Annotated in this window: 64 protein-coding genes and 1 tRNA gene (1 of these 65 only partly in view); 10 read left to right on the plus strand and 55 right to left on the minus strand. The window is 69.7% G+C overall.

Translation table 11 applies throughout. From position 1 onward, the window contains the following. Positions 1-61: 61 nt before the first annotated feature. The 37 genes from infA to ACFWCH_RS01310 form a co-directional block, all read right to left on the minus strand. A complete protein-coding gene (gene infA / locus ACFWCH_RS01130; protein ID WP_028496510.1) occupies positions 62-283 on the minus strand; it encodes a translation initiation factor IF-1 in 222 nt (73 codons plus the stop codon). 168 nt (positions 284-451) lie between these two features. Next, positions 452-1,123, minus strand: coding sequence for a thioredoxin domain-containing protein (locus ACFWCH_RS01135; RefSeq protein ID WP_136045902.1), 672 nt, complete (start codon positions 1,121-1,123; stop codon positions 452-454). Further along, positions 1,123-1,974 carry a type I methionyl aminopeptidase gene (map, locus tag ACFWCH_RS01140; protein WP_247982080.1) on the minus strand — a complete coding sequence of 284 codons (852 nt, stop codon included), beginning with the start codon at positions 1,972-1,974 and terminating at the stop codon, positions 1,123-1,125. The genes ACFWCH_RS01135 and map overlap by 1 nt, the downstream gene beginning before the upstream one ends. Position 1,975: 1 nt before the next feature. After that, positions 1,976-2,581: an adenylate kinase gene (locus ACFWCH_RS01145; protein ID WP_136045904.1), complete on the minus strand. Its 606-nt coding sequence runs from the start codon at positions 2,579-2,581 to the stop codon at positions 1,976-1,978. Then, the gene (secY, locus tag ACFWCH_RS01150) at positions 2,578-3,900 is read right to left on the minus strand and encodes a preprotein translocase subunit SecY (RefSeq protein WP_378802722.1); all 1,323 of its coding nucleotides are present in this window, start codon (positions 3,898-3,900) and stop codon (positions 2,578-2,580) included. Before secY ends, ACFWCH_RS01145 begins: the two co-directional genes overlap by 4 nt. 152 nt (positions 3,901-4,052) lie before the next feature. Beyond that, positions 4,053-4,688, minus strand: coding sequence for a 50S ribosomal protein L15 (gene rplO, locus ACFWCH_RS01155; RefSeq protein WP_136028896.1), 636 nt, complete (start codon positions 4,686-4,688; stop codon positions 4,053-4,055). Continuing rightward, complete coding sequence (gene rpmD / locus ACFWCH_RS01160; protein ID WP_067121122.1) at positions 4,688-4,873, minus strand: 50S ribosomal protein L30; 186 nt, start codon at positions 4,871-4,873, stop codon at positions 4,688-4,690. Before rpmD ends, rplO begins: the two co-directional genes overlap by 1 nt. After that, on the minus strand, positions 4,873-5,547 hold the full coding sequence (rpsE, locus tag ACFWCH_RS01165; protein WP_200838869.1) for a 30S ribosomal protein S5: 675 nt from the start codon (positions 5,545-5,547) through the stop codon (positions 4,873-4,875). The genes rpmD and rpsE overlap by 1 nt, the downstream gene beginning before the upstream one ends. Before the next feature lie 20 nt (positions 5,548-5,567). Continuing rightward, positions 5,568-5,927 (minus strand): 50S ribosomal protein L18, encoded by a 360-nt coding sequence (gene rplR / locus ACFWCH_RS01170; protein WP_136028894.1) that lies wholly within the window; start codon positions 5,925-5,927, stop codon positions 5,568-5,570. A 2-nt stretch (positions 5,928-5,929) separates the two neighbouring features. Continuing rightward, a complete protein-coding gene (gene rplF / locus ACFWCH_RS01175; protein WP_136028892.1) occupies positions 5,930-6,466 on the minus strand; it encodes a 50S ribosomal protein L6 in 537 nt (178 codons plus the stop codon). A 6-nt stretch (positions 6,467-6,472) separates the two neighbouring features. After that, a complete protein-coding gene (gene rpsH / locus ACFWCH_RS01180; protein WP_136028890.1) occupies positions 6,473-6,871 on the minus strand; it encodes a 30S ribosomal protein S8 in 399 nt (132 codons plus the stop codon). Between the two features lie 133 nt (positions 6,872-7,004). Then, positions 7,005-7,595: a 50S ribosomal protein L5 gene (gene rplE, locus ACFWCH_RS01185; RefSeq protein ID WP_136028887.1), complete on the minus strand. Its 591-nt coding sequence runs from the start codon at positions 7,593-7,595 to the stop codon at positions 7,005-7,007. Continuing rightward, complete coding sequence (gene rplX, locus ACFWCH_RS01190) at positions 7,595-7,954, minus strand: 50S ribosomal protein L24 (protein WP_136028885.1); 360 nt, start codon at positions 7,952-7,954, stop codon at positions 7,595-7,597. Before rplX ends, rplE begins: the two co-directional genes overlap by 1 nt. 2 nt (positions 7,955-7,956) lie before the next feature. Continuing rightward, positions 7,957-8,325: a 50S ribosomal protein L14 gene (gene rplN / locus ACFWCH_RS01195; RefSeq protein ID WP_102191664.1), complete on the minus strand. Its 369-nt coding sequence runs from the start codon at positions 8,323-8,325 to the stop codon at positions 7,957-7,959. Beyond that, entirely contained in the window at positions 8,322-8,639 is a 318-nt protein-coding gene (gene rpsQ / locus ACFWCH_RS01200) for a 30S ribosomal protein S17 (protein WP_136028883.1), read from the minus strand. The genes rplN and rpsQ overlap by 4 nt, the downstream gene beginning before the upstream one ends. Next, complete coding sequence (rpmC, locus tag ACFWCH_RS01205; RefSeq protein ID WP_067121112.1) at positions 8,639-8,956, minus strand: 50S ribosomal protein L29; 318 nt, start codon at positions 8,954-8,956, stop codon at positions 8,639-8,641. Before rpmC ends, rpsQ begins: the two co-directional genes overlap by 1 nt. Continuing rightward, positions 8,956-9,375, minus strand: coding sequence for a 50S ribosomal protein L16 (gene rplP, locus ACFWCH_RS01210; protein ID WP_025102402.1), 420 nt, complete (start codon positions 9,373-9,375; stop codon positions 8,956-8,958). The genes rpmC and rplP overlap by 1 nt, the downstream gene beginning before the upstream one ends. Beyond that, a complete protein-coding gene (rpsC, locus tag ACFWCH_RS01215; protein WP_025102403.1) occupies positions 9,375-10,127 on the minus strand; it encodes a 30S ribosomal protein S3 in 753 nt (250 codons plus the stop codon). Before rpsC ends, rplP begins: the two co-directional genes overlap by 1 nt. After that, positions 10,127-10,525 carry a 50S ribosomal protein L22 gene (gene rplV, locus ACFWCH_RS01220; protein WP_025102404.1) on the minus strand — a complete coding sequence of 133 codons (399 nt, stop codon included), beginning with the start codon at positions 10,523-10,525 and terminating at the stop codon, positions 10,127-10,129. The genes rpsC and rplV overlap by 1 nt, the downstream gene beginning before the upstream one ends. A 25-nt stretch (positions 10,526-10,550) precedes the next feature. Further along, on the minus strand, positions 10,551-10,832 hold the full coding sequence (rpsS, locus tag ACFWCH_RS01225; RefSeq protein ID WP_017201589.1) for a 30S ribosomal protein S19: 282 nt from the start codon (positions 10,830-10,832) through the stop codon (positions 10,551-10,553). A 12-nt stretch (positions 10,833-10,844) separates the two neighbouring features. Further along, on the minus strand, positions 10,845-11,684 hold the full coding sequence (gene rplB / locus ACFWCH_RS01230; protein WP_136028879.1) for a 50S ribosomal protein L2: 840 nt from the start codon (positions 11,682-11,684) through the stop codon (positions 10,845-10,847). 20 nt (positions 11,685-11,704) lie between these two features. Continuing rightward, entirely contained in the window at positions 11,705-12,028 is a 324-nt protein-coding gene (gene rplW / locus ACFWCH_RS01235) for a 50S ribosomal protein L23 (RefSeq protein WP_025102406.1), read from the minus strand. Further along, on the minus strand, positions 12,025-12,687 hold the full coding sequence (rplD, locus tag ACFWCH_RS01240) for a 50S ribosomal protein L4 (protein WP_136028877.1): 663 nt from the start codon (positions 12,685-12,687) through the stop codon (positions 12,025-12,027). Before rplD ends, rplW begins: the two co-directional genes overlap by 4 nt. A gap of 2 nt (positions 12,688-12,689) precedes the next feature. After that, entirely contained in the window at positions 12,690-13,349 is a 660-nt protein-coding gene (rplC, locus tag ACFWCH_RS01245) for a 50S ribosomal protein L3 (protein WP_136028875.1), read from the minus strand. An 8-nt stretch (positions 13,350-13,357) separates the two neighbouring features. Continuing rightward, complete coding sequence (gene rpsJ, locus ACFWCH_RS01250; protein ID WP_017201594.1) at positions 13,358-13,666, minus strand: 30S ribosomal protein S10; 309 nt, start codon at positions 13,664-13,666, stop codon at positions 13,358-13,360. A gap of 842 nt (positions 13,667-14,508) precedes the next feature. Further along, positions 14,509-14,721 carry a hypothetical protein gene (locus tag ACFWCH_RS01255; RefSeq protein WP_105723378.1) on the minus strand — a complete coding sequence of 71 codons (213 nt, stop codon included), beginning with the start codon at positions 14,719-14,721 and terminating at the stop codon, positions 14,509-14,511. Between the two features lie 154 nt (positions 14,722-14,875). Then, entirely contained in the window at positions 14,876-16,066 is a 1,191-nt protein-coding gene (tuf, locus tag ACFWCH_RS01260) for an elongation factor Tu (protein ID WP_136028873.1), read from the minus strand. A gap of 148 nt (positions 16,067-16,214) precedes the next feature. After that, complete coding sequence (fusA, locus tag ACFWCH_RS01265) at positions 16,215-18,329, minus strand: elongation factor G (RefSeq protein ID WP_136028870.1); 2,115 nt, start codon at positions 18,327-18,329, stop codon at positions 16,215-16,217. An 87-nt stretch (positions 18,330-18,416) separates the two neighbouring features. Next, positions 18,417-18,887 (minus strand): 30S ribosomal protein S7, encoded by a 471-nt coding sequence (rpsG, locus tag ACFWCH_RS01270; protein WP_017201608.1) that lies wholly within the window; start codon positions 18,885-18,887, stop codon positions 18,417-18,419. 5 nt (positions 18,888-18,892) lie between these two features. Next, complete coding sequence (gene rpsL / locus ACFWCH_RS01275) at positions 18,893-19,261, minus strand: 30S ribosomal protein S12 (RefSeq protein ID WP_013584051.1); 369 nt, start codon at positions 19,259-19,261, stop codon at positions 18,893-18,895. A gap of 217 nt (positions 19,262-19,478) precedes the next feature. After that, positions 19,479-20,126 carry a spermidine/putrescine ABC transporter substrate-binding protein gene (locus ACFWCH_RS01280; protein WP_205812819.1) on the minus strand — a complete coding sequence of 216 codons (648 nt, stop codon included), beginning with the start codon at positions 20,124-20,126 and terminating at the stop codon, positions 19,479-19,481. Between the two features lie 49 nt (positions 20,127-20,175). After that, complete coding sequence (locus tag ACFWCH_RS01285) at positions 20,176-20,610, minus strand: hypothetical protein (RefSeq protein WP_206252865.1); 435 nt, start codon at positions 20,608-20,610, stop codon at positions 20,176-20,178. A 65-nt stretch (positions 20,611-20,675) separates the two neighbouring features. Next, a complete protein-coding gene (locus tag ACFWCH_RS01290) occupies positions 20,676-21,818 on the minus strand; it encodes an ABC transporter (RefSeq protein ID WP_247637663.1) in 1,143 nt (380 codons plus the stop codon). 117 nt (positions 21,819-21,935) lie between these two features. After that, positions 21,936-22,088: a hypothetical protein gene (locus ACFWCH_RS01295; RefSeq protein ID WP_168387200.1), complete on the minus strand. Its 153-nt coding sequence runs from the start codon at positions 22,086-22,088 to the stop codon at positions 21,936-21,938. Positions 22,089-22,157: 69 nt separating this feature from the next. Then, positions 22,158-23,060, minus strand: coding sequence for a sugar ABC transporter permease (locus ACFWCH_RS01300; protein WP_136028866.1), 903 nt, complete (start codon positions 23,058-23,060; stop codon positions 22,158-22,160). A gap of 1 nt (position 23,061) precedes the next feature. Then, positions 23,062-24,666 carry an ABC transporter permease subunit gene (locus tag ACFWCH_RS01305; protein WP_247637664.1) on the minus strand — a complete coding sequence of 535 codons (1,605 nt, stop codon included), beginning with the start codon at positions 24,664-24,666 and terminating at the stop codon, positions 23,062-23,064. 72 nt (positions 24,667-24,738) lie between these two features. After that, positions 24,739-25,947: a maltose ABC transporter substrate-binding protein gene (locus ACFWCH_RS01310; RefSeq protein WP_247637665.1), complete on the minus strand. Its 1,209-nt coding sequence runs from the start codon at positions 25,945-25,947 to the stop codon at positions 24,739-24,741. Between the two features lie 189 nt (positions 25,948-26,136). On the opposite strand from ACFWCH_RS01310, the gene ACFWCH_RS01315 reads away from it, so the two are divergent. Together ACFWCH_RS01315 and ACFWCH_RS01320 are read left to right on the plus strand one after the other, a co-directional pair. After that, a complete protein-coding gene (locus tag ACFWCH_RS01315; RefSeq protein WP_136035747.1) occupies positions 26,137-26,625 on the plus strand; it encodes a YajQ family cyclic di-GMP-binding protein in 489 nt (162 codons plus the stop codon). Between the two features lie 407 nt (positions 26,626-27,032). Beyond that, positions 27,033-27,665 carry a GntR family transcriptional regulator gene (locus ACFWCH_RS01320; RefSeq protein ID WP_136028859.1) on the plus strand — a complete coding sequence of 211 codons (633 nt, stop codon included), beginning with the start codon at positions 27,033-27,035 and terminating at the stop codon, positions 27,663-27,665. Here the strand turns inward: ACFWCH_RS01320 and ACFWCH_RS01325 are convergent. From ACFWCH_RS01325 to ACFWCH_RS01350, 6 genes are read right to left on the minus strand one after another with little or no spacing between them, the layout of a single operon-like run. Next, positions 27,656-28,666, minus strand: a complete 1,011-nt coding sequence (locus tag ACFWCH_RS01325) for an alpha/beta hydrolase (RefSeq protein WP_136028857.1) — start codon at positions 28,664-28,666, stop codon at positions 27,656-27,658. The two genes, ACFWCH_RS01320 and ACFWCH_RS01325, sit on opposite strands and share 10 nt — an antisense overlap. 37 nt (positions 28,667-28,703) lie before the next feature. Further along, entirely contained in the window at positions 28,704-29,735 is a 1,032-nt protein-coding gene (locus ACFWCH_RS01330; RefSeq protein WP_378802723.1) for a hypothetical protein, read from the minus strand. Between the two features lie 60 nt (positions 29,736-29,795). After that, positions 29,796-31,169, minus strand: coding sequence for an FAD-dependent oxidoreductase (locus ACFWCH_RS01335; protein WP_378802724.1), 1,374 nt, complete (start codon positions 31,167-31,169; stop codon positions 29,796-29,798). A 56-nt stretch (positions 31,170-31,225) separates the two neighbouring features. Beyond that, on the minus strand, positions 31,226-32,287 hold the full coding sequence (locus ACFWCH_RS01340; RefSeq protein WP_136028851.1) for a polyprenyl synthetase family protein: 1,062 nt from the start codon (positions 32,285-32,287) through the stop codon (positions 31,226-31,228). Between the two features lie 43 nt (positions 32,288-32,330). Then, positions 32,331-33,050: a class I SAM-dependent methyltransferase gene (locus tag ACFWCH_RS01345; RefSeq protein WP_136028849.1), complete on the minus strand. Its 720-nt coding sequence runs from the start codon at positions 33,048-33,050 to the stop codon at positions 32,331-32,333. Next, positions 33,047-33,610, minus strand: coding sequence for a DUF402 domain-containing protein (locus ACFWCH_RS01350; protein WP_378802725.1), 564 nt, complete (start codon positions 33,608-33,610; stop codon positions 33,047-33,049). The genes ACFWCH_RS01345 and ACFWCH_RS01350 overlap by 4 nt, the downstream gene beginning before the upstream one ends. Positions 33,611-33,664: 54 nt before the next feature. Here ACFWCH_RS01350 and ACFWCH_RS01355 point away from each other — a divergent pair, with 54 nt between their 5' ends. Beyond that, entirely contained in the window at positions 33,665-34,918 is a 1,254-nt protein-coding gene (locus ACFWCH_RS01355; protein WP_378802726.1) for an isochorismate synthase MenF, read from the plus strand. 15 nt (positions 34,919-34,933) lie between these two features. On the opposite strand, the gene ACFWCH_RS01360 is transcribed toward ACFWCH_RS01355, so the two are convergent. From ACFWCH_RS01360 to ACFWCH_RS01370, 3 genes are read right to left on the minus strand one after another with little or no spacing between them, the layout of a single operon-like run. Beyond that, positions 34,934-35,776 (minus strand): polyphosphate kinase 2 family protein, encoded by an 843-nt coding sequence (locus ACFWCH_RS01360; protein ID WP_206252856.1) that lies wholly within the window; start codon positions 35,774-35,776, stop codon positions 34,934-34,936. Positions 35,777-35,792: 16 nt separating this feature from the next. Further along, positions 35,793-37,457, minus strand: a complete 1,665-nt coding sequence (menD, locus tag ACFWCH_RS01365) for a 2-succinyl-5-enolpyruvyl-6-hydroxy-3-cyclohexene-1-carboxylic-acid synthase (RefSeq protein ID WP_378802728.1) — start codon at positions 37,455-37,457, stop codon at positions 35,793-35,795. Next, positions 37,454-37,804, minus strand: coding sequence for a PLD nuclease N-terminal domain-containing protein (locus tag ACFWCH_RS01370; protein ID WP_136028489.1), 351 nt, complete (start codon positions 37,802-37,804; stop codon positions 37,454-37,456). The genes menD and ACFWCH_RS01370 overlap by 4 nt, the downstream gene beginning before the upstream one ends. Before the next feature lie 74 nt (positions 37,805-37,878). On the opposite strand from ACFWCH_RS01370, the gene ACFWCH_RS01375 reads away from it, so the two are divergent. From ACFWCH_RS01375 to ACFWCH_RS01385, 3 genes are all read left to right on the plus strand, one after another. After that, positions 37,879-38,319, plus strand: coding sequence for a hypothetical protein (locus ACFWCH_RS01375; protein WP_378802729.1), 441 nt, complete (start codon positions 37,879-37,881; stop codon positions 38,317-38,319). A gap of 67 nt (positions 38,320-38,386) precedes the next feature. Then, positions 38,387-39,040 (plus strand): DsbA family protein, encoded by a 654-nt coding sequence (locus ACFWCH_RS01380; protein ID WP_378802730.1) that lies wholly within the window; start codon positions 38,387-38,389, stop codon positions 39,038-39,040. A gap of 67 nt (positions 39,041-39,107) precedes the next feature. Beyond that, positions 39,108-41,186, plus strand: coding sequence for a bifunctional lysylphosphatidylglycerol flippase/synthetase MprF (locus ACFWCH_RS01385; protein ID WP_378802732.1), 2,079 nt, complete (start codon positions 39,108-39,110; stop codon positions 41,184-41,186). Positions 41,187-41,228: 42 nt separating this feature from the next. Here the strand turns inward: ACFWCH_RS01385 and ACFWCH_RS01390 are convergent, their stop codons facing one another. Next, complete coding sequence (locus tag ACFWCH_RS01390) at positions 41,229-42,509, minus strand: MFS transporter (RefSeq protein ID WP_240744482.1); 1,281 nt, start codon at positions 42,507-42,509, stop codon at positions 41,229-41,231. Positions 42,510-42,578: 69 nt separating this feature from the next. Between ACFWCH_RS01390 and ACFWCH_RS01395 the strand changes: the two genes are divergently transcribed. Further along, on the plus strand, positions 42,579-43,193 hold the full coding sequence (locus tag ACFWCH_RS01395; RefSeq protein ID WP_136028668.1) for a TetR/AcrR family transcriptional regulator: 615 nt from the start codon (positions 42,579-42,581) through the stop codon (positions 43,191-43,193). 9 nt (positions 43,194-43,202) lie between these two features. On the opposite strand, the gene arfB is transcribed toward ACFWCH_RS01395, so the two are convergent. The 3 genes from arfB to ACFWCH_RS01410 all read right to left on the minus strand — a co-directional run bounded on the left by arfB (position 43,203) and on the right by ACFWCH_RS01410 (position 44,821). After that, complete coding sequence (gene arfB, locus ACFWCH_RS01400) at positions 43,203-43,643, minus strand: alternative ribosome rescue aminoacyl-tRNA hydrolase ArfB (protein ID WP_378802733.1); 441 nt, start codon at positions 43,641-43,643, stop codon at positions 43,203-43,205. A 50-nt stretch (positions 43,644-43,693) separates the two neighbouring features. Then, positions 43,694-43,769 (minus strand) — tRNA-Met (locus ACFWCH_RS01405). Between the two features lie 59 nt (positions 43,770-43,828). After that, positions 43,829-44,821: a WYL domain-containing protein gene (locus ACFWCH_RS01410; protein ID WP_206252849.1), complete on the minus strand. Its 993-nt coding sequence runs from the start codon at positions 44,819-44,821 to the stop codon at positions 43,829-43,831. A 62-nt stretch (positions 44,822-44,883) separates the two neighbouring features. On the opposite strand from ACFWCH_RS01410, the gene ACFWCH_RS01415 reads away from it, so the two are divergent. The 3 genes from ACFWCH_RS01415 (at position 44,884) to ACFWCH_RS01425 (ending at position 47,724) form a co-directional block, all read left to right on the plus strand. Then, positions 44,884-45,921, plus strand: a complete 1,038-nt coding sequence (locus ACFWCH_RS01415) for an ABC transporter ATP-binding protein (protein WP_247637675.1) — start codon at positions 44,884-44,886, stop codon at positions 45,919-45,921. After that, the gene (locus ACFWCH_RS01420; protein ID WP_136028664.1) at positions 45,918-46,697 is read left to right on the plus strand and encodes an ABC transporter permease; all 780 of its coding nucleotides are present in this window, start codon (positions 45,918-45,920) and stop codon (positions 46,695-46,697) included. The genes ACFWCH_RS01415 and ACFWCH_RS01420 overlap by 4 nt, the downstream gene beginning before the upstream one ends. A gap of 160 nt (positions 46,698-46,857) precedes the next feature. After that, on the plus strand, positions 46,858-47,724 hold the full coding sequence (locus tag ACFWCH_RS01425; RefSeq protein WP_378802734.1) for an SDR family oxidoreductase: 867 nt from the start codon (positions 46,858-46,860) through the stop codon (positions 47,722-47,724). Between the two features lie 31 nt (positions 47,725-47,755). On the opposite strand, the gene ACFWCH_RS01430 is transcribed toward ACFWCH_RS01425, so the two are convergent. The 5 genes from ACFWCH_RS01430 to ACFWCH_RS01450 form a co-directional block, all read right to left on the minus strand. Then, positions 47,756-49,156, minus strand: a complete 1,401-nt coding sequence (locus tag ACFWCH_RS01430) for a DUF6716 putative glycosyltransferase (RefSeq protein WP_136028662.1) — start codon at positions 49,154-49,156, stop codon at positions 47,756-47,758. Continuing rightward, complete coding sequence (locus ACFWCH_RS01435) at positions 49,153-50,025, minus strand: N-acetylneuraminate synthase family protein (RefSeq protein ID WP_136028661.1); 873 nt, start codon at positions 50,023-50,025, stop codon at positions 49,153-49,155. Before ACFWCH_RS01435 ends, ACFWCH_RS01430 begins: the two co-directional genes overlap by 4 nt. A 91-nt stretch (positions 50,026-50,116) precedes the next feature. After that, complete coding sequence (locus ACFWCH_RS01440; protein WP_378802735.1) at positions 50,117-51,286, minus strand: cytidylyltransferase domain-containing protein; 1,170 nt, start codon at positions 51,284-51,286, stop codon at positions 50,117-50,119. Positions 51,287-51,291: 5 nt separating this feature from the next. Next, complete coding sequence (locus ACFWCH_RS01445) at positions 51,292-52,659, minus strand: polysialyltransferase family glycosyltransferase (RefSeq protein WP_378802736.1); 1,368 nt, start codon at positions 52,657-52,659, stop codon at positions 51,292-51,294. Next, on the minus strand, positions 52,656-53,248 hold the 3' portion of the coding sequence (locus ACFWCH_RS01450; protein ID WP_247637678.1) for a glycosyltransferase family 2 protein. The gene runs 388 nt beyond the window's last position; 593 of the gene's 981 nt are visible here — the last part of the coding sequence; its start codon lies off the right edge, out of view — the gene reads right to left on this strand; its stop codon occupies positions 52,656-52,658. The genes ACFWCH_RS01445 and ACFWCH_RS01450 overlap by 4 nt, the downstream gene beginning before the upstream one ends.

Here is a 53,248-nt window from a genome sequence, read left to right on the forward strand (position 1 = left end):
GTTTCCTGTTCGCTGTCTTCACCGGGCAGGCGGAATGCCTGGGGTGTTACTTCTCGACCGATCAGCGGTAGCGGTAGACGATGCGGCCGCGGGTCAGATCGTAGGGGCTGAGCTCCACGACGACACGATCCTCGGGGATGATGCGGATGTAGTTCTGCCGCATCTTTCCGGAGATCGTCGCCAGGACCTTGTGTCCGTTGGTGAGCTCAACGCGGAACATCGCGTTGGGCAGAGCCTCGGAGATCACGCCTTCGATCTCGATGACACCGTCTTTCTTAGCCATAGCCTCGCTGACGCTTCTGCAGACCGGTCGATCTGCGGTGGATGGGTGGGGGTGGCGCCTGGCCGATCGGACACGCCGAACGCATGGCACAAGGCACCAAAGATCTATGTTATCCGACGATGCCCCGTCCGGCAACTTGGCCGGACGGGGCATCGGGGCGGATCACACTCAGCTCAGGAGGTCGGTGAGCTTCTTCATGTCGGCCTGATTCTGCAGGTCGAGCCGCTCGCCGTTGATCTCAACGGTCGGGGTGCCCTTGATGTCGTTCTGCTTCGCCTGGGCGGCGCCGAACTTGCGATAGGTCTCGTCGGTGATGCACGAGACGACGTCGTCGTCCGCACCCACCTGCTTCGCGAACTCGGCCAGCTGGTCGGTGGTCAGACCCGCGGTGTTCTCCGTCGGCTGGTTCTCGAACAGCACCTTCGCGTAGTCGAAGTAGAGGTCGGCGTCGGACTCCGCGACGCAGAACGCCGCCCCGGCCGAACGCGACGAGTACTCGGTGCCCTGCGAGAAGCGGTCGAGGATCGCGATGGGGTGGTTCACGAGCGTGATCTCCCCGCTCGCCGCCTTCTCCTCCAGCTGCGCACCGAACTGGTCCTCGAAGGCCTTGCACGCCGGGCACTGGAAGTCGAGGAACACCGCGACGGTGTCCTTGCCGTCGCCCTTGCTGATCGAACCGGCCTCGGGGTCGAAGTTCTTGCTGGCGCTCGGCACGGCTCCCGGCGACGTGGCCTGGTTGTTGAGGAACACCACGAGTCCACCGATCGCGACCAGGACCACGACGACGGCGATGGAGATGCCGATCGCGAACCAGTTGGTGTTGCTCTTCGCCGCTGCCATTACTTTCCGATCTCTCGAGGCTCGACCCCGAACGGGGCGAGTCCGGCTCTTCCGCCATCGGGCGCCGTGAGCACCCATATGCCACCATCATGTCGGGCGACGCTATGTTCCCAATGTGAGCCGTCAGTGCCGTCGACCGTGGTCACGGTCCAGTCGTCGTCCTCGATGAACGTGGCCTCGCCGCCGGCGGTGACCATCGGCTCGATCGCCAGCACGAGCCCGGGCTTCACGTCGGCGCCGCGGTCGGGCGTGCGGTAGTTGAAGACGCTCGGGGCCTCGTGCATCTTGCGGCCGATCCCGTGGCCGACGTACTCGCGGAGGATGCCGTACGGCTGCCCCGACACCGCCGATGGCCCTTGCGCCTCGATGTAGTCCTGGATCGCGGCGCCGATCTCGTCGATCGAGGTCGCGGTGGCCATCGCGGCGATGCCCGCCCACATCGACCCCTCGGTCACGCGCGAGAGCTCCTCGCGACGGGCCACGAGCTCCGGACGCTCCGCGTCGGGGACAACGACCGTAATCGCACTGTCGCCGTTCCATCCCTCGTACTGGGCGCCGCAGTCCACCGACACGATGTCGCCGGGCTCGAGCACGCGCTCCCCCGGGATGCCGTGGACCACCTGCTCGTTCACCGACACGCAGATCGTGTGGTGATAGCCGCGCACCAGCTGGAAGTTCGACTCGGCCCCGCGCTGGCGGATCGCGCGGTTGGCTGCGGCGTCGAGCTCGATGGTCTTCACGCCCGCCCTGATGAGGGGACGGACGGCATCGAGTGCCGCGGCCGTGATCAGCCCGGGCTCGACCATGGCGCGCAACTGCGCCGGGGTCTTGTAGATCGAGCGGCGGAACATCTCAGGCTGCGGAGGCCGCGGAGCGCAGACCCCTCGCGGAGAGTGCTGCAGCGATGCGCTCGGTGATCTCCTCGAGCGAGCCGACGCCGTCGATGCGGTCGACGATCCCGCGCGCGCTGTAGACCTCGATGATCGGGGCCGTCTCGTTCTCGTAGATGTCCAGGCGGTGTGCGATGGCCTCGTCCGTGTCGTCCGAACGCCCCTGCTCCGCGGCACGGAGCGCGAGACGCGCGATGCTCTCCTCGCGCGGGACGTCGAGCAGGATCACAGCGTCGAGCGCCTCCCCCCGGCCCTCAAGGAACGCGTCGAGGTGCTCGACCTGAGCCGTGTTCCGGGGGTAACCATCGAGCAGGAAGCCGTTCGCGGCATCCTCCTGGCTCAGCCGGTCGCGCACGATCTCGCTCGTCAGCTCGTCCGGCACGAGGTCGCCCTTGTCGAGGATGGCCGTGACCTGCTGGCCGAGCGCCGTCCCCTCCTTGATGTTCGCGCGGAAGATGTCTCCGGTCGAGACGACCGGGATGCCGTAGGACTCGGCGATGCGCACACCCTGCGTGCCCTTGCCGGAACCCTGCGGACCGACGATGAGAAGACGTGCGGATGCTGTCATCGGAGAAGCCCTTCGTAGTGTCGCTGCTGCAGCTGGGCGTCGATCTGCTTGACCGTCTCCAGTCCGACGCCGACGATGATGAGGATCGACGCGCCACCGAACGGGAAGTTCTGGTTGGCACCGACCGTGGCGAGGGCGATCAGCGGGATCAGCGCGATCAGACCCAGGTAGAGCGAGCCGGGCAGCGTGATGCGGGTGAGCACGTAGTCGAGGTACTCGGCCGTCGGGCGACCCGCGCGGATGCCGGGGATGAAGCCGCCGTACTTCTTCATGTTGTCGGCGACCTCGACCGGGTTGAACGTGATCGCGACGTAGAAGTAGGTGAACCCGATGATCAGCAGGAAGTAGGCGATCATGTAGATCGGGCTGTTGCCGGTCGTGAAGTTCGCCGTGACCCAGCTCACCCAGGCGGGCGGCGTCGAGCCGTCCTGCGGGGTGTTGAACTGCGCGATCAGCGCGGGGATGTACAGCAGCGACGACGCGAAGATCACGGGGATCACACCCGCCATGTTCACCTTGATCGGGATGTACGTGTTCGTGCCGCCGTACGTGCGCCGGCCCACCATCCGCTTGGCGTACTGCACCGGGATGCGGCGCTGCGACTGTTCGACGAACACCACCAGGCCCATCACGATGATGCCGACCACGAGCACGAGCAGGAAGATCTCGAAGCCCTTCGTCTGCCAGATGATGCTCATGGCGCCCGGGAAGGTGGCGGCGATCGAGGTGAAGATCAGCAGCGACATGCCGTTGCCGATGCCGCGCTCGGTCACGAGCTCCGCGAACCACATGATGAGGCCGGTACCGGCGGTCATCGCCATGATGATGAGCAGCTGCGCCCACCACACGTCGTTCGTGAGCAGCTGCTGGCAGGCCGCGATGTCGGTCGCGCCGAACAGCTGACCGCTGCGGGCGACCGTGACGAGCGTCGTCGACTGCAGCAGCGCGAGCGCGATCGTGAGGTACCGCGTGTACTGGGTCAGCTTCGCCTGTCCGGCCTGACCCTCCTTGTGCAGCGCCTCGAAGTGCGGGATGACGACGCGGAGGAGCTGCGTGATGATCGTCGCGGTGATGTACGGCATCACGCCGAGGGCGAAGATCGACAGCTGCAGCAGCGCGCCGCCGGAGAAGAGGTTGACCAGTCCGAGCAGACCCTCGGTGCCGGTGTTGGCCGCGAGGCACTCCTCGACGTTCGGGAAGTTCACGAACGGCGCGGGGACGTTCGAGCCGAGTCGGTAGATCGCGATGATGGCGAGCGTGAAACCGATCTTCCGACGCAGGTCGGGCGTGCGGAAGATCCGCGCGATGGCGCTAAACAAGGACGTTCCTCCTGAAAAGGTTGCCGGTCCCTGAAGGACGGCTGAAAGACCAGGGTAACTCACTCCGAGGTCTGCGATTGCGGCGTCGCCGCGTGCCCGCCGGCCGAATCAGAAGAGGGGCCGGAGAATCTCCGACCCCTCTTCTGCGGTGGTTACTTGACGGATCCGCCCGCAGCCACGATCTTCTGCTCGGCGGAACCCGAGACCTTGTCGACCGCGACGGTGAGCTTCACGGCGATGTCGCCGTTGCCGAGAACCTTGACCTTCTCGTTCTTGCGGACCGCCCCCTTGGCCACCAGGTCGCTGACGGTCACGTCGCCGCCCTGGGGGTAGAGCTCCGCGAGCTTCTCCAGGTTCACGACCTGGTACTCGACGCGGAACGGGTTCTTGAACCCGCGCAGCTTCGGGGTGCGCATGTGCAGCGGCATCTGCCCACCCTCGAAGCCGACGCGCACGGTGTTGCGGGCCTTCGTGCCCTTCGTGCCGCGACCGGCGGTCTTGCCCTTCGAGCCCTCACCGCGACCCACACGGGTCTTGGCGGTGTTGGCGCCGGGGACAGGACGCAGGTGGTGCACCTTGAGCACGCCGGGGCGGGACGCAGGAGCGTCCTTCTTCGGCGCGGCCTTCTTCGCAGCCGGCTTCGCGGCGGCGTCGGCCTTCGCGTCGGAGGCGGCCGTCTTGGCCGGCGCCTTCTTCGCAGCGGGCTTCTTCTCAGCAGCAGCCTTGGGAGCGGCAGCCTTCTTCGGGGCCTTCTCGGCCTCGACGGCGGCGTCGTTCTTCTCAGCCATTAGTCGATCTCCTCAACCTTGACGAGGTGGGCGACGGTCTTGACGTAGCCGCGCGTCTGCGCGTCGTCGGGGCGGACGGTGCTGTCACCGATCCGCTTGAGACCGAGGCTGCGCAGCGTGTCGCGCTGGTTCTGCTTCTCGCTCACCTTGGACTTGATCTGCGTGACCTTGAGTCGCGCGGCCATCAGGCACCTACCTTCTGTGCGGCGATGGCCTCGGCCTCGGCGCGGACGAGACGCGCCGGGGCGACCTGGTCGAACTCGAGACCACGACGTGCGGCGACGGCGCGGGGCTCCTCGAGCTCCTTCAGGGCGGTGACCGTCGCGTGCACGATGTTGATCGTGTTCGACGAGCCGAGCGACTTGGACAGCACGTCGTGGATACCAGCGCACTCGAGCACGGCGCGGACCGGACCACCGGCGATCACACCGGTACCGGCAGCGGCCGGACGCAGCAGCACGACACCGGCGGCCGACTCACCCTGCACGGGGTGCGGGATGGTGCTGCCGACGCGGGGCACGCGGAAGAAGTTGCGCTTGGCCTCTTCGACACCCTTCGAGATCGCCAGGGGGACCTCGCGGGCCTTGCCGTAGCCGACGCCCACCAGACCGTTGCCGTCACCGACGACCACGAGAGCGGTGAAGCTGAAGCGACGACCACCCTTCACGACCTTCGAGACGCGGTTGATGGTGACGACGCGCTCCAGGAACTGGTTGTCGCCGCGGTCGCGCGAGTTGCGGTCGCGGCCGCCCTGGTTGCGGTCACGTCCGCCGCGGCGGCCGTCCCGCTGGTCACGAGTCGGCTCAGCCTGCGTGGTGCCGGCGGCCGTCTCGGAAGTGGCAGCTGCCGCTTCGGTCACTTCGTTCTCCTTGTTGTCACTCACAGTGCCAGACCCCCTTCACGGGCGCCGTCGGCGATGGCGGCGACACGACCCGCGTAGCGGTTGCCGCCACGGTCGAACACAGCCTCGGAAACGCCGGCAGCCTTCGCACGCTCGGCGAGCAGCTCGCCGACCTTGCGAGCCTTGGCGGTCTTGTCGCCCTCGAGCGAGCGCAGGTCGGTCTCGAGCGTCGATGCCGACGCGACCGTGTGACCCTTGCTGTCGTCGACGAGCTGCACGAAGACGTGACGCGCCGAACGGTTGACGACGAGACGCGGACGCGCCTCGGTGCCCACGATCTTCTTGCGAAGACGGGCGTGACGACGCGCGCGGGCGTCGGACTTCGACTTCACAGCCATGGTTACTTACCAGCCTTTCCGGCCTTGCGACGCACGACCTCGCCGGCGTAGCGCACACCCTTGCCCTTGTACGGCTCGGGCTTGCGGATCTTGCGGATGTTCGCAGCCGCCTCACCGACGGCCTGCTTGTCGATCCCGCTGACGGTGAGCTTGTTCGTGCCCTCGACCGTGAGCGTGATGCCGGCGGGCGGGTCGATCAGGACCGGGTGCGAGAAGCCGAGGGCGAACTCGACCGAGCTGCCCTTCTGCTGCACGCGGTAGCCGGTGCCGACGACCTCGAGACCCTTGGAGTAGCCCTGGGTCACGCCGATGATGTTGTTGTTGATGAGCGTGCGGGTCAGGCCGTGAAGCGACCGGGACTCGCGCTCGTCGTCGGGGCGGGTGACGAGAACCTGGTTCTCCTCGACCGACACCTCGATGGGGCTGGCCACCGTGAGGGTGAGCTCACCCTTGGGGCCCTTCACCGCGACCTCACGGCCGTCGACCGAAACGGTCACGCCCGCGGGAACGTCGATGGGAAGTCGTCCAATACGCGACATTTCGGATTACCACACGTAGGCGAGAACTTCTCCGCCCACGCCCTTCTGCTCAGCCTGGCGGTCCGTGAGGAGACCGGAGGAGGTGGACAGGATGGCCACGCCGAGGCCGCCGAGGACCGTGGGGATCTCGGTGGACTTCGCGTACACGCGAAGGCCGGGCTTCGACACGCGCTTGATGCCCGCGATGGAGCGCTCGCGGTTCGGGCCGTACTTCAGCGTCAGCGTGAGGTTCTTGCCCACGCGCGCGTCGGACGTCTCCCAACCGGCGATGTAGCCCTCCTGCTGGAGGATCTCCGCGATGTGCGTCTTGAGCTTGCTCGACGGCAGGGTCACGGAGTCGTGGTGCGCCGAGTTCGCGTTGCGCAGACGGGTCAGCATGTCTGCGACCGGGTCTGTCATTGTCATGGTTGTCTACTTTCGTTCATGAGGTTCCGGCTGCCGTTACACGACAGACGGCCTGCGATGAGCACGCAATCTTCAATTGTACGTGCACATCGACGGGCTCAGTGACACGAGACCACTGAGCCCGTCGACGGTGTTACGCCTGAGCGTCGTCCGCGCGGAACGGGAAGCCGAGGTGACGCAGAAGCGCGCGGCCCTCGTCGTCCGTCTTCGCCGAGGTCACGACGGTGATGTCGAAGCCCCGGACGCGGTCGATCTTGTCCTGATCGATCTCGTGGAACACGCTCTGCTCCTGGAGACCGAACGTGTAGTTGCCGTTGCCGTCGAACTGCTTGGCCGACAGACCGCGGAAGTCGCGGATGCGGGGCAGAGCGAGCGACACCAGACGGTCCACGAACTCCCACGCGCGGTCACCGCGGAGGGTGACGTGCGCGCCGATGGCCTGTCCCTCACGCAGCTTGAACTGCGCGATCGACTTGCGAGCCTTCGTGACGATCGGCTTCTGACCGGTGATGCGGGTGAGGTCCTCGACCGCACCATCGATCACCTTGCTGTCGCGAGCCGCCTCGCCGACACCGGTGTTCACGACCACCTTGACCAGGCCGGGGATCTGCATGACGTTCGAGTAGCCGAACTCGTCCTGCAGAGCCTTCTTGATCTCGGCGTTGTACTTCGCCTTCAGGCGGGGCTGGATCTTGCCAGCCACCGCAGCGTCGGTCGTTGCCATCAGAGGTCCTTACCGCTCTTCTTCGCGTACCGCACGCGGACGGTGCGCTTGACGCCGTCCTTGGTCTGCTCCTCGACCCGGTGGCCGACCTTGGTCGGCTTCTTGGTCGAGGGGTCGACGAGTGCGACGTTCGAGATGTGGATGGGCGCCTCGACGGTCTCGAGGCCACCCGTCTTGGTGCCACGCTGCGTCTGACCGACGCGGGTGTGCTTGGTGACGTAGTTGACGCCCTCGACGACGACACGGTTCTGCTCGACGAGGATGTCGAGCACCTTGCCCTGCTTGCCGCGGTCGCCACCACGCTCGGGCTTGGCGCCCGAGATGACCTGAACCAGGTCGCCCTTCTTGATCTTCGCCATGATCAGATGACCTCCGGTGCCAGCGAGACGATCTTCATGAACTTCTTGTCGCGAAGCTCACGGCCGACCGGGCCGAAGATACGGGTGCCGCGGGGCTCCCCGTCGTTCTTCAGGATGACGGCGGCGTTCTCGTCGAACTTGATGTAGGAGCCGTCCGGACGACGGACCTCCTTCTTGGTGCGGACGATGACCGCCTTGACGACGTCGCCCTTCTTGACGTTGCCACCGGGGATCGCGTCCTTGACGGTCGCGACGATGGTGTCGCCCAGGCCCGCGTAGCGGCGGCGCGAACCACCGAGAACGCGGATCGTGAGCAGCTCCTTGGCGCCGGTGTTGTCGGCGACCTTGAGTCGGGACTCCTGCTGAATCACTTGGCCTTCTCCAGAATCTCCACCAGGCGCCAGCGCTTCGTGGCGCTCAGCGGGCGGGTCTCGTTGATCAGGACCAGGTCGCCGATGCCGGCGGTGTTCGCCTCATCGTGCGCCTTGACCTTCGACGTGCGGCGGATGACCTTGCCGTAAAGCGGGTGCTTCACGCGGTCCTCCACCTCGACGACGATGGTCTTGTCCATCTTGTCGCTGACGACGTAGCCGCGACGGGCCTTGCGGTACCCGCGGGCGTCCGCGTCGCGCACGTCGTGAGCGGCGTGCTCAACCTCGACGGCAGCTTCCTTCTTGGTGGCCATCACTCAGCCTCTTCCTTCACGGCGTCGTCGGCGGCGTCCGCCTTCTTCGCCTTCGACTTGGTCGCCTTCTTCGCGGGAGCCTCGACCGGAGCGGGCGTCGCACGGATGCCCAGCTCACGCTCGCGGATCACGGTGTACAGGCGCGCGATGTCGCGCTTGACGGCGCGGATGCGGCCGTGGCTCTCCAGCTGGCCGGTGGCCGACTGGAAACGGAGGTTGAACAGCTCCTCCTTGGCCTTGCGCAGCTCCTCAACGAGGCGCTGGTCTTCGAACGTGTCGAGCTCTGCCGGAGCGAGCTCCTTGGTGCCGATCGCCATTACGCGTCGCCCTCCTCGCGCTTGATGATGCGTGCCTTGAGCGGCAGCTTGTGGATTGCACGGGTCAGTGCCTCGCGAGCGAGCTGCTCGTCGACACCCGCGACCTCGAAGAGGACACGGCCCGGCTTGACGTTGGCGACCCACCACTCGGGGGAACCCTTACCGGAACCCATGCGGGTCTCGGCCGGCTTCTTCGTGAGCGGACGGTCCGGGTAGATGTTGATCCACACCTTGCCGCCACGCTTGATGTGACGGGTCATCGCGATACGAGCGGACTCGATCTGACGGTTCGTCACGTACGCGGGCGTGAGGGCCTGGATGCCGAACTCGCCGAAGGAGACCTTCGTGCCGCCGGTGGCCTGACCCGAGCGACCCGGGTGGTGCTGCTTGCGGTACTTGACCTTACGGGGGATGAGCATTATGCCGAAGCTCCTTCTGCAACAGGTGCCTCGTTGCGCGGGGCACGGCGGCGGTCACCACGGTCGTCGCGGCGCGACTTCGGCGCGTTGGCCTGCTCGCGTGCGAGCTCCTTGGCGGTGAGGTCGCCCTTGTAGATCCACACCTTCACGCCGATGCGGCCGAAGGTGGTCTTGGCCTCGTAGAAGCCGTAGTCGATGTTCGCGCGCAGCGTGTGCAGCGGCACACGACCCTCGCGGTAGAACTCCGAGCGGCTCATCTCAGCGCCGCCGAGACGGCCCGAGACCTGGATGCGGATGCCCTTGGCGCCGGCGCGCTGAGCGCCCTGCAGACCCTTGCGCATCGCGCGACGGAACGCCACACGAGCAGAGAGCTGCTCGGCGATGCCCTGCGCGACCAGCTGAGCGTCGGCCTCGGGGTTCTTGACCTCGAGGATGTTCAGCTGGATCTGCTTGCCCGTGAGCTTCTCGAGGTCGCCGCGGATGCGCTCGGCCTCTGCACCACGACGACCGATCACGATGCCCGGGCGGGCGGTGTGGATGTCGACGCGGACGCGGTCACGGGTGCGCTCGATCTCGATGTTCGAGACGCCGGCACGGTCGAGCTGCGTCTGCAGCAGGCGACGGATCTTGATGTCCTCGGCCACGTAGTCGGCGTAACGCTGACCCGGCTTCGTCGAGTCGGAGAACCAGCGCGACACGTGGTCCGTGGTGATGCCGAGGCGGAAGCCGTACGGGTTGACCTTCTGTCCCATTACTTGCTCGCCTTCTTGTTGCTGTCGCCGGCCGCGGCAGGAGCCGCCTCCGGCGTCGAGAGCACGACCGTGATGTGGCTCGTGCGCTTCTTGATCTGGAAAGCGCGACCCTGTGCACGGGGCTGGAAACGCTTGAGCGTCGTGCCCTCGTCCACGTACGCGTTCTTCACGTACAGGTCCTGCTCGTCGAGGTACTCGCCGTCACGATCCGCCTTGACCTGCGCGTTGGCCATGGCCGACGCGACAAGCTTGTAGATCGGCTCACTGGCGCTCTGCTGCGCGAACTTCAGGATCGCGAGAGCTTCCTGGGCCTGCTTGCCCTTGATGAGCGCGACGACACGACGAGCCTTCTGAGGGGTCACGCGGATGTGTCGCACGCGTGCGATGGACTCCACCATTTCTCTCTCCTCTATCGTCCCCGCGTCAGCGGCGACGGCCCTTCTTGTCGTCCTTCTCGTGGCCGCGGAAGGTGCGGGTGGGCGCGAACTCGCCCAGCTTGTGACCGACCATGGTCTCGGACACGAACACGGGGATGTGCTTGCGTCCGTCGTGGACCGCGATCGTGTGACCCAGCATGGCCGGGATGATCATGGACCGACGGGACCAGGTCTTGATGACGTTCTTGGTGCCGGCTTCGTTCTGCACGACCACCTTGCGAAGCAGGTGCTCGTCGACGAAGGGGCCCTTCTTAAGACTGCGAGGCATCTTCTCTTACTCCTACTTGCGCTTCTTGCCGGCGTTGCGACGACGCACGATGTACTTGTCGCTTTCCTTGTTGGCGTGACGGGTGCGACCCTCGGCCTGACCCCACGGGGAGACCGGGTGACGACCACCGGACGTCTTGCCCTCACCACCACCGTGCGGGTGGTCGACCGGGTTCATCGCGACACCACGGACGGTCGGGCGGACGCCCTTCCAGCGCATGCGGCCGGCCTTGCCCCAGTTGATGTTCGACTGCTCGGCGTTGCCGACCTCGCCGATGGTCGCGCGGCAGCGCGCATCGACGTTGCGGATCTCGCCGGAGGGCAGACGCAGCTGGGCGTAGGGGCCGTCCTTCGCCACGAGGCGGACGGATGCACCGGCCGAGCGCGCCATCTTCGCGCCGCCGCCGGGGCGGAGCTCGATGGCGTGGATGACGGTACCCGTGGGGATGTTCTTCAGCGGGAGGTTGTTTCCCGGCTTGATGTCCGCCGCGGGGCCCGACTCGACGATGTCGCCCTGGTTCAGCTTCGCCGGCGCGAGGATGTAGCGCTTCTCGCCGTCGAAGTAGTGCAGGAGCGCGATGCGCGCGGTGCGGTTGGGGTCGTACTCGATGTGAGCGACACGGGCGTTCACGCCGTCCTTGTCATTGCGACGGAAGTCGATGACGCGGTACTGGCGCTTGTGGCCACCACCGATGTGACGGGTCGTGATGCGGCCCTGGTTGTTGCGACCACCGGTCTTCGAGAGCGGGCGCAGCAGCGACTTCTCCGGCGTCGATCGGGTGATCTCGGCGAAGTCAGCCACCGACGAGCCGCGACGGCCCGGGGTCGTGGGCTTGTACTTGCGAATAGCCATGATTGTCCTTATCCCCCGGATCAGCCGATTGCCGTGAAGATGTCGATGGTGCCCGACTTCAGGCTCACGATGGCGCGCTTGGTGTCCTTGCGCTTGCCCGTGCCGAAGCGGGTGCGACGGGCCTTGCCGACGCGGTTGATCGTGTTGACCGACGCGACCTTGACACCGAAGATCTTCTCGATGGCGAGCTTGATCTCGGTCTTCGAAGCGCGCGGGTCGACGAGGAAGGTGTACTTACCCTCGTCGATGAGCCCGTAGCTCTTCTCGGACACGACCGGCTTCAGGATGATGTCGCGCGGGTCCTTGTTCAGGGCCGTCTGGAGAACAGATGCCTGCTCGCTCATGCGGAGACCTCCTGGTTGGCGCCGGACTTGGAGGCGATGAAGCCCTCGAGCGCGGCCTGGGTGAAGACGATGTCGTCGGAGACGAGAACGTCGTAGGCGTTGAGCTGGTCGAACGACAGCAGGTGCACGTTGCCGAGGTTGCGCAGGCTCTTGAGCGCGAGCTCGTCGCCGCGCTCGATGACCACGAGCACGTTCTTCGACGTGGCGACCTGGGCGAGGAAGCCCGCGGCGGCCTTGGTCGACGGAGCACCGTCGGTGCCGAACGTGTCGATCGCGTGCAGGCGGTCGCCGCGGAAGCGGTCGCTGAGCGCGCCGAGGAGGGCGGCCGCAATCATCTTCTTGGGCGTGCGCTGCGAGTAGTCACGCGGCTTCGGGCCGTGGACGATGCCACCGCCGGTCATGTGCGGCGCGCGGATCGAGCCCTGACGGGCGTTACCCGTGCCCTTCTGCTTGAAGGGCTTGCGGCCGGCACCCGAGACCTCGCCACGACGCTTGGTCGAGTGCGTGCCCTGGCGAGCCGCCGCGAGCTGCGCGACGACGACCTGGTGGATGAGCGGGATGTTCGTCTTGACGTCGAACAGAGCGGCGGGCAGCTCGACCGAGCCAGCCTTCTTGCCGTCTGCCTTGAGGACGTCGAGCGCGAGAGTGGAGTCAGCCATGATCAGGCACCCTTCACTGCGTTGCGGACGTAGACGATGCGGCCACGAGCACCGGGGACAGCGCCCTTGACGAGCATCAGACCCTTCTCGATGTCGATGGCGTGCACCGTGAGGTTGAGGACGGTCACGCGCTCGCCACCCATACGGCCGGCCATGCGCATGCCCTTGAAGACACGGCTCGGGGTCGACGAGGCGCCGATCGAACCGGGCTTGCGGTGGTTGCGGTGCGCACCGTGCGAGGCGGAGACGCCCTTGAAGTTGTGGCGCTTCATGACACCGGCGGTGCCCTTGCCCTTGCTCGTGCCGACGACGTCGACGAGCTGGCCGGCCTCGAACGTGCCGTCCACCGTGAGCTCCTGGCCCAGCGAGTAGTCGGCGGCGTCGGCCGTGCGGATCTCGGTCACGTGGCGACGCGGCGTGACGCCGGCTGCCTCGAAGTGAGCCGAGAGGGGCTTGTTCACCTTGCGGGGGTCGATCTGGCCGTACGCGATCTGCACGGCGTTGTAGCCGTCCTTCTCGGGCGTACGGATCTGCGTGACCACGTTCGGCGCGAGCTCGATGACGGTGACGGGAACGAGCTTGCCGTTCTCGTTCCACACCTGGGTCATGCCGAGCTTCGTGCCCAGCATGCCCTTGGAAACCTTGGAGTTGATGTCAGCCATGTCGAACCTCAGAGCTTGATCTCGATGTTGACGTCGGCCGGCAGGTCGAGGCGCATCAGCGAGTCGACGGCCTTGGGCGTCGGGTCGACGATGTCGATCAGACGCTTGTGGGTGCGCATCTCGAAGTGCTCGCGGCTGTCCTTGTACTTGTGGGGCGACCGGATGACGCACACGACGTTCTTCTCGGTCGGAAGGGGCACGGGTCCGACGACGGTCGCGCCCGCACGGGTCACGGTGTCGACGATCTTGCGTGCGGACGTGTCGATGACCTCGTGGTCATACGACTTCAGGCGAATGCGGATCTTCTGTCCCGCCATTGTCTGCTCTCTCTCTATAAGCGTCGTACCGTCCTGGACCGGGTGGCCCTGGGGCATTGGACGCACGTCGGCGCGGATTGCGCCTCGGCACGAGAACGGCTCTGCGAACCGATCTGCTGCACCACTGTTCTGCTGTCAGCCGGACGCCCGGAGGCGAACGGATGCCCGACCCTCGCCGCGCACGGCGATGCCCTCGAAATGAAGGTGTCGGGATTGTGTTCTGCTGCCCGCGGCCTAGAACCCTGTGCTTCCGAAGAGGCACCGTCTATGCACTGCCCTGGCAGTGATCCGGCGCACGCACAGCGGCGACGGAATATCGAACCTGTCTATTCTGCCACGGGCGATTTCACTTCTGCAAACCCGGGCGTGTCGCGCCTCGTGTCCGCCCTCTTCGGCGGGGGTCTGCAGCTCGTGCTCAGGCCCGAGTGGAGCGCGGGGCGAGGCATCCCCATGCCTCGCCCCGCTTGGGGAGGGCGTTCAGTGCGAGGGGGCACACCGAACGCGAGGTGCCCAGCGTGAAGGGACGCCGGACGCCTCGACCGAGGGCACGGCGGAAGACCCGCCGCGCAGGCGGGGAGACGCTCTGGCGCAAAGAGTGCGCGCGTCGCACGATGATCCCCAAGATCGTTTTCCCCAGTGTGAACGCGGTAGAACCGCGTGCTTCAGGAAACCGAACCCCTTCGGTTTCCCCGACCGCAAGATCCCCAGGCGGTCTGCATCATCCTACTCGATCTCTCCGTCAGTTCGCCAGTTCGCGCTCGCGCGTGCCGAGATTCCAGAGCGTCCGGGTACGAGAAGAGCGGCGCCCCTCGGAGGAAGCGCCGCTCGTGAACGATCTCGGGCTACTCGTTGCCGACCGCCTTGTCCGCGCTGTCACGGATCTCGTCGATCTTGTCGGCCGCACCGGGAGCGATCTTCTTGGCGAAGTCGGCGACACCGTCGAGCACCTTGTCGCTGATGTCCTCGGCCTGCTCGCTCTTGACGGCCTCGGCGATCTTGTCCTTGTTCTGCTCGTACAGGTCCTTGCCCTTGTTCACGGCGTCGTCGATACCCATGTGGCTCCCCTTCGGAGGTGTGTGTGTCCGGCCGATGAGACCGGACACACTCATTGTGCATGCCCTCCCCCGCCCGCGGAAGCCCGATTAGAGCGTGGAAAACGACAAAGAGGCCGGACCCGAAGGTCCGACCCCTTTGCGAGGAAGCAGATGCTTACTTGATGATCTTCGTCACCGTACCGGCGCCGACCGTACGACCACCCTCACGGATGGCGAAGCCGAGGCCCTCCTCCATGGCGATCGGCTGGATCAGCTCGACCGTCATGTCGGTGGTGTCGCCGGGCATGACCATCTCGGTGCCCTCGGGCAGCGAGATGACGCCGGTGACGTCCGTGGTGCGGAAGTAGAACTGCGGGCGGTAGTTCGTGTAGAAGGGGTTGTGGCGGCCACCCTCGTCCTTGGACAGGATGTACGCGGTGCCCTCGAAGTCGGTGTGCGGCGTAACCGAACCCGGCTTCACGATGACCTGGCCACGCTCCACGTCCTCGCGCTTGGTGCCGCGGAGGAGCAGACCACAGTTCTCGCCGGCCCAGGCCTCGTCGAGCTGCTTGTGGAACATCTCGATACCGGTGACGGTCGTCTTCTGCGTCGGACGCAGACCCACGATCTCGACCTCGGAGTTGATGGCCAGCGTGCCACGCTCGGCGCGACCCGTGACGACGGTGCCACGACCGGTGATCGTGAAGACGTCCTCGACGGGCATGAGGAAGGGCTTGTCACGGTCACGCTCCGGGTCCGGAACGCTGTCGTCGACAGCCTGCATCAGGTCCAGGATCGCCTGGGTCCACTTCTCGTCGCCCTCGAGAGCCTTGAGAGCGGAGACGCGGACGACAGGAGCGTCCTCGTCGAAGCCCTGGCCGGCGAGCAGCTCGCGGACCTCGAGCTCGACGAGCTCCAGGATCTCCTCGTCGTCGACCGCGTCCGACTTGTTCAGCGCGACCAGCAGGTAGGGAACGCCGACCTGCTTGGCGAGCAGCACGTGCTCGCGCGTCTGGGCCATCGGGCCGTCGGTGGCGGCGACCACGAGGATCGCGCCGTCCATCTGAGCCGCACCCGTGATCATGTTCTTGACGTAGTCGGCGTGGCCGGGAGCGTCGACGTGCGCGTAGTGGCGCTTCGGGGTCTCGTACTCGATGTGCGAGATGTTGATCGTGATACCACGCTGGCGCTCTTCCGGCGCCGAGTCGATGGAAGCGAAGTCACGCTGCACGTTCGTGTCGGACGGGTACTTGTCAGCAAGCACCTTCGAGATCGCTGCGGAGAGCGTGGTCTTGCCGTGGTCGACGTGACCGATCGTTCCGATGTTGACGTGCGGCTTGGTCCGCTCGAACTTGGCCTTAGCCACTGGGTCCTCCTCAGGACGTCGTTGTAGAGGTGCCGGGCACTGGTTTGCGACCGGTTCTCTACGGGTTAGGTTCTCAGTTTAGTAGAGAGGGAATGTGAAGTTGTAGGTGACCTGGGAACAGGACGGCGGGCCCTGTTCCCAGGAAGTGTTACTCGCCCTTGGCCTTCTGGACGATCTCGTCGGCCACCGCGCGCGGGACCTCGGCGTAGCTGTCGAACTCCATGGAGTAGACGGCGCGACCGGAGGTCTTCGAACGCAGGTCGCCGATGTAGCCGAACATCTCGGACAGCGGCACCGCAGCGCGCACGACCTTGACGCCGGCGGCGTCCTCCATCGACTGGATCTGGCCACGACGCGAGTTCAGGTCACCGATGACGTCGCCCATGTACTCCTCGGGAGTACGGACCTCGACGGCCATCAGCGGCTCGAGCAGCACGGGGTTGGCACGACGCGCGGCCTCCTTGAAGCCCATGGAGCCCGCGATCTTGAACGCCATCTCCGAGGAGTCGACGTCGTGTGCCGCACCGTCGACGATGGTCGCCTTGACGCCCACCATCGGGTAGCCCGCCAGGACACCGACGTTCATCGCGTCCTGGAAACCGGCGTCGATCGAGCCGATGTACTCGCGCGGGATGCGGCCACCCGTGACCGCGTTCACGAACTCGTACGTCTTCTCGCCGTCGAGCTCGAGCGGCTCGATGTTGAACTGGATCTTGGCGAACTGACCCGAACCACCGGTCTGCTTCTTGTGCGTGTAGTCGTGCTTCTCGACGGCCTTGCGGATCGTCTCGCGGTACGCCACCTGCGGCTTGCCCACGTTCGCCTCGACGCGGAACTCGCGCTTCATGCGGTCGACGAGGATGTCGAGGTGCAGCTCGCCCATGCCCTTGATGGTCGTCTGACCGGTCTCGGGGTTGAGCTCCGTGCGGAAGGTCGGGTCCTCCTCAGCGAGCTTCTGGATGGCGAGACCCAGTTTCTCCTGGTCGGCCTTGGTCTTCGGCTCGATGGCGACCTCGATCACCGGCTCCGGGAACGTCATCGACTCGAGCACGACCGGCTGCTGCGGGTCGGCCAGGGTGTCACCGGTGGTGGTGTCCTTCAGTCCGATCACGGCGTAGATGTTGCCGGCGGTCAGCTTGTCGACCGGGTTCTCCTTGTTGGCGTGCATCTGGAAGATCTTCCCGATGCGCTCCTTCTTGCCCTTGGTCGAGTTGATGACCTGAGCGCCCGACTCGAGCTCACCCGAGTAGACGCGCACGTACGTCAGGCGACCGAAGAACGGGTGCACGGCGACCTTGAAGGCCAGGGCCGCGAACGGGTCCTTCGCGTCGGGGTGACGCTCGATGATCTTCTCCTCGTCCTTCGGGTCGTGCGCCTCGATGGCGGGCACGTCCAGCGGGGACGGGAGGTAGTCGACGACGGCGTCCAGCATCGGCTGCACGCCGCGGTTCTTGAACGCCGAGCCGCAGAGCACCGGGTAGATCTCGCTGGCGATGACCATCTTGCGGATGGCGCCCTTGATCTCTGCGACCGTCAGCTCCTCGCCGCCGAAGAACTTCTCGAGAAGCTCCTCGTCGGTCTCCGCGACCGTCTCCAGCAGCTGCTGGCGGTACTCCTCAGCCTTGTCCTTGAGGTCGGCCGGGATCTCCTGCACCTCGTACGAGGCGCCCATGGTCACGTCACCCTTGGCGTCGCCGGGCCACACCAGTGCGCGCATCTCCACGAGGTCGATGACGCCGACGAAGTCGTTCTCGGCACCGATCGGGAGCTGCAGCACGAGCGGCTTGGCACCGAGGCGGTTGATGATCGTGTCGACCGTGAAGTAGAAGTCCGCGCCGAGCTTGTCCATCTTGTTGACGAAGCAGATGCGGGGGACGTTGTACTTGTCGGCCTGACGCCACACGGTCTCGGACTGGGGCTCCACGCCCTCCTTGCCGTCGAACACGGCGACCGCACCGTCGAGGACGCGGAGCGAGCGCTCCACCTCGACCGTGAAGTCCACGTGACCGGGGGTGTCGATGATGTTGATCTGGTTCTTGTTCCAGAAGCAGGTCACGGCGGCAGACGTGATCGTGATGCCGCGCTCCTTCTCCTGCTCCATCCAGTCGGTGGTCGAGGCGCCGTCGTGCGTCTCGCCGAGCTTGTGGTTGACGCCCGTGTAGAACAGGATGCGCTCGGTCGTCGTGGTCTTGCCGGCATCGATGTGCGCCATGATGCCGATGTTGCGGACCTTGCTCAGGTCCGTGAGCACGTCTTGTGCCACAGGAGTGTCCTTATCTTTTGGAGCAGTCGTACTGCGAAGAGGGGGTGCCCGTCCCTCGGCGGGTGGCCGAGGGACGGGCCGAGCTGATTACCAGCGGTAGTGAGCGAACGCGCGGTTCGACTCGGCCATCTTGTGGGTGTCCTCGCGGCGCTTGACCGCGGCACCGAGGCCGTTCGACGCGTCCAGGATCTCGTTCTGGAGACGCTCGGTCATCGTCTTCTCACGACGACCCTTCGCGTAGCTCACGAGCCAGCGCAGCGCGAGGGTGTTCGCGCGGTGCGGCTTGACCTCGACCGGAACCTGGTAGGTCGAGCCACCGACGCGGCGGCTGCGGACCTCGAGCGTGGGGCGCACGTTGTCGAGCGCCTTCTTGAGCGTGGCGACGGCGTCCTGACCGTTCTTCGCCTCGACACCGCGGAGGGCGCCGTAGACGATCGACTCGGCCAGCGACTTCTTGCCGTCGACGAGGATCTTGTTCACCAGCGAGGTGACGATCGGTGCGCCGTAGACCGGGTCGTTGACGACGGGGCGCTTCGGGGCGGGACCCTTACGAGGCATCTAACTCAACCCTTCTTCGCGCCGTAGCGGGAACGAGCCTGCTTACGGTTCTTGACGGCCTGGGTGTCCAGGGCGCCACGGACGATCTTGTAACGCACACCGGGGAGGTCCTTCACGCGACCGCCGCGGACGAGCACCAGCGAGTGCTCCTGCAGGTTGTGGCCCTCACCGGGGATGTACGCGGTGACCTCGGTCCCGTTGCGGAGCTTCACACGGGCGACCTTGCGCATCGCCGAGTTCGGCTTCTTCGGGGTGGTGGTGTAGACGCGGGTGCAGACCCCGGCCTGCTGCGGGTTCGACTTGAGCGCCGGCGCCTTGGTCTTCGAGACCTTGGGCGAGCGACCCTTGCGAACCAACTGCTGAATGGTTGGCACGTTCTCTCCTCATAGTGCTGCACGGTGACAGCGTGATGGGTTTCACATCATGACCCACCGGCACGCCGGAACCGGCGAGCTTTTGGTGTGGTGGGTATGCCGTGGGGGCGGACCGGCATGGGGCCGACGCCCAGCGCGCACGTCAGGACGTGCACACACCTGATCAAGTGTAATGCCGCGTAACCAACGCGGTCAAATGAGGGCGGCCGCCGCCGGCTCAGCTCACGTCGGGGCCGAACGGCGAGTCGAGCGACTCCGTGAGTTCGGCGAGCATGGCTTCGATCTGCGGTTCGACGTGCTGGGACACCGCCGCCTGAATGGAGACGCGGTGGCGCAGCAGCAGGCCGCAGATCTCGCGGCCGATGAGGTTCGCGTACTCGTCGGCGAGGGCCACTTCCTGCCGTAGCGCGATCTTCGCCTCCTCCGACAGGGGCGGCAGCGGCGGGAGCTCCGCCGCGGAGTCGTCGGCGAGACCGGCGATCGTGAACAGGAACGGTGCGCCGGGAACCGGCTCCGGGTCGAGCGGCAGGCCCTCGAACTCGGGAGCCAGGTCCTCGGTCGGGCGGTAGCTGCGTGCTCTGTTCCTGGCCGCTTGGCTGTCGAGCTCGCGCTGGAGCATCGGAAGGTTGCGGGCCGTGTAGTCCGCGACCGCGTGGTCGACGATCGTCTTGATGCGCGTCGACAGCCCGTGCTGCACCCCGTGGGGTGTGTCGCCCGCGATCCCGGCCGCGGCGAGGATGGGCGAACCGAGACAGCGACGGCACGGCGCGACCCGGCCGCGGTGGGTGGCCGGCTCCCAGCGCGGCACCCAGCGCAGCCACGCCTCGACGGCCTGGTCCACCTGCGTCTCCAGTGAGCGCTCCACGACACCAGCGTACGGCGCGTCACCGCTCCCCGCGCGGATTTGCGGGGGGTCACTCCCCCTCGTCGTGCTCCCAGGGCCATCGCGGACGTTCGCTGCGGGTCCGACGGAGGGCGATACCGCTCCAGCCCGCGATCGCCGCCGCCACCAGGACCACCGCGCTAGCGCCGCCCCGGACGAGGTCTCCCGCGACGGCCGTCGCGATGATGAGGCTCTCTGCGGCAGCCAGCACCGCAATCCACAGCGTCGCGAGATGGACCAGCGCGGTGAGGAGTGCGATCACCAGCGCGGAGCCGAACGACGGACGCCGGCGCCGCAGCGTCGCGCCGAGCGACAGAGCGAACGCGACCACCGCCAGGATCATGCCCACCACACCCGGCACCTGGCCGAGGCCCTCCACCGCGATGATGTCCCGATCCGTCGCCACGCTCAGCGCGCCCAGCCCGAACACCGACAGCGCGAAGAACCCGATGGAGGCGAGCACCACCGCGAGGACAGGCGAAACCCCCGCGGACTCGGGCCCGCGGGGGTTCGGCGTGGTGGCGTGCGTGACTACCTCGCCAGCGTCGGGCCGGCTTCGAGGGTGCGCTCGTACTCGCGCTGCGCCTCGGCGTTCAGCTCCGTCTTGCGGGCGCCGCTGCGGGCCACCCAGGCACCGAACCAGATGGTCAGCTCCCTGGCGAACACGAAGGCAGCGATGGCGAGCGGGGCGAGCAGCTGCTCCCCCGCGAGCTCCAGGCCCTGCGAAGCGGTGAGCTTCCAGAACGGCGCCTCGAAGAGCTGTCCGAGGATGTGCCCCGCGTACGCGATGAGCCCGACGATGATGCCGAACACCACCCAGAGGCCCCAGCGGCCGCGGTTGATGATCGCGCCGAGGAGCCAGAAGCCCAGGAAGAACACGACGACCGGGGTCCAGTAGCCCCACGTGAGCAGCGGCGCGAGGAAGGCCTCGCCGATGTTCTCGCCCGTGACGTCTCCGGCGATGGCGCGCAGGCCGACCGCGGTGCCGAGGTAGAGGATGGCGAAGGCGACCGTCGCCAGGAGGCCGATCGCCCCGGCCGTTCCGCGGTTTCCGCGGTCGCGCGGCGGCTCCGGAGCCTGAACGAAGATCGGCTGAGGCTGAGCTGCGGCGGCGCCGGCTGTCCCGACGTACGGCTCCGACGGGACGATGCGTGTGTCGGCGTCGTCGGAGTGCGGGGCGTATGCCGTGTCCGCCATGGACGACTCCTCGTGACGTGGCGACCAGGAGGCCGCCCCGGGAGTCGGGAAGGCCGCGGTCGCATCGGCGTCGCGACGATCGTCCGCGACGCGGTCATCCGGACGGTCGCCCGCGAGCCGGTCGGCGGGAAGACGCTCGGCACCGCGGTCGTCGGCGAGCCGGTCGGAATCCGCTCGCTGCTCGGCGGCGGCCGCACGGTCGGCGACGGGTACCGCGCCCGCGGCGGGAGCGGTCGAGCTGAAGGTGCCGGGGTGGTCGCGCTCGGCGGTCTCGAACGCGGCGAGATCGGGGTCGACCGGCGGGTGCTGGCGCTCCGGGTTCGCGTCGGCGGGCGTGCGCTCCGCCTCGGCCTCCGCGTCGGAGCCGGCGACGTCCGCTCGGGCTGCGGCGGCAGCATCGAGACCGGCGTTCGCGCTACCGACGACGTCGTCGACGTCGCGCGGCTTCTCGGGCTGACGAGCCTCGGGATCACTCATGGGGGTGCGCCTCTCATCGATGTGTGCTCTGCGAGGGTACCGCCGCGTGTCCAGGCCCTCACGGAGGCGTGCCGACGTGTCGCCGGGTCGGTGCCTGCGGAAGGGGGGAACCGCGGATCAGGGCAGGGCGGAACGCAGAGCGTCGCCGAAGAACTGCGCCAGCACCGGCATCATCGGCAACGACAGCCAGAGCAGGCCGCCGATGATCACGGTGCAGATCACCCCGGCCACCCAGCTCATCCCGATGCTGCGACCACCCACCCGTGCCATGTCGCCAGGGTACGTCGCGCCCCGCCGGCCGTCGGGGTGCAACGCCGAGGCGACGGGTGACCGGAGGGCTCAGCCCTTCGTGGCGCCGGCGGTGAGACCGCCCACGATGTACTTCTGCAGGAACAGGAACAGGATCATCACCGGGATCGCGGCCATGACCGCGCCCGCGCTGAAGGCCGACCAGTCCGCGTAGCGCGGATTGGCGACGAGCTTGGTGAGCCCGACCACGAGCGTCTGCTGATCGACGTCGACGAGCATGACGCTCGCGATGACGTACTCGTTGACCGTGCCGATGAACGACAACAGCCCGACCACGGCCAGGATGGGCGCGACGAGGCGCAGGATGATCGTGAAGAAGATGCGCGCGTGACCCGCGCCGTCGATGCGTGCCGCCTCGTCGATCTCCTTGGGGATCGTGTTGAAGAAGCCGTACATCAGATACGTGTTCACCCCGAGCGCTCCACCGAGGTAGACCAGGATCAGCCCGGTATGGGTGTTCAACCCGATCGCCGGGAACCAGTCGCCGATGGTCGACATGAGCAGGAAGATCGCGACGACCGCGAGCAGCTGCGGGAACATCTGCACCACCACGATCGTGACGAGACCGACGCGGCGCCCGGCGAAACGCATGCGCGAGAAGGCATACGCGGCGCAGGCTCCGATGAACACCGTCACGGCGCCGGTGACCACCGCGATGAGCAGGGTGTTCAGGAACCAGGTGCCGTACGGGTTCTGCGGGTCGCTCAGGATGCGCACGTAGCTGTCGATGCCGATGGCGGAGAACAGCTGGTTCGAACCGGTCAGGGTGCCCTTCGGGTTGAGCGAGGCCGAGACCACGTAGAGCAGTGGGAAGAGCGCGAACGCGCTCACGACGATCGCGACGAGGTGCCGCCAGCCGGTGTCGGCGAACCAGGCGCGGAACGAGCGGCGGCGCGGAGCCGGACGGGCGGCGGTCGGGCTGGTCGTGCTCATGTCAGTTCAGCTCCTCGAGGGCCTTGGTCTTGCGGAAGCTGATGATCGAGATGGTCGCGACCACGATGAAGATCAGGATCGTAAACGCCGAGGCGAGTCCGTAGTCGCGGGTCTGCCCGGTGAAGGCGACCTTGTAGACCATCGAGATGAGGATGTCGGTGTGGCCGACCGGGATCGACACGTCGCTGAACCGGGGACCCCCCTTGGTCAGCATGTAGATCAGGTTGAAGTTGTTGAAGTTGAACGCGAACGACGAGATCAGCAGCGGGGCCACCGTCACCAGCAGCAGGGGGAGCTTGATGCGCCGGAAGATCTGCCAGGCGTTCGCCCCGTCCATGACGGCCGCCTCGTTCACGTCCTCCGGGATGCCCTGCAGCGCGCCCATGCACACCAGGAACATGTATGGGAACCCGAGCCACAGGTTCACCAGGAGCACCGACACCTTCGCCAGCACGGGATCGGTGAGCCACGGGATCGCGGCACCGCCGAACAGCACCTGGTTGATGAAGCCGAAACTCTCGTTCATCATGCCGGCCCACACCAGCGCCGAGAGGAACGCGGGGAACGCATACGGCAGGATCAGGATGATGCGGTAGCCGTTGCGGAACCGCATCCGCGTGTTGTTGAACACGAGCGCCAGCAACAGCCCGAGGAAGAACGTGGAGGCCACCGAGACCAGGGCGAAGACGAACGTCCACACGGTGACCGAGATGAGCGGACCCCGGATCGAGGAGTCCGTCACCGCGCGTACGAAGTTGTCGAAGCCGACCGTCGTCTGCCAGCCGGGAAGGAGCTGATCGCCGTTCTCGGCGGTGAACGCACCCTCCCCCGTGTCGCGGTACACGGTGCCCGTGTCCGTGTCGGTGATGGTGTCGGCCGTCGCGTCGTACGCGAGCGTCGAGACGTACAGGTAGCCCTTCTGCCCGTCCGGCGCGCGGAGGCTCCCGTCGTTCGGGTCGTCGCTGAACGGCACCGAGAGCTGCTCCAGCTGGTCGGACAGCGTGAACACCGTCGCGAGCGGAAGGGTGGTCCACCCGTCGACCGCGACCGCCTGCCCGCCCTGGAAGTCGGCGTCGACCTCGTGCAGCGGCTCGTCGGCCGTGCCGAGCAGCGCATCGCCCGTGCCGGGGTCGGTCACCAGGAAGCCGTAGGTGCCGAACTGCTCGACCACGGTCACGGGGTAGGTCGGCGAGTCCTCGACGCGCTCCTGCGCGGAGGCAAGGAGCGAGGAGATCGCCTGCTCCTTGGTGCCGTTGTGGCCGGTGCCGTAGTTCGTGAACCCGATGTATCCCGTGTAGAGCAGCGTGAACACCTGGAAGAGGACGAGGAAGATGATGCCGGGGGTCAGGTATTTCGCCGGGACGCGCCGGCGCGAGAAGTAGATGTAGTTGACGAGGATCGTCACCAGGACGACGATCGCGAGGATCAGCCACTCCCGGTGCGCGAAGAGCACGAAGGCCGCATAGACCGCGATCGCGTCGACGATGGCCAGCAGCAGGATCTTCAGCAGCATCCAGCCGATCGGTCGGGACGCCGCTTCGGCGATGGCGGCGGCTTGGCGGTGTCGTTTGGTCGGAGGCGCGATGCGCTCGTCGGTGTCTGTCATGTCGTCCTCGTCATGATCCTGCCGGAGCGGGCGGTGCGGCCCGCTCCGGCAGGGTCTGTGCCGTTGCGGCGGTTACTTGATCGCGGCGGTCACGTCGTCGACGAGCTTCTGCCACGTCGCCTTCGGGTCCGCACCGTTGATGATGGCGGCCTCGGCCACACCCCAGTACTGCCACACTGCGCCCATCGCGGGGATGGCCGGCATCGGGACGGCGTCGGCACCCACGGCCTGGAATCCGGCGATGATCGGGTCGGACGCCGCGGAGTCGGCCGCAGCGGTGAGGGCGGGCAGCACGTTGCCCGCCTTGAACAGCTCGAGCTGCACGTCCTCGGTGCCGATGTAGTTGACGAGGAAGTCGTTCGCCGCGACCTTGTTCTTCGACTCGGCGCTCACGAAGAAGCCCTTCACACCCGCGAACGGGGAGGCGGTCTGGCCGGTCGGGCTCGGGATCGGGTCGATCGCGACGTTGATGCCGGCTTCGGTGGCTGCGCCGACGTTCCACGGGCCGGTCAGCCAGAACGCGGCCGTGCCGTCGAGGAACTGCTGCTTCGCGATCTCGCCGTCCACGTCGGTGTTGAGCGTGCCGGCTGCACCCTGCGCGCCCAGCCACTCGGCGAAGGCGAAGCCGCCCTCGCTGCCGAGCTGCAGGTCGCTCGGGTCGTAGCTGCCGCTGTCATCGGTGCCGAAGACGGGGGCACCGAACGCGGTCTGGAACGGGTAGAGGTGGTAGGGGTTGCCCTCGGTGCCCTGCTCGACGACGAACTTCCCCTTCGAGACCATGTCATCGAAGCTGGTGGCCGGCTGGGGCACGAGGTCGGCGTTGCGCAGGACGGCGATGTTCTCGACCGCGTACGGCAGCATGTAGACCGTTCCGTCGTAGGTCGCAGCCTGGAGGGCCACCGGGAGGTAGTCCTCGGAGCTGTCACCGAGCTCGATCGGGGCGACGACGCCATTGGTCGACAGCTCGCCGAGCCAGTCGTGGGCGCCCATCACGATGTCGGGGCCCTTGCCCGTCGGCACCTGCTGGATGAAGTCGTCCTTCATGTCGTCGACGGACTTGCCGACCAGCTCGACCTTGACGCCGGTCTTGTCCTGATAGGCGTCGGCCGCACCCTGGAGGGCGTCGACGCGTTCGGCGTCGACCCAGACCGTGAGCGAGCCGCTGTCGTCGCCGCCGGAGGAGGATCCGCCGCTGGTCCCCGCGGAGCAGCCGGCGAGCGTCAGAGTCGAAACGATGGCGATCGCGCCCGCGGCGAGCACGCCCCTCTTGTTCACCTTCATTGGTGTGTGCCTCTCTCAATGCTGTTCAACCTGCAAGGACTGCAAGCGCTTACAGTATGCATCGATCAGGAGCGGGATCGCAATCGAGAGCAGCGTCGATATCAACCTGTGATGGGGCACGCGGGGCGGCACCCGACTGAAAACGCTTCCACGCCTGTCGTCGCGAGGGCTGCTCGATACACTGCCTGTATGGCTGACAGTTCCTTTGACATCGTCTCGAAAGTGGATCATCAGGAGGCCGAGAACGCCCTGAACCAGGCACGGAAAGAGGTCGAGCAGCGCTACGACTTCAAGGGCACCGGGGCATCCATCGCGTGGAGCGGGGAGCAGGTCCTCATCACGGCGAGCTCGGAGGAGCGCGCGAAGGCCGTGCTCGACGTGTTCCAGTCGAAGCTCATCAAGCGGGGCATCTCCCTGAAGAGCCTGGACTCGGGCGAGCCGTTCGCGAGCGGCAAGGAGTTCCGCATCGTCTCCAGCCTCAAGGACGGGATCTCGTCGGAGAACGCGAAGAAGATCGGCAAGATCATCCGCGACGAGGGACCCAAGGGCGTGAAGAGCCAGATCCAGGGCGACGAGCTGCGCGTGCAGTCGAAGAGCCGCGACGACCTCCAGGCCGTGATCGCTCTCCTGAAGGGCTCCGACCTCGACATCGACCTGCAGTTCGTCAACTACCGCTAGGTCGCGCGGCACAGAGGGGATCCGGCGTCGCCGGGTCCCCTTTCGCGTGCGCTCCGACTTTCCCCGGTCAACGCATATCGAGATATCGGTGTGCTTGACCAAGACTGGAAGCGGCCCCGATCCGTCGGAGCCATGGACGCCCTCGTTGCACGCCGCCCGCGCGGAACGAGGTGCCCGGGATTCGCAGGCGCTCTCGTGGGGACGAGGGTGCAGGCACCGCGGGCTCGCGTCACCGGATCCGAAGTGCCCGCACCACGGTGAAGGAAGAATGAACAGCTCACCGGCCCGCTGCCCGCCCCCACGAACATCGGATCCGCAGGTGAGAAAGATCGGCACGGAGTCGCCGGCCCCACCGCCACACGGGGGGCCGCGGAACCGTGACAAGAAGTGAAACTGGGGGCTGGTCCATGGGGCACGTCGAGACGAAGACCATCGGAGAAAGCAAGCAACTCCTCGCCGACGAGGTCTTCCACCACATCGGAAGACTCATCGTCGAGGGCGAACTGGGGGAGGGCGAGCGCATCCGCGACGTCGACGTGGCCGATGAGCTCCACGTCTCCCGGACCCCGGTCCGAGAGGCGCTGCAGCGACTCGAGAGACTCGGGCTCGTGACGATGTACCCGAGTCGGTACACCGAGGTGACCGCGGTGACGGCGGCCGTCGTGACGCAGTCGCTCGAGTTCGCCGGGTACCAGGCGGGCATCGCCGCCCGGATGGCCGTGCCACGGCTCAGCCCGGCGGAGCGCCAGCGGGTCGTCCGCCTGATGGAAGAGGTGCGCCGCACGCTGCGCGACGGGGCATCGACCTCGAGTGCGCGGTGGGCCGTGTTCGCGTATCTCGCGGAGCACAGCGGCAACCACCAGCACCGCATGCTGATCACCGACGTCGACGTCGCCCTCGCCCGTAACCTGCGCGCGTGGGTGGTCCCTCGCGGAGACCGTGAGCGCATGCGACAGGTGTACGACGACTTCGAGATCGCCGTCACGCGGGGCAACGGGGACGAGGCGGAACGCCTGGCCCGTGCGATGTACTACGTCTGAGCGGCCCTCCAGCCGACCACCCAGCGGTCCAGGCGTCGATACGCGTCCTCACGGGCCGCGTGTCGCGACAGGAACACGTCGTGCAGCGCTCCGTCGATGCGCTCGACGGTCACCGTCGAGCCCAGCCGGAGCGCTGCACGGGCGATGTCATCGACCACGAGCACCGAATCCGCCGACGTGAGGTCGTCCGACCATCGCGTCGGCGGGACGAAACGCGCCGACAGCAGCACGCACACCGGTGCCTCGATCGACAGCCCTGCCGCCACCGTCCGATGGCCCGACAGGATCGCGTTCAACCAGCCGGCGTACACCGCCATGGTCTGCACCGGACGCCAGGCGAGGTTCACGTCCATCGGGTCGTCGGGGTCGGCCACCTCCTGCTGGGCCCTGGTGTAGTAGCCGAGGTCGACCTGGGGCGCCGCGTCCAGCGGCCGGATCCGCGCCTGGAACTCGACCATCGGCGCGATCGCCGCGCGGACGGGGGCGAACTGGAACTCCAGCCACGGACTGTTCAGGATGAGGGCGTCCGCGGTGTGCGGGTGCCGGGACGCCCACAGGCTCAACGTGAGCCCGCCGGTCGAGTGACCGAGGAGGACCAGCCGCCGTGCGGACTCCTCTCCCCCCTCACCTCGGCCCATCGCCGTCAGTGCGGCGGCGATGTCCTCGTCATAGGTCGCCAGGTCGCTGATGTACCCCGGGGTCTGGCCCTCGCGCAGACTGCGTCCGTACTTGCGCAGGTCCAGCGCGAAGAAGCGCGCCCCGCGAGCCGTCCAGAAGCGCGCCAGCCGCTTCTGGAAGAAGTAGTCCGACCAGCCGTGGATGTAGAGCACGTCCACGCCCTCGAGCGGGCGCCGACGCCCCCTGGCCCGATCCCACCAGCCGGACGGCGCGGGCAGCGCACGCACCAGTGTGGCGACCACGGGTCCCTGGTCATCGACGCCGAGGTCGAGCGTCAGCTGCTCGAACTCCTCGCCCAGCACATCCGGGATCCACTCGGCCATGCGTCTCCCCCCGTCGCCGCCAGGCTAGCCCACGGGGCTACTGACCGCCCGGGCGACCGACACCGAAGTTCTCCACGATGGTCGACGCGAGCGGCGCGAGGTCGCTGATGCCCGATCCCTGGAAGGTGATCAGCCGCAGCCAATCCGTCCCGACGCGGACGTCGAGCACCGTGCGGCCCTGCTCGTCCACACCCGTGAGCGCGGCATCCGCGCCCGCGACCTCCACCGGCTTCTCGCCCTCGATCCGCTCGAACGCCCACGCCCCTCCGGGCAGTGTCGTGAGCATCAGGTAGCCCTGCGCGCTGTATTCGTCGTCGCCCGAAGCGTAGTAGCAGATGCGGGAACCGTTCACCGTCTGGTACACCTCGGCCGGGATGGACCACCCGCCGAAGCCGTCGATCACGTGCACCTCGGTGCCGAGCTGCTCACCGAACTCGACGTCGGTGAGGAACCGCGAGCACTCCACGCCCGCGATCGCGCTCTCCGGCACCACGACCTCACGCAGCGACGCCGCGGCGGCCGCGCCGATGCGACGCAGTCCCTCCTTGATCGCCGGCGCATCGTCCGGGCCGAGCGCCGGATCCACGACCGCCCCGGACACCAGCACCTCGCCCTCCACGACCTGGAAGAAGCAGTACCCGCCGACCTCGCAGCGCGCCTCCTCACCCGCGTAGCCACCGCGCGACTCCGCGCCCTCGATCAGGGCCGTCGCGCCCGGTGCGACCGAGACCTCCCAGTTGCGCTCGCTCGTACCGGACGAGCACGCGATGCCGCCCGCCCGCTGGAACATGTGCTGTGCGGGTCCCGGATACCAGCTCGGCGCCGACCACACCCCCAGCACCTCCGCGACCTCGCCGGCCGGTTCACCGGTGGCGGCGGTCATCTCGGCGGCCACGTCGGTGCAGCTCACATCGAACGCCGGCGTCGGGGCGACGATCGGATCCGTCGTCGGCGTGGGCGACGCCGAGGCCGACGGCGTCGACGTCTCGGTGGGCTCAGGCTCCGGCGCGCATCCGGAGAGCAGCAGCACGGTCACGGCCGCGAGGGCCAGGAGGGGGCGGTGTCGCATGCCCTCAGCCTAGGGCGGAGTGCTCCTCCGGCCCGGGCGCGCTGCGGCGATCCGGGCGGGTCACTCGCCCCGCGACACCCGCACCATCTCCTCGCGCGGCACGACCTTCACGCGGGCGCGCTCGTGCGGGGCGCCCAACGCGATCTCGTGCTCGTCGAGGCGGTGCCACCCGTCGAGGTCGGTCCACGCGACGCCGCGTTCGGCCAGCAGCGCCGGGATGGCCTCCTCCGACGGATCCTCCGGGTGCCACCAGGAGCCCTGGTCGTTGATGACGTGCCGCACGGTCTCCATGGCGTCGGACTTCGTGTGCCCGATGAGCCCGACAGGTCCGCGCTTGATCCATCCCGTCGTATAGACGCCGGGCACGCGCTCGTTGGAGTCCTTCGCCAGCACCTGGCCCTCGCGGTTCGGGATCACGCCGTGCTTCTTGTCGAACGGAACACCGGGGAGCGGGGAGCCGAAGTAGCCGATCGCGCGGTACAGCGCCTGCACCGGGACCTCACGGAGCTCGCCCGTGCCGATCGCGCCACCCTGCCCGTCGGGCTTCGTGCGCTCGTACACCAGGGCGGCGACGCGGCCCTGGTCGTCTTTGCGCACCTCGACCGGCTTCGCCCAGAAGTGCAGGTGCAGGCGGCGCGAGGCCGTTCCCCCCGCGTTGTTGACGGAGTCGCGCTTGCGCCACGACTGCAGGATGCGGTCGATCACCATGACCTGCTTGTTGCTGGCGATCGCGTCGCGCGCCGCCTCGTCGTAGTCGAAGTCCTCGTCGTACACGACCATGTCGACGTCGCGCAGCTCCCCGAGCTCGCGCAGCTCCAACGGGGTGAACTTGACCTGGGCCGGACCGCGGCGACCGAACACGTGCACGTCGGTGACAGCGCTCGCCTTCAGCCCCTCGTACACGTTCTCCGGGACCTCGGTCACCAGCAGGTCCTCCGCGTGCTTGGCCAGCATGCGCGACACGTCGAGGGCCACGTTGCCGTTGCCGAGCACCGCGACCGACTCCGCGTCGAGAGGCCACTCGCGCGGCACGTCGGGGTGGCCGTCGAACCAGCTCACGTAGTCGGCGGCGCCGTACGATCCGACCGCATCGATGCCGGGGATGTCGAGGGAGGTGTCGCGGATCGCGCCCGTCGCGAAGATCACCGCGTGATAGTGCCGCTTGAGGTCGTCCAGCGTGATGTCCTCGCCGAAGCGCACGTTGCCGAACAGGCGGATGTCGCCGCGGTCGAGCACATCGCGGAGGGCCGTGATGATGCCCTTGATGCGCGGGTGGTCCGGGGCGACCCCGTACCGCACCAACCCGTAGGGGGCCGGCAGCTGCTCGAACAGGTCGATCGAGACGTCGAACTTGCGCTCGGCCTTCAGCAGGATGTCCGCGGCGTAGATACCGGCGGGGCCGGCGCCGACGATGGCCAGTCGGAGCTTGGTCATGGAGGTCCTTTCGTATGCCGTCGCCGCCGTCACGCGGCGCGAAGCCGCGGGTCGCGTCAGCTCGAGCGCTCGGCGAGGGTCTCGGCGAATCGGGTCAATGCCTCGCGCACGGTGCCGCGCGGCAACGGCCGGAGGGCGTCGATCGCCTCCTGGGTCCACGCATGCGCGAGCTCGAGGGTCTTCTGCGTGACCGGGTGGTCGCGCAGCTCGTCCAGGGGGCCGTCGAGGATCGCGGGGTCGGCTCCGTCCGCGATGAGCGCGACGCCGTCGTCGATGCGGGCCGCCAGGTCTTCGGCCGTCGCATCCTTCTGCGCCTTGAGCAGCAGGTAGGGCATGGTCGGCACGCCGGCGCGCAGGTCGGTGCCCGGCACCTTGCCGGTCTCCTCGGGCTTGGCCGACAGGTCGATCACGTCGTCGAGCAGCTGGAACGCGACGCCGATCTTCTCGCCGTACACCCGCAGCGGCTCCTCGTACTCGGTCGGCGCGTTCGAGAAGATCACGCCCCCCTGCGTCGCCGCGGCGATGAGCGAACCGGTCTTGTCGGCCAGCACCTGGATGTAGAACGCGATCGGGTCGTCATCGGGCTGCGGACCGAGCGTCTCGTGCATCTGTCCGAGGACGAGGCGCTCGAACGTGTCGGCCTGGAGACGGATCGCCCGCTCGCCGAGCCGCGACATGAGCTGGCTGGCCCGGGAGAACAGGATGTCGCCGGTGAGGATGGCGATGTTGTTGCCCCAGACCGCATGGGCAGCGGGCACCCCGCGGCGGCGGTCGGCGCCGTCCATGACGTCGTCGTGATACAGCGATCCGAGGTGGGTGATCTCCAGCGCCTTCGCGACGTCGATCACCTCGGGGGTGTTGCCGTCACCCAGCTGCGCGGCGAGCAGCGTGAGCACGGGCCGGATGCGCTTGCCGCCGGCCTCGTACAGATAGCGGCTCGCAGCGTCGGCCAGCGGATCGGCCACGCGGACGTCATCGGCGAGCCCGGTCTCCACGAGCTCGAGCCCGTCCTCGATCGTGCGGGCCACCCGGCGTCCGGCGGGGCCGATGAACACGCGATCGCTGAAGCCGAGACGGCTCGCCAGTCGCGAACCCGGGGGGTGGGGGCTCGAAGTCACGCTCCCAGCCTACCCGCGTCGGATGCCGCGGTTCGCGCCGTGCTCACGCGGGCTTGCGCGCGCGGTGCAGGGCGACGATGCCGAACGAGAGGTTGCGGTACGCGACGTCCTGCCACCCGGCATCGCGGATCCACGCGGACAGCCGCTTCTGGTCCGGCCACTCGCGGATCGACTCGTTCAGATAGTCGTACGCATCGCCGTTCGTCCCGGCCACCCGGGCCACCCGCGGGAGCACCTGGGCGTTGTAGAAGCGGTACGCCCCGCGGAACAGCTTGCCCGGCGGCGTCGAGAACTCGTTGATCACCAAGCGCCCGCCGGGCTTGGTCACGCGGTAGAGCTCGCGCAGGGCCTTCTTCGGGTCGTTCACGTTGCGCAGCGCGTACGACATGGTGACCGCGTCGAACTCCCCGTCCTCGAACGGGAGGGCGGTGGCATCGGCCTGCACGAAGGACAGGTTGCGCATCGCTCCGTGCCGACGTCGGCCCTCCGCGAGCATGCCCGGCGAGAAGTCGGCCGCGACGACCTGCGCGCCGCTGCGGGCCAAGGACGCCGAGGACGACGCCGTGCCCGCCCCGAGGTCGAGGATGCGCTCCCCCGGCTTCGGCGCCACGGCCCGGGTGGTGGCGGCGCGCCACAGGGCGTCGTTGCCGAAGGTCATGGCCGTGTTCGTGCGGTCGTAGCCCGCCGCGACCTGGTCGAACATGCCGCTCACGCGGGCGGGGTCCTTGCCGAGGTCGGCGCGGTTCTTGTCGTTCGAGGTCACGCGTTCAGTCTAGGCGCGAGATCGAGCGCCTCCAGCCGGTCGAGCCAGACGTCGGCGGTGGCATCGTCGAACGGCGCGACCCTCGCCCGCACCCGCCCCTCCAGGTCGAGCGCGAGCGCCTCCAGGTGGGTCATGACGTCGGCCGGATACCCGTACACGACGCTGTGCTCGGCCCACTCGTCGCGGTCGTCGACCCAGGTGCCGCGCTCCCCCTCCACGCGCACGACGTCGAGGTCCATGTCGATCCCGACGGCACGCAGCGGGTCGTCCGACCACTGCACCTCCCACCCGAGGTCGATGTAGATGCGCAGGCCGCGCGGGTGCTGCCGGTTCACGGTCAGGGCGAAGTCGCGACTCGGCGGGACCAGCGTCACATTGGGCGTCGCGGCGTGGAACTCCGCCCCCGGGCGGACGCTGTGCCAGCCGGCGGGCTGACCGACCCAGTCGCCCCAGTGATCGGCACCCAGGTAGACGCACTCGTGCCGCCAGTGCGGCGACCCGTCCCACTTGCGCCACTGGAAGACCATCTCGGTGCCGGGTGCGGGGCGCGCGTCGCTCATCCGCCCACCCTACGACGCGGGATCGCCGCCGGCGCCGCGGCCTAGGCTGGACACGTGCATCACACCCACCTGGTCGTGGAGACCCGACAGATCGACCCGGTCGAAGACCTCCTCGCCTACGCCGACCCCGCACGCCCCCTCGCCTGGCTCCGCCGTGGAGACGGGATCGTCGCGGTCGGCGAGCCGTTCGCCGAGATCCGTCCGACCGCCGAACCGGGGCAGACGCGTCTCGAAGCCCTCGCGACGTTCTGGCGGGGGCTGTCCGCCCAGGCCGACGTGACCGACCCCCTGGGGCTGCCGGGCACCGGGCTCGTGGCGTTCGGCGCCTTCACGTTCGATCCGTCGTCCACCGCCGACAGCGTGCTCACGATCCCCTCCCGCGTGCTCGGCCGCCACGGCGACCGGTTCTGGGAGACGCGGATCCGCCTGGCCGAGGACACCGCGCGACCCACAGCGCTCGAGACCCGCCCGTACGGTCCGCACTGGGCCGGTACGGTCGGCCCCGGCGCACAGAGCCCCCAGGGCTACCAGGACGCGGTCCGCGCCGCGCTCGAGCGCATCGCCGACGGGGAGCTCAGCAAGGTCGTGCTCGCGCGCGACCTGCGCGGCACCGTCCCCGCCGGGTCCGATCTGCGGCGCCTCGTGCGAGCCCTCGCGACCGGCTACCCCGACACCTGGGCGTTCGCGGTGGACGGGCTCATCGGCGCGAGCCCGGAGACCCTCGTGACCGTGCAGGACCGCACCGTCACCGCGCGCGTGCTCGCCGGCACCATCGGCCGCGGTGCCGACGCCGACGCCGACACGGCCGCGTCGACGCACCTGGCCTCCAGCATCAAAGACCTCGACGAGCACCAGTACGCGGTGCAGAGCGTGCTCACGGAGCTCCGCCCGCACACCAGGGCGCTGGCCGCGAGCGAGCAGCCGTTCCTCCTGAAGCTGCCGAACCTGTTCCACCTCGCGACCGATGTGGAGGGCGAGCTCGAGGAGGGGAGATCGGCCCTCGACCTCGTGCGCGCGCTGCATCCGACCGCGGCGGTCGCCGGCACGCCCTCGGCCGCGGCGGTCTCCACCATCCGCGACCTGGAACCCTTCGACCGCGGGCGCTACGCCGGACCGGTCGGCTGGGTCGACGCGGACGGCAACGGCGAGTGGGCCATCGCGCTCCGGTGCGCGCAGTTCACGGCGACCGGAGGCGCGATCGCGGTGACCGCCTACGCCGGCGCCGGGATCGTGGCGGGATCCGATCCCGAGAGCGAACTGCTGGAGACCCGCGTGAAGTTCCGCCCCCTGGTCGACGCCCTGGCCTGACGACCACAGCCCCGGTCAGCTCGCGGCCAGCCGCCTCTTCTCCGCCTCCACGTCGAAGTCGGCGACGGGCCACTGCGGGTCGATGTCCTGCAGCGCCGCGAGCAGCAGCTCCTGCACCGCGAGCCGCGCGTACCACTTGGCGTTCGCCGGCACCACGTACCACGGCGCCGCGTCGGTCGAGGTGCGGTCGAACACCGTCTGGTAGGCCTGCATGTACTGCGGCCACAGCATCCGCTCGTCCACGTCGCCCGGGTTGTACTTCCAGTGCTTGTCCGGACGCTCCAGCCGCTCCATGAGTCGCGCCTTCTGCTCCTCGGGCGAGATGTGCAGCATCACCTTGACGATGCGGACGCCGGAGGCCGCGACCCGCTCCTCGAACGCGGTGATCGCGTCGTAGCGGCGCTCGATCTCCGCGGCATCGGCGAGCTGCCGCACCCGCCCGATCAGCACGTCCTCGTAGTGCGAACGGTCGAACACCCCGATGAAGCCGGGCTCCGGGAGGCGCTTCTCGACGCGCCACAGGAAGTCGTGCCGCCGCTCCTCCTCGGTCGGGGCCTTGAACGCGGCGAGCGCGACGCCCTGCGGATCCACACCGCCGACCACGTGCCGGACGATGCCGCCCTTGCCCGCCGAGTCCATCGCCTGCAGCACCAGAAGCACCGCGTCCTGCGCCGTGCCGACCCGACTCTGCGCGAACAGACGCTCCTGCAGGTCGTTCAACCGCTCCAGCCCGGCGGCGAGGTCCTCCCTCCCGCGCGACTTGCCGTGGTCGTACCCCGGCGTGGCGTCCGGATCGACATCGGCGAGGCGGAAGCCGGGCCCCACCCGCAGGTTCTGAGTCCAGGTGTGCGCGTTCATACGCACATCCTGCCAGTCACCGCGCCAGCGGCACCTCGATGATCTGACGTCCGCCGTGCGGGGACGTGAGGGCCTGATCCAGCGCCGTCCGGGTCGTGACGCGCTGATACTCCCACCCGTACGCCAGCGCGAGATGCTCCAGGCGCACGCCATGCGGGGTGTAGAAGACCCGGTCGAGATGCGCGGACGGCGCCGACGACGCCACCTCGAGCCCGTCGAAGATCGTGCCGCCGCCGTCGTTGCCGACGATCACCTGCAGCCGCGGCTCCTGCTCTCCGGGCGGCAGCAGCAGCGCCCCGACGTCGTGCAGGAACGCGAGATCACCCAGCAGCACCCGCGTGATCCCGGGGGCGCCGGCGGCCTGACTCGCGACCGCGATACCGGTGGCGGTGGCGATCGTGCCGTCGATGCCCGCGAGCCCGCGGTTGGCGTGCACCGGGACCTTCTTGCCCGCCAGGACCTCGTCGGCCACGCGCACGAGCCGGGACGACCCGAACACGAGGCGGTCGTGCGGCCACGTGGCCCGCCACACCGCGTCGACCAGCCGCTCGCGGTCGAGCGGGCGGCGGACGGCGTCGAGCTCCGCGCGGACGGCGTCGCGCCGGGCGGCGAGGTCGGTGGACGCGAGGGCATCGGCGTCGGGCGCCTGCTCGCTCAGGTCGACGGCCTCGGCAGCCGACGCCCGCATCCACTGCCCGAGCCACTCGCGGTCGGGCTCCCCCGGGGCCACCGTGACCGCCGCGACCGCGCGCGTGCGGTGGTTGAGGTCGAGCTCCTCCCCGCCGCGGCGCACCGCCACGACCTCCACGTCGTGGCGCGACAGCAGCCGCGCGGCCTCACGGCTCAGCGTGGGATGGCCGAACACGACGACACGCTCGATGCGGCCGCCGAGGTCGTCGCGGGAGAGCAGCCGACGGTAGCCGTGCACGAGGCGACGCCCGAACCGCGCGCCGCTCACGACCTCGGCGATCAGCGGCCAGTCCGCCGTGTGGGCGAGCTCCTCCGCGGCGGCACCCGCGTCGGCGCCCGCGAGCACGACCGTGCGCGGACCGCGCGGCAGCACGACCGGCTCGGACACGGCGGCGACCGGTGCCGCGCCGTCGCGCACGTCGACCGGGGGCATCGCCCCGGACAGCGGCTCGCGCGACGGCAGGTTCAGGTGCACGGGGCCGGCGACGCCCGGGACGGCTGCGGTGTCGGCGACGCCCACGGCCGCGGCGACGGCCTCGGCCGCCAGACCCCGCCAGTCGCCGTCGCCCGGCACCGGGGCGTCGACCGTGGCGCGCACCCACGGGTCGAACAGCCCCGGCTGGACGGTGGCCTGGTTGGCGCCGACACCGCGCAGCTCCGGCGGACGGTCGGCCGTGAGCAGCAGCAACGGCACCCCCGCGTGAAACGCCTCCATCGTGGCGGGCAGGAGGTTCGCGACCGCCGTCCCGCTCGTGCACACGACCGCGGCGGGCACGCCCGTCTCGCGTGCGATGCCCAGGGCGGTGAAACCGGCGACGCGTTCATCGATGCGCACGTGCAGCCGCAGCACCCCGTCGTCGGACAGTCGCGCCGCAGCGAGTGCGAGGGCCTGCGAGCGCGACCCCGGCGACAGCACCACGTCGCGCACGCCGTTCGCCACGAGCTCGGCGAACAGGGACGCCGCGGCGTCCGACGCGGGCGACGACGTCACGGGCGCGGATCCGCGGTGGGCGGCTCGTCGGTCTCCTCGTCGAGGCGGGCGAGCTCCTCCTCCAGACGGCGGATCCGGGCGTCCTGCTCGGCCTTGCTGATGCTGCGCAGGAACGCCGGATCGTCATCCGGGGCGAGCGTGCGCTGCACACCCTGATCGTTCGCGCGACGACGGCCGATCACGAACCAGAGGATGCCGCCGATGACCGGGATCAGGACGACGATGGCGATCCAGGCGGCCTTGGGCACACCCCGGTGCCGCGTCGGCGGCTGCACGGCGCAGTCGACGATGCTGAACACCCAGAACACGGCGGCGAGGAAGCCGCCGATGATGAGTAGTCTCGCCACCCTTCCAGTGTAGGCGTGTCCGCGCGGGCGGGGCCCCGGAGAGGCAAAGGCCCCGTTGCTAGACTGCGCGGGTCATGCCGCCTCTCGCGACCACCCGGAGCCCGCGAGCGCGCGCCGAGCGGATCCTGCTCGCCAGGGTCGTCACCGCCGTCGGCCTCGCGCTCCTCCTCGTCGTCGGCGCCTGGTCCACCGCGCACGGCCCCGGCGACAGCCACGCGACCCTGTGCCTCGCCGCCGGGACCTCCGCCGCGGAGGCGGAGACCACGGACGGCGCCCCCGTCGCCGCCGCCGTCGCCGTGGCCGCCCCAGAGGACTCGACCGGAATGGCCGCGGTCGCCTGCACCGCGGCGGCGCTGTGCTGCCTCACCCTGGTGCTGCTCCTCGGCCGCCGCATGCTCCGCGGACCCGGCACGCCGCTCGGCCGGACACCCCGCACGACCCCGCCGCTGCGCGCGACGCCCCGCCCGCGCCGGCTCGCCCCCTCCCTCGCACAACTGTCCCTCTCCCGGACCTGAGCCGTACGACGACTCCGCGCCGCGCCCGCGGCACCCCCATCCGTCGTACCCCTGTCTGGAGAACCCCGTGAGAACCCCTGTCAAGGCGACCCTGATCGCCATCGCCGTCGCCGTCGTCCTGCTGATCGTCGCCATCGTCTGGGCCATCACCCAGCGCGCCGACGAGCCCGACCCCGACGCGGGCCAGCGCCAGCCGACCGTCCGCACCGATTCGCACGTGCTCGACGAGGGCGGTCCCGGCGCCGTCACGGTCGTCGAGTTCCTCGACTTCGAATGCGAGGCGTGCGGCGCCTTCTATCCGATCGTCGAGGAGCTCCGCGACACGTACGACGGCGACATCCGCTACGTCGCGCGCTACTTCCCGCTCCCCGGCCACGTCAACTCGACACAGGCCGCCCTCGCCGCCGAGGCCGCCGCGCAGCAGGGCCGCTTCGAGGACATGTACCACCACCTGTTCGCGACGCAGGCGAACTGGGGCGAGCAGCCCGAGGAGACCCCGGAGGTGTTCCGCGCGTTCGCCCAGGAGCTGGGCCTCGATCTCGCGGCGTACGACGAGGCCATCGCCGACCCCGCCACGCTCGCGCGGGTGGAGCAGGACAAGCGTGACGGCGAGCGACTCGGCGTCACGAGCACCCCCACGTTCTTCGTCGACGGCGAGATGCTCGAGCTGACGGCCTGGGGCGATCTGGAGGACGCGATCGCGAAGGCCGTCGCGGACTGACCCGGCGGCAGCGGAATACCCCGGCCGGGTCCCGCCGGCCGGGGGGACCCGTCGCTACGCTGAGCGCATGTCCGAGGATGCCTCCGCTCCCGCGCGCCCCCTGATCACCGTCGCCCGGCGCATCCCGGCGACCCTCACGATGGTGGGCCTGATCCTGGTCGTCGGCGTCGTCTCACAGGGACTGTGGCGGCCGTTCGAGGATTCGGAGCTGTTCCCCTCGGTCGCGTACGGCCTGCCCAACCTGTCGGACGGCAAATGGTGGACGCCGGTCACCGGCACGTTCTTCGTCAACCAGCCGTGGGTATACCTGTTCACGATCGCCGGCTTCTGGGGCATGGGGTACCTGGAGTTCCGTCGCGGAAGCCGCGTCGCGATCGCCTACTACGTGGTGGGACAGCTCTTCGCGATCTTCGCCACCGCGCTGCTGCTCCTGCTGCTGTCGCAGTTCGAGTGGGCGTGGGCGGCGGAGCAGGCGCGCGCGCTCGACGTGGGCGCGTCCGGGGGCACGATGGCCTGCATCGCTGCAGCCGTCGGCCTGTTCCGTCCCCCGTGGCGGGTACGCGGCTGGCTCATCCTCCTCGGGTTCGTCTTCATCGCGATGATGTTCTGGGGCAAGGTCGCCGACCTCGAGCATCTGCTGGCGGTGCTGCTGATCCTCGCGGTGGACCGCAGCCTGCGCGTGCGGCACACGACGGTCCGCGAGCAGCGCCTCATCGCGGTCATGGCCGTGCTGCTCCTGCTGGCGACCGAGGTCATCACCGTCCTGGTCCCGACCGACGGCCCCTTCGGCCCCACCGCACCCGTCTCCGGCGGATTCCTGGACACCGCGCTCGACGCGGCCGTCATCCTGCTCATCGCGAACGGGCTGCGTCGCGGTCGGCGATGGGCGTGGGTGCTCGCGATCATCCTCGCCAGCCTCAACGTGCTCTCCGGTGCGCTCATCCTGGCGCTGATCATCCTGACCAGCGAGGCACAGCTCGAACTGCAGATCGACGGCGAGACCGAGCTCGCCCTCGCCAGCGGCATGCTCTGGCTGCTGATCCTCGTCTACCTGATCGTGGTGCGGCGGGCGTTCCGAGCCCGACGGCGGTCGAAGCTCGGCGCGCAGCCGGCACCCACGCTCGCCGACCTGGAGAAGGAGCTGAAGACCCACGGCGGCGGCACCCTGTCGTGGATGACCACCTGGGAGGGCAACGCGTTCGCGCGCGTGGACGGCGGCATCGTCGCGTATCAGCGGCGCAACAGCGTGGCACTGGCACTGGCGGATCCGATCGGGCCGCGCGAACGCCGCACCGATGCGGTGCGGGACTTCATCCGCGCGGCGGAGGGCGCCGGGCTCATCCCCTGCTTCTTCAGCGCCGACGAGGCCACGCGGGCCGCGGTGCCGGAGACCTGGCGGAGCCTGGTCGTGGCGGACGACACGATCGTCGACCTGCCGGGCCTGGAGTTCACCGGAAAGCGCTGGAACTCCGTGCGCACCTCCCTCAACAAGGCAGGACGCGAGGACATGACGTTCCGGATGACGCATCTGAAGGAGGAGCCCTGGGGGGTGCAGCAGCAGCTGCGGGCGATCTCCGAGGCCTGGGTCGGCGACAAGGACCTCCCCGAGATGCGCTTCACACTCGGCACCCTCGAGGAGGCGGAGGATCCGGAGGTACGGCTCGCCCTCGCCATCGCCCCCAACGGCGACGTCGACGGCTTCCTCTCCTGGCTGCCCATCTACGGCGAGGGCGGCGTCGTGCGGGGGTGGACGCTCGACCTGATGCGCCGCAGGGAGGGCGGATTCGGCCCCGTCATGGAGTACCTCATCGGGTCGTCCGCGAAGCAGTTCTCCGACGAGGGCGCGCAGATCATGTCGCTCTCCGGGGCTCCGCTCGCGCACGACTACCCGCCGGACGCGGGCATGATCGCGGCGCTCAGCGACCGGCTCGCGGAGGCTCTGGAACCCGTGTACGGGTTCGGTTCGCTGCACCGGTTCAAGCAGAAGTTCCACCCGCGCTACGAGACCATGTACCTGCTGTTCCGCGACGAGAGCGACCTCACCCGGATCGGCGGCGCGTTGACGCGGGCGTTCCTGCCGGATGCCACGCTGCGGCAGTTCGCCGGTGCCGGGCTGGAACTCGTCCGCGGAGGCGGGAAGGACTGAGCCGCGGGGTGCACCGCATCACCGGGGCACCCCGCGGAGCTGTCACTCGGCGGCCACGAGCTCCGCGGGCGCCGGGCCGGAGGGTGCGGGGCGCGGGCGCTTCGCGGTGTTCGCGATGTGGGCGCGTGCCACGACGATCCCCGCGACGGCCATGAGCCCGACCCCGAGCCAGTAGGGGGCGGCGTGGCTCACGGCGGTGTAGAGGGCCGCGGCGATCAGCGGCGCGACCGTGCCCATCGCGGCGTTGAGCGACTGGGTGGCGCCACCGAGCCAGCCCTGCTCGTCGTCGCCGACGGCGTTGGACATCGCGCCGTCCATGGCGGCCTGCGCGGCTCCCTGTCCGGCGGCGAGCAGCAGCGCGCCGACGATGAACAGCCACGGCTGGGCGATCAGCGTCGCGACGACCGCGAGACCGGCCAGGCCGATCGCCTGGGCGACGATGCCGCTGAGGATCACGCCGCGCTCCCCCATCCGCGGAAGCAGGATGGCCAGCAGCACGCCCTGGATGAGGATGTCGACGATCCCCACGCCCGCTGTGAGGAGCCCGATCTGCGTCGGCCCCCACTGGATGGCGTCGAGCGCGAGGATGCTGAAGTTGTTGACGAAGAAGCCGAACGGCAGCGCGAGCAGGCCGAACGCGATCATCAGGCCGCGCAGCTCCCGGCGACCGAACGCCTCGCGGAACACCGCGAACGGCTGCACGGCGCGCAGCGTGATCCGCGGGATGCGGTTCTCGGGCTTCAGGCTCTCCGGCAGCAGGGAGATGCTGAGGATCGCGATCACCAGGGCGACGGCGGCGGTGAGGAACACGGGCAGGCGCAGGTCGATCGCCGCGAGGAGCCCGCCGACGGCCGGGCCGATCATGGTGCCGATGCCGGTCAGCGCTCCGAGCAGGCCGAAGCGCTGTGCACGCTTCTCCGGCGGGGTGATGTCGGCGAGGTAGGCGAACAGCGCGGGCAGGTCGCCCGCCGTCAGCCCCTGGATGACACGGGCGAGCACGAGCACCCAGAGCGCTCCGCCGATGCCGAACAGGGCCATGGAGAACGCGGCACCGAAGGCGGCGGCGATGATGACGGGCCGTCGGCCGAACCGGTCGGAGAGCCGGCCGAGGAAAGGCGCGACGAGGAAGGCGCACAGGCCGTTGACCGCTTCCAGCACGCCGACCCAGAGGGCCAGGTCGCGCTCGTGCGAGACGTACTGCAGCACGACGAACGGCAGCACGGGGAGCACCACCGTCATGCCGATGACGGTGAGCATCGTCAGCACGATGAGCATGATCCAGGCGCGGGTGGCACCACGGACCGAGGAGATGGGTGAAGTCATACCGAAAGTGTAGCGATACCAGTTTTGGTGTCAAGCCACTTTTGTACCGAGCGCGGTAGCCTGGCTCTCATGACCACCCCCGCGCCCCTCGGCCGCCGCGAGCGCAAGAAGGCCGCGACCCGCAAGAACATCTCCGACGTCGCGACGAGGATGTTCCTCGAGCGCGGCTTCGACAACGTCAGCATCCGCGAGGTCGCCGACGCCGCCGACGTCTCCCCGACCACCGTCTTCGCCCACTTCCCCCAGAAGGAGGCGCTCGTCTTCGACGAGGACGACGAGCAGCGCGACCGCCTCGTCGCCGCCGTGCGCGACCGCAGGACCGGCGTCACCATCAACCGCGCGATCCATGACTTCTACGCCGCCGAGATCGGCGCCAACCTCGACGAGCACGGAGACGACGTCGCCCGCACCTTCCTGCGCTTCCTCAACGAGACGCCGGCCCTGCGCGACTACGCGGCGAAGATGTGGCTGCGGCACGAAGACGCCCTCGCCGACGCGATCGCCGAGGAGCTCGGGCTCACCGCCCCCACGGCGGAGATCCGCGTGTACTCCCGGTTCATCCTGCAGATGCAGATCCTCGTGACCGAGAGCGACGACCAGCGCGACATCCTCGAGGCCGGATTCACCGTGCTGGAGGAGGGCTGGGGCCCCGTCGAGAAGCGGCTCACCCGCGACTCCGGCTGAGCGGCTCCCTCACTCCTCGCGCGGACGACGCCGCAGGCTCTTGACGTCGGTGCGGCGGTGCTTGGCCGTGAGCCGACGCGCCCTCGAGCCGCGGCTCGGCTTCGTCGCGCGGCGCGGCGGGGCGGGCGGACGCAGGGCCTCCGCCACCAGGGCGGCCAGGCGTTCGCGTGCGGCCTCCCGGTTGCGCAGCTGCGCCCGATGCTCGGACGCCGCGATCGTCAGCACCCCGCCGACGAGCCGTCCCCGCAGCCGCTCCAGGATCCGCTCGCGCTGCACCGGCGACAGGACCGCGGAACCCGCGGCGTCCCACACCAGCTCCACGCGCGAGTCCGCCGTGTTCACCCCCTGTCCCCCGGGGCCGGAGGAGCGCGAGAAGCGCCACGACAGCTCGGCGTCGGGGATCGTGAGACCGGCCGTGACGCGGAGTCCGGGTCGAGGGGCGGTGGGCATCCGTCCATCATGCGCCATGTCGTGGACGCGGACGTGAACGCCTCAGGGAGTGGACGCGACGGCGGGAGTCGAACCCGCAACGCCTCCGGATATGAGCCGGGGCCCGGGACCGCCCGGATCGCCGCGATGGCACTGACGTTACCTGGCCGTGATGTTCCCCGCCAGGGTCGTTCCCTGGGATGACCCTATGAGTCCGCGGATGACGCGGGCGCCGGAGCGTCCAGCGCCCGCAGCAGTCGCTCGACCGCCTCGCGCAGCTCCGCACGGTGCGGCTCGGGGAAGCTCGTGGTGTACTCGACGCCCGCGGGGATCCAGAGCAGTCCGTACATCGCCTCCCGCCAGTCCGCGCCGCCGAAGGGCCAGCGCGTGCGGTCGGGTCCCTCCGCCGTGGCGCCCTGTCCCCACGGCCCGAACCGCTCCTGCATCTCCGCCAGCGGCAGCTCCATCACCGCGTCGGTCTCGATCTTCTGCGGCGACCACGACGCCGCGATCAGCACCCGCTCCTCGATCTCCTGCGCACTGAGCTCGCGCCGCGCGAACAGCACCCTGGTGTGCTCGACGGACGTGATGCGGTCGACGCGGAACGTGCGCCAGTCCTCGCGGTCGAGGTCCCAGCACAGGAGGAACCACTTGCGTCCGGCCGGGGCGAGGGCATGCGGCTCCACGCGCCGCACGCTCTCCTCCCCCTGCCCGTCGACGTAGCGCAGCCGCAGCCGCTCGTGGTCGCGCGTGGCGAGCGCGATCTCGCCGATGACCACGGGCGACACCACCGGTCCCGCGCCGATCCGCGGGGGCTGCACCGCCGCGGCGAGCGCGTTCACCCGCTGCCGCAGCGCCGAGGGCAGCACCTGCTCCAGCTTCGCCAGCGCGGTCAGCGTCACCTCCGCGCCACCGACGATCTGCTGCGTGGCGGCGACCCGCAGGCCGATCGCCATCGTGACCGCCTCGTCGTCGGTCAGCAGCAGCGGCGGCACGGCGCTCCCCGCCTCCAGCCGGTAGCCGCCGGCCGATCCCGGCGTGGACTCGACGCGATAGCCCAGCTCGCGCAGGCGGTCGACGTCGCGGCGGACGGTGCGCTCGGTGACGCCCAGTCGCGAGGCGAGCTCCGTGCCCGGCCAGTGCCGGTGCGTCTGCAGCAGGTTGAGCAGGGCGAGGGCGCGGGCGGTGGTGTCGGACATGACCTCAGATTGGCAGACGATGCGGACAGGATGTGTCCGCGTTGCTTTCTACGCTCGCTTCCATGAACGAAACCCTCATCGAGACCGAAGGCCTGACCAAGACCTTCACCGTCAAAAAGGCGCCGGTGCACGCGGTCACCGACGTCTCCTTCAGCGCCGTGCGGGGTGAGCTCGTCGCATTCCTCGGCCCGAACGGCGCCGGCAAGTCGACGACCCTCCGCATGCTCACCACCCTGATCCCGCCGTCGGCCGGCAGCGCGCGCGTGGTCGGGCACGACATCCGCACCGACGCCGCGGGCGTCCGCGCGCGCATCGGCTACGTCGGTCAGCTCACGAGCGGCAGCTTCTCCCAGCGCGTGCGCGACGAACTGCTCAGCCAGGGCGCCTTCTACGGCCTGACGAAGCGCGACAGCGTGCGGAGGGCGGACGAGCTCATCGACTCGCTCGACCTGTCGTCGTTCGCGGGCCGCACCGTGCAGCAGCTCAGCGGCGGGCAGAAGCGCCGGCTCGACATCGCCCTCGGGCTCATGCACGCACCACCCCTGCTGTTCCTCGACGAGCCCTCCACGGGGCTCGACCCGCAGAGCCGCGCGAACCTGTGGGAGCACATCCTCGACCTGCGCACACAGCACGGCACCACGGTCTTCCTCACCACGCACTACCTGGAGGAGGCCGATCGCTACGCCGAGCGGGTCATGGTGATGGACAAGGGCCGCATCATCGCGGACGACGACGCGGCCTCGCTCAAGGCCACCCTCGCGGGCGACGTGCTCACGTTCGGGTTCGCCGACGCCGCGGAGGCCGAGCGGGCGCGCACCGTGGTCGCCCGACGGAGCCCGGCCGAGGTCGTGCGGGATGACGCCTCCCTCTCCCTCGCGGTGCCCGACGGCGACCGGCTGCTGCCCGTTGTCGTGCGGGAGCTCGACGCCGCGGGCATCGTCGTGCAGCGCGCGACCGGAGTGCCGCCCACACTCGACGACGTGTTCCTCGCCCTCACCGGACGCACCCTGCGCGATGCGGGCGAGGGTGCAGGATCCCCCGAGTCCACGGACGAGCCCACGCCCGCCTCCACCCCGACCACGACAGGAGTCCTCTCATGACCACCACCGACACGCTCGTGCGCCCGAACCTCGCACGCGACACCCGCCACGTGCTGACGCGGGAGCTCAAGCCCGTGGTGCGGGACCCGTTCACCCTGATCTTCAGCCTGCTGCAGCCCCTGGTGTTCCTCGGGCTGTTCGCCCCGCTGCTGATCGGCCAGTCCGGACAGCCCGCGGGCGAGACCCTGTCGTGGTTCGTGCCGGGTGTGCTGGTGATGATCGTGCTGTTCGGCACCGGCGCCACCGGGTCGAACCTCCAGTACGAGATGATGACCGGCTCGCACGAGCGCACCCTCGTCGCCCCGCTCGCCCGGTCGTCCCTCCTCGTCGGCCGCGCGCTGAAGGAGATCGCGCCGATCGTGGTGCAGGCCCTCGTGATCGTCCTGATCGCATGGCCGTTCGGGTTCGCGGTCGACGTGCCGGGCCTGCTGATCGGCCTCGCGCTGCTCGCCGTGTTCGGGGTGGGCCTCGGCTCGCTCTCGTACTCGCTCGCGCTCGCGACCAAAGACCGGGAGTGGCTGTTCTGGGGCGTGCAGCAGTCGCTCATCTTCCCGCTGCTGATCCTGTCGGGGATGCTGCTGCCGCTCGACGCCGCGCCGGACTGGATGCGCGCGGTCGCGACGGTCAACCCGGTGAACTGGGTCGTGCAGGCGGAGCGGGCGCTGTTCGCCGGGGACCTGGGCGACCTCACCGTGCTGTGGGGCTGGATCGCCGCACTCGCGGTGGCCACGGTCGGCCTCGTGGTGGGCGTGCGCGCCATCCGCCGCAGCAACTGACCCGCGCTCGACGCCCGCGGCGGCGGCCTCGCGTCTGCGGGGCCACCGCCGCGGGGCATCGGGTCGCTAGCGCCGCCACCCGCCGCCGTCAAGCGCATCGACCGTGCTCCCTCGGCCCTCGTATCGTCGCCCGCACGACCACGAGCAGCAGGAGGGCCGCATGTCCGAATCGCAGCACAACGACAAGACGCCGACCACGGGCCTGGAGTCCGGGGAGCCCCAGGCGCGCCTGGAAGCCGAGGCCCGACGCGCGATCGTGACCGGCGCGGACTCGGGCATCGGCCGCGCGACCGCGGTCGCCCTCGCCGCGGCCGGCATCGACGTGGGCATCACCTGGCACGGCGACGAGGCCGGCGCCCAGGAGACCGCGGAGGAGGTGCGCAGCCACGGCGCCAGGGCCGTGGTCGCCCGACTCGACGTGGCGGACATCCCCGCGTGCGGCGACGCGGTCGACGGCCTGATCGCCGAGCTCGGCGGGGTGGACGTGTTCGTCAACAACGCCGGAGCGGGACTGCAGACCCCGTTCCTCGACGTGACCCTCGACGAGTGGAACCGCGTGGTCGACACCGACCTCACCGGCGCGTTCGTGTGCCTGCAACGGGCGGCGCGGGCCATGGTCGCGGCCGGACGCGGTGGCCGGCTGATCGCGGTCACCAGCGTGCACGAGCATCAGCCGATGGTCGGGGCGAGCGCGTACGACGCCGCGAAGCACGGGCTCGGCGGCCTCATGAAGAACCTGGCGCTCGAACTCGGTGCGCACGGCATCAGCGCGGTGAGCGTGGCCCCCGGCGAGATCGCCACACCCATGACCGGGCAGACCGACACCGACCCGCACACGGAGGACCGCCCCGGCATCCCGCTCGGACGACCAGGGGACGCGCGCGAGGTGGCCGCGCTGATCGCCTTCCTGGCCTCGCCCGAAGCCGCCTACATCTCCGGGGCCTCGGTCGTGATCGACGGCGGCATGCTGCAGATGGGCCCGCAGGCCGGCGCCGCGGTCGAGAGCCACGACTGGCGCCGCCTCTGACGCACCACGACCCGGGCGGACGAGCCGGGGCTCAGCGACGCAGCGAGTCGGCGAACGGGTTCGGCTCGAGCGTGTAGTCCGTGGACGGGTCCGCCCACGTGGAGGCGCCCTCCGGACTGCGGCGAGCGCGGACGCCGGACAGCAGCCGCACCGCCGGGGCTCCGACCGCGAGCGCGAGCCGTCCGGAGATGCTGCGGTCCTCCCGTCCGAGCACACTCGCCCGGTGCCAGGCCTCGTGCAGCGCACCCCCGCGCGCGGCGGGCACCCGGCGCGGAGGCAGCGCGCCCGCTCGGCGCAGCGCGACCAGCTCCTGCACCCGGTCCCACCAGTCCGACTCGGCGGCGGGGTGGAAATAGTTGTCGCACAGCCAGGCCGGGTGCGGGCGCCGGAAGCGTCCGGCCACGACCTCGCCCGCCCCGCCCAGCAGCCCGCTGCCGACGAACACCGTGTTGAGCAGGCTCTTGCTCACCCCGAAGCGGTCGAGCGCGATGACCGGCACCCCGTGCGCCAGCGCCTCCACGGCGGCCGTCGAGCTCACGGTGACCAGCCCGGCCGCCGTCTCCAGCGCCGTGTCCATCGGGGCGTGCGAGAACACGAGGTTCCGCGGCCGCGCGGCCCCGAAGAGCCCGGTGTAGGGCTCGCGGTCGAGGTGGGTCTCCGCCTCGCCCTGTCGCGCACGCAGCTTCACCACCACACGCCGGTCGGGGTCGGCCTCGGCGGTGCGCACCAGCAGGGCCGCGATGTCGGCCCTCGCCGCGCGATCCGCGGGCACCAGCGCCTGGGCGGCGAAGACGACGTCCGTGGCACCCGGTCGCGGCTCCGCGTCGGCCACCGGCTCCGTCGGGCGGTCGGCGAGGGCGGCCCGCGGCGCCCCTCCGGCGAGGATCCGCGCCTCGGCACGCTCCGCCCGCCTCCGGCCGCCGTACGGGCCCCGTGCGAACGGAAGGGTCGCGAGCGCCAGCGGCACCGGCACCCCGATCCGCTCCCCCAGCTCGGCGAACGCCCTGACCTCGCGGTGGGAGTGCACGATCAGCAGGTCGGTGTGACGCCGGTACTCCAGGGCCCCGCGCTGCGCCGGGATCGCCATACCGGGCAGCCCCGACACGACGACGGGCCGGTGCGCGAGCGAGTCGATCACGCCTCCGAGCAGCCGCACGAACGGCCCGCGACCGGCGAGCAGCACCGCGTCGGGCCGCTGCCGGTCCAGCCACGCCGCCACCTGCGCGAGGTCGAGCCGGGTGACATCTGTCGCCGCGACCCCGGTGCCCTCCCGCGCCGCGCGCTCCTGCTCCGCGCTCACCGTGAGGGGCGTGCGCACCAGCAGCAGCTGCGGGCGCAGACCGGGCACCGCGCCGAGCAGCGAGGCAGACCACTTCACGAACGAGTCGGCATCGGCGACCGCGACCACGCGCAGCCCGGAGGCGTCGGTCATGCCGGCACGCGACGCAGCTTGGCCATGGGGGCGCGCTCGCTGTCGAACACGCGCTTCACGCCGTCGCCCACCGCCCGCTCGATCACCCGGATGTCGCGCACCAGGTGCTCGAGTCCGGTCGGCTCCAGCGACGCGGCGTGGTCGGAGCCCCACATCGTCCGGTCGAGCGTGATGTGCCGTTCGACCGCGACGGCGCCCATCGCGACCGCGGCGAGCGAGATCTGCAGGCCGCGCTCGTGGCCCGAGTATCCGACGGGGATGCCGGGGTAGCGGTCGCGGAGGGTCGCGATGACCCGCAGGTTCGCCTCCTCCGGCTCCAGCGGATACGTCGAGGTCGCGTGCATCAGCACGACCCGGTCGGTGCCGAGGGTGTCGAGGGCGCGGTCGATCTGCTCGATCGTGGACATGCCGGTGGAGAGGATCACGGGCTTGCCCGTCTCGCGCAGCGCGGTCAGCAGCTCGGTGTCGGTCAGGCTCGCGGAGGCGACCTTGTGCGCCACGACGTTCAGTTCCTCCAGGAACGCCACGCTCGGCACATCCCACGGCGACGCGAACCAGTCCAGCCCGAGCAGCGTGGCGTGGTCGCCGATCTCGACGTACTCGTCGCGGCCGAACTCGACCCGGCGCCGGTAGTCGAGATAGCTCATGACACCCCACGGCGTCTCCCGCGGTACATCGCGCATGTGCTCCGGCGTGGAGATCTCGGGGGTGCGCTTCTGGAACTTGACCGCGTCGGCCCCCGCCCGCGCCGCGACGTCGATCAGTCGCTTGGCGATGTCCACGTCGCCGTTGTGGTTGAGGCCGATCTCCGCGATGACGTAGGCCGGACGGCCGCCGCCGATCACACGCGAGCCGATGCTGACAGTCATGGTTCCTCCGGTCGTCGAGCGGGTTGCCGCCGTCCTTCCTGAGTACGCGCCGCGGGTGAACGGCCCTCGACCGGAGGGTTACCGGGGGCGGTCAGCTCGACAACACGCGTTCGACGAGCTCCCTGACCGCACCGTCTCCCCCGCGGCGGTGCAGCACGACCCTGGCCTCGGCCCGCACGAGGGGATGCGCGTCGGCGACGGCGACCGGCCACCCGACGATGCGCATCGCCGGGAGGTCGTTCACGTCGTTGCCGAGGTACGCGATGTCGGCGAGCGGCATGCCCTGCTCCTGCGCCCACCGCCGCAGCGCGTCCTCCTTGTCGTCGATGCCGTGCAGCACGGGGACGCGCAGCTTGTCGGCCCTCGCCCGCACGACCGGGTTGACCTCGGTGGAGAGGATCAGCATCGGCACGCCGGCGCGGCGCAGCAGCGCGACGCCCATGCCGTCCTCCCGGCTCACCCGTACCCGCTCCCCTCCGTCGGCGTCGACGATCGCGGTGTCGTCGGTGTGGACGCCGTCGAAGTCGGTGACCACCGCGCGCACCGGGATCCGCGCGGGAGTCTCGCGCAGGGCCGCCAGAGCCCGCGCCGCCGCGAGCTGCTCCGCGTCGTCGATCTCGATCGCGCTCCACTCGGGCACCGCGATGATGCGGGTGCGACCGAAGAAGCGGTGCCGGCTGCGGCGGAACCCGTCCGCCCGGAACACGTAGAACGCCCCGGTCTCGAGGTGATGCGGCTCGCGGTCCTGGCGCCGTGGACGGTGGCTCGCGTCGTGGTTGAGCGCCTCCGCCTCCCCGTCGGGCCCCGTGCGCCACAGGAAGCCGTACGTCTCGACGGCCGCGAACGCGCTGTCGGCCGTGCCCTTCCGCACCGCGTCGACGGCGGCGGACAGCTCCACGCTCGGCACGAAGGGCGACGTGGCCTGCACGAACGCGACGACCGCGAACGACTCTCCCCGGCGCTCGAGCTCGTCGAGCGCGTGGAGGATCGCCGCCTCGGACGACGCGGTGTCGCCCGACAGCTCCGCGGGGCGCCGGACGATGCGCGCGCCCGCGGCCTCCGCGACCGCCGCGATCTCGTCGTCGTCGGTGGAGACCACGACCGCGTCGATGCCCGCGGCGGCCGTTGCCGCGTGCACGGCCCTGGCCACGAGCGGCACCCCGCCCACGCGCTCCAGGTTCTTGCGCGGAATCTGCTTCGACCCGCCGCGCGCCGGGATGATCGCCACCGTCCGCGGCGCTCCCTCGTCTGTCTGCTGCATGCTCGTCATCCTCCCCGGATCTCCCGCCACGCGCGACCGGCGCGACGCCGTGCCCCGATCGCCGTCAGCCGCCACTCCTCGATCCGCCCGATGCCGCCCGCGGGGTGCCGCAGGCGCTGTCGCAGGGTCGCGGGCGCGGCGCCGGGCAACCGCAGCTGCGTGAGGCGTTCCGCCGAGAAGTACCGGCGGCGCTCGTCGTCGTCGAGGTCGCGCAGGAACTCCTCCGCGCGCTCTCGCAGGTGCTCGGCGACGAGCGGCTGCATGGCATAGCCGACCGCATCGACGAGGCGCTGCAGCTCGGGCGGCTCCGGGCGCGCGGCGTCGGTGCGGGTGAGGGCGTCGACGATCGTGAGCGGGATGCGGTTGCTGTTCTCGAACGGAGCGAGCGTGCCGAGCAGGTCCGCGGTCCCGGCGGCACCGATGTCGCGGCCGAACACCGTGTGCACGGTCGGCAGCGCGGTGGAGAACGCCGCGACCACGGCTCGCGCATCGAGGCGTTCGGCCGCCAGTTCCGCGGGCCCCGTGCCGCGGTGCTCCTCGAACGCCATGCCGAGCGACTGCGCCCTGGCACGGACGGCATCGGTGAGCAGGGGTGGCGCCGCCGGATGGGGCTTGAACACGATGCGCTGCGGCTCCCACGCAGCCGCCCGGTCGACCAGGCTCTGCTGCAGCGCGATCTCCTGCGCCGGTGTCTGCAGTTCGAGCGCCGACAGGTACTGCCCGAGCACCAGCACGGTGGACGGTCCCGGCTCCGGGTCCGCCGGCACCGTCGGCACCTCCGGCGTCGCGGTCTCGCGCAGCGCCGCCGCGAAGGCCGCGGGCGGCACCGGCACCGTCTCGGCGGTCGGCGACGCGACGAGCGGACGCACGCCGGGCACGACGTCGGCGTAGACCACACGGCCGATCCGTGCCGTCACGGTGTGCGGCAGCCGCACCCGCATCGGCGCATACGTCATGAGGCCGTCGCCCACGATCGTGAGACGCGCGTCGGGGAACAGCCCGAACAGCGTCCGCGCCGGAGCGACCTGCGGGCTCTGCACGCACAGCTCCAGGTCGCGGGGGTCGATGCCCCAGGCCCGGGCGATCAGCCGACCGAGCACGGGCAGTTCGCCCTCCGGGGGCTCCCACGCGCTGGGGTGCAGCGGGCCGAGGAGGTCTCCCAGCGGCTCGATGCGGTCGAACCGGGCGCGCAGCCGACTCAGGGCCGGGTCGGCGTCGATGCCGACCGCGAGCTCGGGGACGCGCGACGAGGTGAACGGCACCAGCACCTGCTCGGGGCGCGCGGCGGTCGGCCCATCGAGGAGGCCGCTGTCGATCGCGGCGACGGCGGTCGCGAGACCGTAGGCGCTGTGCAGCGCGAAGACCCGCGTCACGGCGTGTGCCCCGCACGTCGGAGCGTGCGCGCGAGCACGCGGCGCCGGGGCGCGTCGAGCCGCTCGACCACCGCGGCGACCTCCGGCGCGGGGAGACCGCGGAGCAGCTCGCGGATGCGCGACCGCATCTCCGCGCGCACCGGCGGCGACATGCGCCGCGAGCGCACCAGGTGGTGCGAGCTGAGCGCGAGCGCGGTCCACACGGCCTTGGGCAGGAAGCGCTCGGCGTCGCGGTCGCGCTGCGCCAGGGCGACGACCTGGGACAGGGCCTCGGCGAAGTCGAGCTGCCGCCGGTCGGCGATCTGGGTGAGCGAGCCCGCGACGCCGCGGCGGTAGAGCAGTGCCGGGGCGTCGACGACCGCGAACGACGAGGCCTCCAGGTGCAGCCGCCAGATCCACGGCCGGTCCTCCGCGGTGAACAGTCCGGGCGGGAACCCGGCCAGGCCCCGGTCGAGGAGGCGGCGGTGGAACAGCCCGGCCCACGCGTACGGGTAGTCGACCATGGTCGGCTCGTCGGCGGGCAGGATGGCGCTCCGCGGCGGGGCGACGGTCTCGCGCCAGGGGAACGGCGCGCGCACCAGCGTGCGGC

Source organism: Microbacterium sp. NPDC060132, assembly GCF_042729675.1.
Taxonomy (GTDB): Bacteria; Actinomycetota; Actinomycetes; order Actinomycetales; family Microbacteriaceae; genus Microbacterium; species Microbacterium sufflavum.

What these genes read in the sequence shown, in the direction of transcription:
- ACFWCH_RS01435 (WP_136028661.1), bottom strand. Translation starts at nt 50,025, where the DNA reads ATGACTGTCAGCATCGGCTCGCGTGTGATCGGCGGCGGCCGTCCGGCC.
- rpmC (WP_067121112.1), bottom strand. Translation starts at nt 8,956, where the DNA reads ATGGCGATCGGCACCAAGGAGCTCGCTCCGGCAGAGCTCGACACGTTC.
- rplC (WP_136028875.1), bottom strand. Translation starts at nt 13,349, where the DNA reads ATGGCTGACATCAACTCCAAGGTTTCCAAGGGCATGCTGGGCACGAAG.
- rplO (WP_136028896.1), bottom strand. Translation starts at nt 4,688, where the DNA reads ATGGCTGAGAAGAACGACGCCGCCGTCGAGGCCGAGAAGGCCCCGAAG.
- ACFWCH_RS01360 (WP_206252856.1), bottom strand. Translation starts at nt 35,776, where the DNA reads ATGAACGCGCACACCTGGACTCAGAACCTGCGGGTGGGGCCCGGCTTC.
- ACFWCH_RS01385 (WP_378802732.1), top strand. Translation starts at nt 39,108, where the DNA reads ATGTCCGAGGATGCCTCCGCTCCCGCGCGCCCCCTGATCACCGTCGCC.
- rplB (WP_136028879.1), bottom strand. Translation starts at nt 11,684, where the DNA reads ATGGCTATTCGCAAGTACAAGCCCACGACCCCGGGCCGTCGCGGCTCG.
- ACFWCH_RS01440 (WP_378802735.1), bottom strand. Translation starts at nt 51,286, where the DNA reads ATGCAGCAGACAGACGAGGGAGCGCCGCGGACGGTGGCGATCATCCCG.
- ACFWCH_RS01135 (WP_136045902.1), bottom strand. Translation starts at nt 1,123, where the DNA reads ATGGCAGCGGCGAAGAGCAACACCAACTGGTTCGCGATCGGCATCTCC.
- rpmD (WP_067121122.1), bottom strand. Translation starts at nt 4,873, where the DNA reads ATGGCCGCGCGACTCAAGGTCACGCAGATCAAGTCCAAGGTGAGCGAG.
- ACFWCH_RS01255 (WP_105723378.1), bottom strand. Translation starts at nt 14,721, where the DNA reads ATGGGTATCGACGACGCCGTGAACAAGGGCAAGGACCTGTACGAGCAG.
- ACFWCH_RS01335 (WP_378802724.1), bottom strand. Translation starts at nt 31,169, where the DNA reads ATGACCAAGCTCCGACTGGCCATCGTCGGCGCCGGCCCCGCCGGTATC.
- ACFWCH_RS01145 (WP_136045904.1), bottom strand. Translation starts at nt 2,581, where the DNA reads ATGACAGCATCCGCACGTCTTCTCATCGTCGGTCCGCAGGGTTCCGGC.
- ACFWCH_RS01300 (WP_136028866.1), bottom strand. Translation starts at nt 23,060, where the DNA reads ATGAGCACGACCAGCCCGACCGCCGCCCGTCCGGCTCCGCGCCGCCGC.
- ACFWCH_RS01390 (WP_240744482.1), bottom strand. Translation starts at nt 42,509, where the DNA reads ATGACTTCACCCATCTCCTCGGTCCGTGGTGCCACCCGCGCCTGGATC.
- ACFWCH_RS01375 (WP_378802729.1), top strand. Translation starts at nt 37,879, where the DNA reads ATGCCGCCTCTCGCGACCACCCGGAGCCCGCGAGCGCGCGCCGAGCGG.
- infA (WP_028496510.1), bottom strand. Translation starts at nt 283, where the DNA reads ATGGCTAAGAAAGACGGTGTCATCGAGATCGAAGGCGTGATCTCCGAG.
- rpsQ (WP_136028883.1), bottom strand. Translation starts at nt 8,639, where the DNA reads ATGGCCACCAAGAAGGAAGCTGCCGTCGAGGTTGAGCACGCCGCTCAC.
- ACFWCH_RS01410 (WP_206252849.1), bottom strand. Translation starts at nt 44,821, where the DNA reads ATGTCCGACACCACCGCCCGCGCCCTCGCCCTGCTCAACCTGCTGCAG.
- rpsJ (WP_017201594.1), bottom strand. Translation starts at nt 13,666, where the DNA reads ATGGCGGGACAGAAGATCCGCATTCGCCTGAAGTCGTATGACCACGAG.
- ACFWCH_RS01395 (WP_136028668.1), top strand. Translation starts at nt 42,579, where the DNA reads ATGACCACCCCCGCGCCCCTCGGCCGCCGCGAGCGCAAGAAGGCCGCG.
- rplV (WP_025102404.1), bottom strand. Translation starts at nt 10,525, where the DNA reads ATGGTGGAGTCCATCGCACGCGTGCGACACATCCGCGTGACCCCTCAG.
- rplX (WP_136028885.1), bottom strand. Translation starts at nt 7,954, where the DNA reads ATGGCGAAGATCAAGAAGGGCGACCTGGTTCAGGTCATCTCGGGCGCC.
- rpsG (WP_017201608.1), bottom strand. Translation starts at nt 18,887, where the DNA reads ATGCCTCGTAAGGGTCCCGCCCCGAAGCGCCCCGTCGTCAACGACCCG.
- rplE (WP_136028887.1), bottom strand. Translation starts at nt 7,595, where the DNA reads ATGGCAACGACCGACGCTGCGGTGGCTGGCAAGATCCAGCCCCGCCTG.
- rplR (WP_136028894.1), bottom strand. Translation starts at nt 5,927, where the DNA reads ATGGCTGTGAAGTCGAAGTCCGACGCCCGCGCGCGTCGTCACGCCCGT.
- ACFWCH_RS01310 (WP_247637665.1), bottom strand. Translation starts at nt 25,947, where the DNA reads ATGAAGGTGAACAAGAGGGGCGTGCTCGCCGCGGGCGCGATCGCCATC.
- ACFWCH_RS01315 (WP_136035747.1), top strand. Translation starts at nt 26,137, where the DNA reads ATGGCTGACAGTTCCTTTGACATCGTCTCGAAAGTGGATCATCAGGAG.
- rplW (WP_025102406.1), bottom strand. Translation starts at nt 12,028, where the DNA reads ATGAGCGAGCAGGCATCTGTTCTCCAGACGGCCCTGAACAAGGACCCG.
- ACFWCH_RS01330 (WP_378802723.1), bottom strand. Translation starts at nt 29,735, where the DNA reads ATGCGACACCGCCCCCTCCTGGCCCTCGCGGCCGTGACCGTGCTGCTG.
- ACFWCH_RS01295 (WP_168387200.1), bottom strand. Translation starts at nt 22,088, where the DNA reads ATGGCACGGGTGGGTGGTCGCAGCATCGGGATGAGCTGGGTGGCCGGG.
- rplF (WP_136028892.1), bottom strand. Translation starts at nt 6,466, where the DNA reads ATGTCGCGTATTGGACGACTTCCCATCGACGTTCCCGCGGGCGTGACC.
- rpsH (WP_136028890.1), bottom strand. Translation starts at nt 6,871, where the DNA reads ATGACAATGACAGACCCGGTCGCAGACATGCTGACCCGTCTGCGCAAC.
- ACFWCH_RS01350 (WP_378802725.1), bottom strand. Translation starts at nt 33,610, where the DNA reads ATGAGCGACGCGCGCCCCGCACCCGGCACCGAGATGGTCTTCCAGTGG.
- ACFWCH_RS01420 (WP_136028664.1), top strand. Translation starts at nt 45,918, where the DNA reads ATGACCACCACCGACACGCTCGTGCGCCCGAACCTCGCACGCGACACC.
- rplP (WP_025102402.1), bottom strand. Translation starts at nt 9,375, where the DNA reads ATGCTCATCCCCCGTAAGGTCAAGTACCGCAAGCAGCACCACCCGGGT.
- ACFWCH_RS01425 (WP_378802734.1), top strand. Translation starts at nt 46,858, where the DNA reads ATGTCCGAATCGCAGCACAACGACAAGACGCCGACCACGGGCCTGGAG.
- ACFWCH_RS01290 (WP_247637663.1), bottom strand. Translation starts at nt 21,818, where the DNA reads ATGAGTGATCCCGAGGCTCGTCAGCCCGAGAAGCCGCGCGACGTCGAC.
- ACFWCH_RS01325 (WP_136028857.1), bottom strand. Translation starts at nt 28,666, where the DNA reads ATGGCCGAGTGGATCCCGGATGTGCTGGGCGAGGAGTTCGAGCAGCTG.
- rplD (WP_136028877.1), bottom strand. Translation starts at nt 12,687, where the DNA reads ATGGCTGACTCCACTCTCGCGCTCGACGTCCTCAAGGCAGACGGCAAG.
- ACFWCH_RS01305 (WP_247637664.1), bottom strand. Translation starts at nt 24,666, where the DNA reads ATGACAGACACCGACGAGCGCATCGCGCCTCCGACCAAACGACACCGC.
- map (WP_247982080.1), bottom strand. Translation starts at nt 1,974, where the DNA reads ATGTTCCGCCGCTCGATCTACAAGACCCCGGCGCAGTTGCGCGCCATG.
- rpsC (WP_025102403.1), bottom strand. Translation starts at nt 10,127, where the DNA reads ATGGGACAGAAGGTCAACCCGTACGGCTTCCGCCTCGGCATCACCACG.
- ACFWCH_RS01320 (WP_136028859.1), top strand. Translation starts at nt 27,033, where the DNA reads ATGGGGCACGTCGAGACGAAGACCATCGGAGAAAGCAAGCAACTCCTC.
- ACFWCH_RS01430 (WP_136028662.1), bottom strand. Translation starts at nt 49,156, where the DNA reads ATGACCGACGCCTCCGGGCTGCGCGTGGTCGCGGTCGCCGATGCCGAC.
- arfB (WP_378802733.1), bottom strand. Translation starts at nt 43,643, where the DNA reads ATGCCCACCGCCCCTCGACCCGGACTCCGCGTCACGGCCGGTCTCACG.
- ACFWCH_RS01415 (WP_247637675.1), top strand. Translation starts at nt 44,884, where the DNA reads ATGAACGAAACCCTCATCGAGACCGAAGGCCTGACCAAGACCTTCACC.
- rpsS (WP_017201589.1), bottom strand. Translation starts at nt 10,832, where the DNA reads ATGCCTCGCAGTCTTAAGAAGGGCCCCTTCGTCGACGAGCACCTGCTT.